This window comes from Eisenbergiella tayi (assembly GCF_001881565.1).
Taxonomy (GTDB): domain Bacteria; phylum Bacillota; class Clostridia; order Lachnospirales; family Lachnospiraceae; genus Eisenbergiella; species Eisenbergiella tayi.
This window is the reverse complement of sequence record NZ_MPDJ01000004.1, coordinates 326,464-372,955: the sequence shown is the minus strand read 5'-3', so window position 1 is coordinate 372,955 and position 46,492 is coordinate 326,464. Positions and strand designations below refer to the sequence as shown.

Below are 46,492 nucleotides of genomic sequence, written 5' to 3'. Positions count from 1 at the left end.
CATGCGAGAACAGACTCCTTTGTATTTATTTGTGTTGTGGTGATTCAAATATAACACAAAAATCTGTTCTCGTATTTTTTATTTATACTGGTGTAACACATGTATTGTAATCCTACACTGTTAAAAATATATATCGGCCGGGTACTTGGACTATACAGGAAGGTATGGTAAGATATACAGGGCAAAATGACGATGCATGAAAGATAACAGGAGTAAAGTTTGAAACAAAGTACGTTTCAAATATTGAATTAATGTACGCTGAAGCGGATAAGGGGTATAAAAATGGAAAAAAGAAAAAATGAAACGATAGAATTGCTTATGAAACGCAAATCCATGCGGGTATTTGAAGATAAGCCGGTGCCGCAGGATGTAAAAAGGCAGCTTTTGGAAGCGTCCCTGCGTGCCGCGACGGCTGGAAATATGACATTATACACGATAATCGACGTGACAGACCAGGCATTAAAGGATAAGCTGGCGGTCACCTGTGATAACCAGCCCTTTATTGCAGCGGCGCCCCTTGTCCTGATTTACTGTGCAGACTACAGGAGATGGTATGAGGCATTCTGCCGGGTGGAGACGGAAGTGCGCAGGCCTTCTTATGGTGATTTTATGCTGGCGGCGGAGGATGCCATTATCGCGGCGCAGACGGCTGTAACGGCGGCGGATGCCATGGGACTTGGCACCTGCTATATAGGTGATATACTTGAAAATTACGAAACCCACAGGCTGCTGCTGGGGCTGCCGGACTATGTGGCACCGATTGCCATGATCGTGGGAGGTTATCCTTCACGGCAGCAGGAGGAGCGCAGGCAGACCCCTCGTTTTGCGGTGGAAGATATCGTCCACGAAAACGGTTATGATATGGAAAAAGCAGGACGTATGATGGAAATGATAGAAGAAAAAGAAGACTGGCATGGGGAGGACCTGACTCTGCGGCTAAAGGCCTTCTGTAAGAGAAAGTGGAACTGCAGCTTCAGCGAAGAAATGTCCCGCTCGGTAAAAGCCATGCTGGATGCATGGGCCGGGCCGGAGAGCGGAAAAACCGGCGGCAGGGAATAAGCGGACAGGGAAGGAAAGGACAAAATGGCATCTGGAAACTGTGAGAACTGTGTGAATTATAAATATGAAGAGGATTATGACTGCTACATATGCGATATGGATCTGGATGAGGACGAGATGGTGCGTTTTTTAAGTGCATCCTTTGAAAATTGTCCTTATTTCCAATTGGAGGATGAATACCGCATTGTGCGAAAGCAAATGTAGCGGAAGCGGAGGAGTTATGGAAGAGACAGGAAAGGAATCCTCGTTGGATAAAGCCGCGGCGGAAGATGCGCAGCGCAGCCTGGTTCTGGAGTGTGCTATGCAGGCGGGAAATATTCTTCTTCAGAATGGCGCGGAAATATTCCGTGTGGAGGAAACGATAACCCGGATGTGCCGCCATTATGGGGTGGAATCCGAAAGCGCCTTTATATTGAGCAACGGTATTTTTATCACGGCCGGAAATGAAAAAGAATCTGTATATGCGCAGGTGCGTCATATTCCTGTACGGGGAGCCCAGTTGGACAGGGTAGCGGCAGTGAACCAGCTTTCCAGGGAAATTGTGGAAGGCCGTTATACAATAGAAGAAGTAAGGGAACAATTAAAACGTATAGAAACCATGCCCCGCAAAACCAAAAGAATGCAGGTGCTGGCATCGGCGGTGGGAAGCGCCTGTTTCTGTGTGATGTTTGGAGGAAGCTTCAGGGACTGTCTGGGGGCCTTTATCGCAGGCTTTCTTCTGTATATTTACGTGCTGGAGCTGAGCCAGCCCAGAATGTCGAAGATCATCGGAAATATCGGAGGAGGGGCGCTGGTTACCCTGCTGTGCATTTTCATGTACCGGATCCATATCGGGGATGCGCTGAACCATATGATCATCGGCGCTATTATACCTCTTGTCCCCGGAATTGCATTCACAAATGGAATCCGGGATATTGCCGACGGAGATTATATTGCCGGTGCTGTCAGGATGCTGGACGCCATTCTGGTATTCATGTGTATTGCGGTGGGGGTAGGTGTGGTAATCACGGTTTACCATCGTCTGACGGGAGGAATGCTGCTATGATTGTGACACAGGTTCTTGCCGCCGCATTGGGAACGGTGGCTTTTGCCCTCCTTTTCGGCGTGCCCCGCAAATACTATCTTTACTGTGGATTTATCGGAGGTGCAGGCTGGCTGCTTTACTGTCTTCTTGAACCTGTCCTGAATGCGACGGAGGCCACTTTTTTTGCTTCTGTACTGGTGATATTCCTGTCGCGGATGGGGGCAGTGAGAGAAAAATGTCCGGTAACGATATTTCTGATATCAGGAATTATCCCGCTTGTTCCGGGAGCGGGAATCTACTGGTCGGCTTTTTATATGGTTACCGATCAGCTGGCGGAGGCCGGAGAGGCCGGTTTCGCTGCTGTGAAAGCTGCGATAGCCATTGTACTTGGAATCGTCTGTGTGTTTGAACTCCCTCAGGGAGTCTTTCGGTTCGTAAAAAAGGATCAGCCGTCCCGGATACGCAGAAAGAGCAGGAAAAAGGAATAATATCCTTCTTCTGCCCTTCCTGCAGTGATGCGTAAAAAAACTGCATTTCTTTTTCCTATTCAGTTTGTATCCGGACTGACCGGAAAGATTCAGATCTGGGCTTCCCGATCCGAATATTCTGCCCTCAGCTTGCGGTTTCTTTTATGCGTTTTGACCAGGGTGAAAAATTTGTTGTAGAACCAGAAAGAGTATACCAACACGGTATTGACCTTTCCGATTTTTTCCTTGGTTGTCCTGCGGTAAAGGGTGCCGCCGCAGCCGATTACTTCCTGTGCTTTGATACAATTGATCAGGTCCGTTTCGGTCTGTACCGTATCGGGGACCTCAGTGTAGGCTAAACCCACACAGTCCATTTTATGGGAATCACTTCCGCCGACGCCGGGTTTATGGTACTTCTCGGCAAGACGGCAGGCCGTAGCATTGGATTCTTCATCCTCGCAGGCATTGAAAACCTCTACAAAATCAAATTGTTCCACGATTTTAGGATCCCGGCGGTAAGTTCTGGTATTGCGGAAACTTAAATATTTTTCCCCGCAGGGATGTGCCGGGCCCAGGATTCCTCCATAGGAGTGGACAATGGAAATCAGGATATTAAGAGGCAGGCCGCGCAGCTCAAGAATACGGAGCTTTATGGTTTCAGGCACGATCACAAGAATGTGACCGGCGCCAAGGGTATCGTACTCAATGCCCTTGAAAACCTTGAAGTCTGTATATTTTTTATCCTTCAGGTTTTTTTTCCAGTAGCGGTAGCCGTTGTAGGTATCATGGTCAGTGATAACCATCCCTCCGAAGCCTCTTGACTGCAGCAGCTGTATATATTCCTCCATGGAGACTCTGCTGTCGATAGAGCCTTCTTTTACATGGCAATGCATGTCGATTTTCATAACAGGCATACCTCCTTTAACATTATTATTGTAGCCTTTTTCCCCGGATTTGAAAAGGGCAAAAGACAAGATTTTATTGAAATATATCATTCCATTTTGGACATGTTAATGATAGAATATGTAAGAATAGCAGGAACATTCAATCTTTACAGAAAGGTAACAAAAAACAGATGATAAATTTTATCGCCGGTGAAGCCGGAATCAAGACTTCAGCATTTATTGGAATTTTATTTGCCTTTGCGGCAACCTGCCTTGTGATGTGGAAAGGAATGGGAATGCTGCCCAGAGATCAGGGAAGAGAATTTGCAGTAGACGGGAAAAAGTCTGCCGGTAAACCGAGAGGAGCCGGATTTTTGTTTGTCCTGGTATTTATTGCGGCGGCACTGCTTTTCGGACAGGTCAGCCGTGAAATGATTATATATCTGATTCTCACAGGCGCAGCCATGATTACCGGTTTTTTGGATGATTGTGCCAAAACGCCCTGGGGGGAATACAAAAAGGGTTTTTTGGATTTGCTGATTGCAGTTATGGTGGCGGTCACTTTCCTGAATTTCAATTCCAATGAGGTGACAATACTCCTTACCGGAGCGTCCTTTACCATCCCTCCGATTTTGTTCGGGCTTCTTGTGGTGGTGCTTGTATGGGTTTCCATCAATGTGACCAACTGTTCCGATGGTGTGGACGGGCTGTCCGGAACCCTGACGATTATTACCCTGATGATTATTTATCTGGTCGATCTGCTGCAGAGCAGAGGGGACAGTTTTTCCTATCTGATTTTACTGTTCTGTGTCTGTATACTCGGATATCTGTGGTATAATGCCACACCCAGCAGACTGATGATGGGCGATGCCGGTTCCCGGGCTATGGGCCTGTTTATCAGCATTGCCGTACTGAAGACCGGGAGCCCCTTCCTGTATATTCCTGTGGCCCTGGTGCTGATTCTGGACGGAGGGCTTGGGCTGGTTAAGATTTTCCTGCTCCGTTTCCTGAAAATAAGAATTCTTACCAAGGTGAGGACTCCTCTCCATGATCAGGCGAGAAAAGTATGGGAGTGGTCCAACACCCAGACAGTATTCCGGTTTGCCATCATACAGATTATGCTGGGAGCCGCAGTTATTTTTATTGCGATGTGATTCCTTTTGTCCGAACAGGAAAAGGCTATTGCCGGAGGCGGACTGCGAACCGGGGTTGCGCTGGCGGGGGAAGAATGATAGAATAGCAGATAAGCATTTCTGGCCGGATGGCTTCTGTCCGGATGGAAAAGCGGCTGTTACAATGCATAATCTGCACAGGGAAAGGATAAACATATGAAGAACGAATTACTTTCCATTGGGCCGTTTACTATTTACGGCTATGGACTGATGATAGGTATTGGCATTATTGCGGCATATCTGACTGCGGAGAGCCGGGCAAAGAAGCTGAAGCTGGATCCGGATAAGATATTCGGGCTGGTTATCTGGTGTCTGATTTTCGGATATCTGGGCTCCAAGATACTGTTCTGTATTACCGTTATTGATAAAATCATTGCCGATCCGGCATACATCCTTCATTCTCTTCAGAATGGATGGGTGGTATACGGAGGACTGATCGGCGGCATCATTGGCGGATGTCTGTACTGCAGGCATAAAAAAGTGAATTTTATGTCCTACTTTGATTTAGCGGTGCCTTCTGTGGCTCTTGCCCAGGGCTTTGGCCGCATAGGCTGTTTCCTGGCCGGCTGCTGTTATGGAAGGCCAACTGACGGGCCGTTGGGAATAACCTTTACACATTCAGACTTTGCACCCAATGGAGTATCGCTGATTCCAACCCAGGAAATTTCCAGTCTTTTGAACTTCCTGAACTTTTTTGTCCTGATAAATATTGCCAAGAAGAAAAAGGCGGAAGGCCAGGTCGGCGGCTTTTATCTGATTTTCTACAGTATCGGCCGGTTCATCCTGGAGTTTTACCGGGGGGATTTGGAAAGAGGAAGTGTAGGAAGCCTGTCCACCTCCCAGTTTATAGCAATCTTTACTTTAATAGCAGGTATTCTTGTGGTGGCAGTCACTCAGATGATGGCGAATAAGGGAGTAAAGACATTTATGGTAGGCCCGGATGGAACCGCATGGCAGGAAGAAACGTCCGGCAGTGAAGAGAAAAACGGAACAGAGAATGCTTCTGAAAAAACAGAAGCAGCAGAAGCTGCGGACACGGAAGATACGGCGGAAGCAGCAGGGCCGGAGGATGATGACAGCGGGGAAAAGACTGCGGATGATGAGGAAAAGGGCGGGACAGCTTGATAGCTGCTGCCCTTTTCCTTTCATGAATAAAAAATAATATGGGGAAGGAAATAAAGAATGAAAATTTTAGATATGCATTGTGACACGATTTCAGAGCTGCTGGATATTAGAAGAAAGGGCGATGCAGCCCGGATAAAAGAGAATACGCTTCGTTCCAACGGGTTACATATTGATTTGGAAAAAATGAAAAAAGCAGATTACCTGCTGCAGAATTTTGCTTTGTTTGTCCACCTGAGCAGCTGTGAAAATCCTCTGGAGGAGGTTCTGGAGCTGGCCGATGTGTACTATGACGAACTGGATAAAAACAAAGATCTCATCCGCCCGGTATACTCCTATGCTGATATTGAGAGCAACAGGAAGGCCGGCCTCATGTCTGCCATGCTGACGGTGGAAGAGGGCGGTGTATGTAAGGGAAATCCGGCCTTCCTGCGCACCTTATACAGGCTTGGAGTGCGGATGCTCACCCTCACCTGGAATTTTCCCAATGAATTAGGCTGGCCCAATCTGGAAGTGCCGGGAGAAGGTGTGGATCCCGAATCCTTCCGGCCGGATTTCCGGAAAGCCAATGTAAATCAGGGCCTTACGGAAACAGGTATCGCTTTTGTACAGGAGATGGAGCACCTGGGAATGATTGTGGATGTTTCCCATTTATCAGATGCAGGCTTCATGGATGTGCTGCGGGTGACAAAGAAGCCCTTTGTGGCGAGCCATTCCAATGCCAGGGCTGTCTGCTCCTGGGCACGGAATCTGACGGATGATATGATTCGGCTGCTGGCGGAGCGGGGAGGAGTAACCGGATTGAATTTCTGTCCGGCTTTCCTGACAGATGTGCCGGACGGAGAAGCCACCTATGGTTCGATTGCTGCTATTGTGGAGCATGCAAAGCATATCGTCAATGTGGGCGGAACAGACTGCCTGGGACTGGGAACCGATTTTGACGGTATCAAAACACATGATGAGCTGCCGGACGCCTCCTGTATGCCTTTGTTGATTGATGCTTTTGGAAAAGCGGGCTTTACCTCATCTCAGGTGGATAAAATCCTACTGGGGAATGTGCTGCGGGTTTATAAGGAAGTGTTAGTGTAAAAACAGGAGAAGAAGCAGTGAAAATCGTTATTGAGGAGCCTGGGGATCAGGAAGAGGATCAGGTTATATTCAGATGCCGTGAGATGACACCGGAGCTTCTCCGTGCACTTGCATTATTGAAAGCGCAGGATGGTCTTGTAGCATACAGCGGAAATCAAATTCACCGTATCGGAACTCATGATGCTTACTATATAGAAGTGGTTGAAAATAAAACCTTTCTTTACTGCAGGGATGCGGTATATGAATTAAAGCAAAAGCTTTATGAATTGGAAGAATGCTTAACCGGCAGCGATTTGCTGAGAGTATCCAAATCTGTAATGCTGAATTTGAGCAAAATTAAATCACTCAATCCTGCTTTAAATGGTAGATTCGAAGCCGTACTTGATAATGGAGAACGTGTTATCATCTCAAGACAATATGTAGGCAGCTTAAAAAAGCGTCTGGGAATTTAGGAGGAAGCGAAAGTGCCGATAAAAGATTTGCTGAAAACAATGTTTCACTCTTTTTTTGTAATTACCACAGGCGTGACTATGGCTATGTATATATCCTGCCGGCTGTTATATCCGGATACTGTCCTTTCTGTCGGGGATATAGGGGGAATTTTGCTGCTGGCGCTGTTTTGTGATCTGTCTTTTTTAATATTTGCGTCAGGGAAAGAGCTTGGGAAAAAACAGATGGCGGTACGTTTCTGTATCCATATCCCTTTGGAGGTCGCGATTGTTTTATTTTTTGCTTCTAAATGGGACTGGGTTAATATCGATAAGCCGTTGGAGGTTGCTGTTTTTGTACTGTTGATTTTAGGCGTATATGCGGCAGTACTTGCTGTAGCTTATTATCAGGATAAGAAAACGGCAGACAAGTTAAATGACAGTTTGAGAAAGAAGTACCATTCGTAATCGTTTTGTAAGGGCGGCAGCTTGCCGTCCTTTTTTTGCAGGTTACCGTCCTGTTTCCGCATCCTGCCTGCCGACATATTGAGAATGAAAGCCGGCTGAGATATACTACGGGGTAAGCTAAAGGATTAAAATTCAGGCCAAGGCCGGGAAATGCGGAGAGAAGAATTATGCAGAAAGAAAAGAAACGAAGAAAGATTTTACGTACAGGACTTTGCGTAATCCTGGCAGTACTGCTCCTTACAGCAGTGGGTGCAGGGGTTCTCTTTCGGGAGGAATTGGGAATTATCGGTACTATCCGTAAGGAATCTGATGAATTTCCCTTATATTATATGGAGGTAAAAGGGGATTATCATTTTGAGGAGTTTCTGGAGAGCGGAGGGGCGGCTTCGGATAAAGAGGTAGAAGCTTTTCTGACAAAGTGTATTTCGAAAGGATTTTACCAGATAGAAATTGAAGAAGTCGGTCCGGCCTGCAGTATGATATCAGCAGAAGATGAAAATGGAGGTCATGTCTGGGGAAGAAACTTTGACTGGAATGGTTCAGTGCCGATTATTGTCAAATGTATCCCGGAGGATGGTTATGCATCAATTGCTACTTGTGATTTTAAGAACATTACGGGCAGCATGGAAACAAGGCCGGATAACTTTATCAATAAAATGCTGGCAATTGCAGCTCTCTATGTTCCTATGGACGGTGTTAACGAAGCCGGTCTGTGTGTTGCAGATCTGGAAGTTAATGAGGGCGGCATGGAAACGATTGATACCGACAAAACTGATTTGACAATTACGAATGCAACAAGGCTGATTTTGAATAAGGCGGCCACAGTGGAGGAGGCAATTGAAATTCTTGAGCAATACGACATTTATGCATCCGGCGGTATCAGCCATCATCTTGCTGTTTCTGATGCTTCCGGGAAATCGGTAGTACTGGAATTTGTGAATGGCAGGATGCTGCCTGTGGAATCTCCCTGCGTCACCAATTTTAATCTTGCGGGAAAAGACAGTTCCTCAGGAGGGGAAAGCTCACAGAGACGTTATGAAAGCCTCTGTTCCGCCTATGATGCGAACAATGGGGTATTGACCTGGCAGCAGGTTAAGGAGGAACTTATCAAGGTATCACAGCCGGAAGGAGAGTGGACAACACAGTGGTCCATGGCTTATTCTGGAGAAAGCGGAAAGGTGAGCTATTGGTTTCATTGCGATTATGACAGAGAATGGGAATATTTTATAGGAGAATGACACTTACGTTTTATCTATACCCTTGCATCCCCTCAATATTCCCTTTATTATAGAAAGCAGATATTGTTCTGCAGTTCCTCGGATAAGTAAATGGGATATGGAAAAAAGGAAACGAATTGAGGAGAAAAGATATGAGAAGAAAAGACAGAGAGGTAACCGATGCCGGAAAAATCAGGGAAGCGATTGAGGCCAGTCATTGCTGCCGTCTTGGTTTTTATGATGAAGGAGAGGTATATATCGTTCCCATGAATTTCGGCTATACAGAAGAAGAGGAAAAAAGGATCTTCTATTTTCACAGTGCCAAAGAAGGAAGAAAGGTAGATCTGATATCCAGAACCCATTCTGCCGGCTTTGAACTGGACACCAATTACCATCTGCATGAAGGGGAAAAAGCCTGCCAATATTCTGCCGGTTTTCTCAGCGTAATAGGAACCGGAAACATTGATTTTGTGGAAGATCGGGAATCTAAGAAATCAGCTCTGCAGACAATCATGCTGCACAACACCGGAAAAAGCAACTGGGAATTTTCAGAAGATATGCTCGATGCCGTTCTTATTTTTAAGATGGAAGTAACCCAAATATCCTGCAAAGAGCATCTGTAAAGATAGGAACCTCTTTCCCCTCCATCCGCAGGGTTTGTACTATGCGTCCTGGTTCCCCGATTTCCTGCGCGGGCTCGTTTTTGCTCTGCTAAAATGAAGCGGTACTAAAGTTGGCAAAGGCTGCAAAATTAAGTACCGCATTTAAAGGCACGTGCAGGGAACAGCAGCCGGACATCAGGGCCAGGAAGTGTGGAACAACGTTTACGGAGAGATGGGGGAGTATCCTTCAGGAAATTTTTATAGAAGTTATTAGATAAGTTAATAGATAGTATATTGACTTTTTAACACGTGTATTTTATAATCCAAGCATATAATAAAACTAAAAACTTAATATAGTTTCTTTTTTTTACACACATAATTTACACGTGTAAATAACGGGAAAGGAGCAGGTAATACTGTCTCAGTCATTACTTTCGGCGCAACAGGAAAGAGCGCGGCAGTAAAGAGACTGACGGCGGAAAGCATGTGCAGATGCGGAGTTTCAGAATGTATCATAAGCAGGCATTATAATTTATTTAAACATATTATTATAATGAAGTAAGAATAGGAAAAGCGTCCCATGTACTTGCGGGCGGATGGAAAACAGGAAAATCAGAGGAAGTGAAATTACCGGACTCATTATGGTTTGGTATATTTTACAGGAGGGGAAATATGAAAGAGATCAGTGCATCGTCGGCTAAAAGAGCAAAAGAGCTTCTGAAACAAATGTCCATGGAGGAAAAGTTATATCAATTGTCAGGCTGCATGATATTTGATATCGGTGAAACTTATGATCAATGCAGGAATCCATTGTACGGAAATTACAGAAGTGCAGGTCATTTCATGCATTGGAAAAGAAAGGAACCTGCTGCGCCGTCGGAGGTTGCCGCGCGGATCAATCAGGATATACGTGCCAGTATCGAGGCTCAGCCTCATGGGATTCCCCCGCTTATTCATGAGGAGGCTCTGCATGGAGCACAGTGGGGAATGGCGACAATGTTTCCGCAGCCGATTGGCATGGCGTCCAGCTTTGATGATGAGCTGGTGCAGGAAATAGGGGAGATCATCGGAAAGGAATGTGCGGCGGTAGGTGTGAGGCAGGTGCTTTCTCCTGTGGTAAATATTGCGAGGGACTGCCGGTGGGGAAGGCTGATGGAAACCTTTGGAGAGGATGTTCTCCTTTCTTCTAATATGGGAGCCGCCATGTGTAAGGGAATCCGGAAGAATGGTGTGATTGCGACATTAAAACACTATGCGGATAATTATTCCTACGGAGGCAGGGATTCCAATTCCTCCGATTCTTCGGAACGGGTTATGCGTGAGGTTTATCTTCCTCCGTTCGAAAAGTGTATCAAAGAAGGGGATGCTCTTTCTGTTATGGCCGCATATAACAGCTGGAATGGGGTCCCCTGTTCCTGCAGCCGGGAGCTGCTTACGGATATTCTGAGAGAGGAATGGAAGTTCCCCGGGTTTGTGGTTTCGGATTATAAAGGCGTGGAAGGTGTATGCAGCTCTCATCATATGACAGGGGAAGAATATCAGGCGGCAGCGCTATGTGTTAAGGCAGGGCTGGATGTGAATTTACCGGCTGCATCAGGTTTTTCTCTTCTGAAAAAGGCGGTCGAAGAAAAGATACTGAGTCAGGAGGATGTCGATAAGGCTGTTTATCATGTCCTGGCGGTGAAATTTGAGATCGGTCTGTTTGAACAGCCTTTTGGAGACGAAAAGGAAGCGGAGAAAATAGTCCGCTGTGAAGCCCATGAGAAGACAGCACTGGAAGCAGCGAGAGAATCCATTATCCTTTTCAAAAATGAAAACGTCCTCCCCTTTGACAGAAACAGAACCTGCAGGGTCGGTGTTTTTGGGGCGAGTGCGGCTGAGGTGCCTTTGGGCAGAAACTATTCCGGGCCATATAAACGCAGATGGGAGGCGCAGGATGCGAAAACACCCCTTCAGTTTCTCAAAGAATATCTGGGAGAAGATACAGAGGTTGTATATTCACCGGATTTCGATGAAGAACTGGCAAAGGGCTGTTCGGCGATGCTCTATTTTACAACCATTATCGAAGGGGAAGGACTGGATCGGTGTAATATTTGTCTTCCTTCGGACGCCATGGTACACCAGGTGGACGGCGGCGGACTGATCGTAGATAAAGCAGAAGCATCTGTTTTCGGAAATCAGGAAGAGGATATCCGTAAGATGTTCCATACCAATAGAAATTCAGCGGTTATTCTGCTGAATGGTTCTCCTGTGGATATGACAGGCTGGATCGATTCGGCATCGGCTGTCCTGGAGGCATGGTATCCGGGAGAACAAGGGGCACAGGCGATCTGCGAAATTTTGTTTGGAGATTATTCCCCTTCGGGAAAGCTTCCTGTTTCGGTTCCCAAGAATGTTGGACAGCTTCCTCTGTTTTATGCACATAAGCCGTCCGGACGGGGGTACCACTATAATGAGAATGACGGGAATCCTCTCTATCCTTTTGGTTATGGATTAAGCTATACCACATTTGGTTTCGGCAGCTTTTCACAGTACATAAAGGAGGATGAGATACTTATTTCCTTTGTGCTGGAAAATACGGGACATTATGACGGCACGGAGGTGGTACAGGTTTACGTGTCCGGCAGAAACTGCGATGTGGTTATGCCTGTAAAAGAACTGAAAGCATATCGCAGAGTTACTTTGAAAGCAGGTGAAAAAGATAATGTCTGTATAACGCTTCCGGCTGCTTCCTTTCAGTATTATAACCAGGGGATGAAATATAGCCTGCATAACGGTGATTTTACTGTCATGACGGGAAATTCTTCTGAAAATATGTTCAATGAATTTTCTGTTAAGATAAGGGAAGGAAGGATATTTTTGAAGGATTCGGAATAGAAGAGAAGTAATCAATTATAAAAATATATGCCGCAGATAAGTGCTCCGGTGTCAAAAGGCGGGGAACGAACAGCAGCTTAAAAGATGCATAATCGGTTTATCCATAAAGGTAGGAATTGCAGAGAGCCGGAAAACAGGATATAATCAGTTATAAATAAGAGCGTTGCCGGATCGGGATGCATAAATTTGGAGGCGGGTATGGCAGGAACAATACAGCGGATTGCAGAACTGGCAGGGGTGTCCAGAGGAACTGTGGACAGGGCGATAAACGGACGCGGCAGGGTCCGCGAAGAAACTGCGGCCAGGATCAGTCAGATTGCGGATGAACTGGGATATGTTCCGAAGCACAGAAAGAAAAGAGCAGCGGGGGAACAGACCGGTATTCCCGGACAGGCCAAAACAATTGGTGTGATTACGCAGCTATGTCATTCCTCCTTTATGATAGAAGTGAACCGGGGAATTTCGGAAATCAGTGCAAAGCTTGAAAAACAGGGAATCAGGGTGTGCGTGAAGGAGAGTGCTACCGTTGATGAGGCAGAGCAGCTTGCGGCGATTGATGAACTGGAACGGGAAGGGATTGACGCCCTGGCGCTGATGCCGGTGGACAGCGACGGCATACGGCTCCGTCTGAACCGTCTTGTCAGTGAAAGGAAGATTCCCCTTGTTACCTTTAATTCCGATATTGTAGGAACAGAACGCATGTGCTTTGTCGGGATAGATAATTGGAAAAGCGGCAGGACAGCCGCGGGGCTTATGGGGCTTATGATGCATGGAAAAGGAAGGGTGCTGGGGATTACCGGATATTTTTCCAACGGAGCCGGCAGCCGCAGGATGGACGGATTCGTGGAGGAACTGAAAAACAGCTTCCCGGATATCGGGCTGATAGGCGTGCAGAGCAGCTTTGACCATACACAGGAGGTTGAAAAAATCATAGTCGACGCTATGAATGCATACCCGGATCTGGGCGGAATTTTTGTGGCTTCCGGCGGGCAGGAGGGAGTAAAGCGTGCATTTGAGCGGTTAGGGCCGGAAACCCGCCCCTATGTGATTATCTATGACCTTACGCCGAAGAATGAACGATATCTGCAGGAAGGTGTTGTGGATTTCCTTCTCGACCAGGAAGGCTACCTGCAGGGCTACAGGGCGGTTTCCCTTCTGGCGGACAAGCTGCGCTGGGATAAGGAACCGGCGGAAGAGTACATGTATACGGAAATAAGGATCAAAACAAAATATAATCTTTAATTGATATGACCCTCGAAGGGAGCCGATGCTCTGAGCAGCTATGAATCATGGATTGCCATGATTGATAATTACTCAGAGCTTTTTTAAATTATTAAAAAACAGACCGAGGTATAAATTGGGGTAATATGAGTGAAGCAGTTTTTTATTTTGCGTGCTATTTTACGTAAAGGCACGCAAAGCTAATATGTAAATATTGACAAAATAAATCCCGAATATTTGTGAGAAACATGGAAAATCAGGAAAGAATACAAACAATATTGCAGACACATAATGCGTGTGATACTATAAGAATATAATCGGGAAAGAAAAAAGCACACACAGACACATGAAAGCACGCAAACCGTGAGAGGAGAGCATAGAATGAAGTATGTGGATTTCGATCAGAAAAGACCGCTTGATATCATTCTTCTGGGCAGGATAGCCATTGATTTTAATCCGGCCTACAATGAACAGGTGAAGGAAGAGTTCAAGCCTTTGAAGAAGGTACATATGTTTGAAATGTTTGTCGGAGGGTCGCCGGCCAATATTGCGGTCGGTGTGACAAGACATGGACTGAAGGCCGGTTTTTTTGCCAGGGTTTCCGATGACCAGTTCGGAGATTTTGTGGTGGATTATTTTGAAGAACAGGGAATCGATACATCCCGCATCACCCGCTGCAGAAACGGAGAGAACCTCGGCCTCACCTTTACGGAAATGCTATCGCCGAAGGAGAGCAGTATTCTTATGTACCGCAACAAAATTGCAGATCTTCAGCTATCTGTGGAGGATATTGATGAAGAGTATATCCGGCAGGCAAAGGCGATTCTTATTTCGGGCACCTCCCTTTCCGAAAGCCCGTCCCGTGAGGCTGCGCTCAAGGCGCTGATGCTGGCGAAAAAGAACAATACCCGAATCATTTTCGATATTGATTACCGGGCATATAACTGGAAAAACAGCGACGAAATCTCCATCTATTATTCTATGGCGGCCAGGGAAGCAGACATTATTATGGGTTCCAGGGAAGAATTTGACCTGACGGAAAAGCTGATATGTCCCGGCATGACAGACGAAGAGTCCGCCAGGTACTGGCAGGGCTGCAGGGCGAAAATTGTGGTTATCAAGCATGGCATGAAGGGCTCCACCGCATATACGGCAGACGGGGAGAAATACTCCGTCAAACCCTTCCCGGTAACAGCCAGGAAAGGCTTTGGCGGCGGTGACGGATATGGTTCCGGATTTTTATATGGACTGTATCAGGGCTGGGAGCTTATCGATTGTCTTGAATTTGGTTCTGCAGAAGCATCCATGATGGTGAGAAGCAACAACTGTTCCGACGCTCTGCCGGGACCGGAGGAGGTCCGTGCATTTATCCGGGAAGAAAAGGAACTGTACGGAGAAATGATTGCCAGAGTGTAATAATTACGCCTCAAAAAGGAGACAGCAGACTATGGAAAAAACAATAAGATTGACGGTTGCCCAGGCAATCGTGAGGTTTCTGGATCAGCAGTATGTGCTGATGGATCAGGAAGAAACAAAATTTGTGGAAGGCTTTTTTACTATTTTCGGACATGGAATTGCGGTGGGACTGGGGGAAGCGCTGGATACCAATCCCGGTTCCCTGCGCGTGATGCAGGGAAGAAATGAGCAGGGCATGTGCCATGCGGCAATCGCATTCGCCAAACAGAGCAACAGAAAGCGGATCATCGCGTGTGCGTCCTCCGTGGGGCCGGGGGCTGCGAATATGGTGACGGCCTGTGCCACGGCTACGGTCAATAATATCCCGCTGCTTGTATTCCCTGCGGATACCTTCGCTTCCAGACAGCCGGATCCGGTCCTGCAGCAGTTGGAGGTAAGCGGCAGCCTTGCGGTGTCGACAAACGATGCTTTTAAACCGGTATGTAAATATTGGGACAGGATCACAAGGCCGGAGCAGGTTATGACGGCACTGATCAGCGCAATGAGGGTGCTTACGGATCCGGCGGAGACAGGAGCCTGCTGTATTGCGCTGCCGCAGGATGTGGAAGGGGAGGCCTATGATTATCCGGCCTACTTTTTCCGGAAGCGTGTGCATCGGATTACCCGTCCTGCTGCGGTGGAAGAAGAACTGGAAGATTTGGCGGAGATCTTATCCCGGGCAGAGAAACCTCTTATTATTGTGGGAGGCGGAGTAAAATATTCCCAGGCAGGAGAAGCGGTGGAGAGCTTCTGCGAAGAGTTTAAAATCCCCTTCGGAGAGACACAGGCGGGGAAGAGCGCCTGCCGATCCAGCCATCCGTACTGTCTGGGAGGAATTGGCGTGACGGGGACTCTCGCTTCCAATGTGATTGCAAAGGATGCCGATGTGGTTCTGGCGATCGGTTCCAGGCTGTCGGATTTCACGACCGGCTCCAAGCGTCTGTTCGGCAGGGAGGATGTCCGGTTCCTGACGATTAATAACTGCCGGTTCCACGCTTATAAGATGGATGCCGTAAAGGCGGTGGGGGATGCGAAAGCGACACTGGAGGCTCTGGCGGAAAAGCTGCGCGGACGCGGGTATGTATCCGCCTACAGAGGGGAAATAGAAGCGGCGAAGGAAGCCTGGGATGCGGAGCTTAAGCGTCTGGGAGAGATTACATATACCGGTGAATCCTTTGAACCGCTGATTCACGCAAGGGATCCTCGTACGATACCGGAATTTGTGGAACTGACAAAAGGGCGCATCACACAGACTGCCGCTCTGGCTGTGCTGAACCGCCTTGTGGAGCCGGATGCGACGGTCATTACGGCGGGCGGTTCCCTTCCCAGCTGCATGCAACGCATGTGGAGGACGGATAAAAGGGGCGGCTATCATGCGGAATATGGTTATTCCTGCATGGGCTATGAGGTGGCGGCAACCCTTGGCGTCAAGTTTGCGGAACCGGATTGCGAGGTGTATTGTGTGGTAGGGGATTCCAGCTTTCAGATGATGCATTCGGAAATTATGACGATCATGCAGGAACGCAAAAAGGTAAACATCCTGATATTTGACAACTGCGGCTTCGGCTGCATCAACAATCTGGAGATGAACAACGGAATCGGAAGCCTGGCGACGGAATTCCGCTATACGGACGGCAGAAAACCGACGGGTGATTTAATCTATGTGGATTATGCGAAGATCGGAGAGGGGTACGGCCTTAAAACCTATACCTGCACAACGGCGGAAGAACTGGAGGCAGCCCTCCTTGACGCTAAAAAGGAGAGCATTGCGTGTCTGTTTGATTTGAAAGTGCTTCCCAAGACTATGACGGATGGCTATGAATCCTGGTGGAACGTAGGAATAGCGCAGGTTTCCGAAAAGGACAGTGTCAGGAAGGCCTGTGAAGATGTCATGCAGGGACGCAGGGAAGCGCGTGCCTATTAAAAACGGGAGGAAGAAGGATGGGAAAAGTATTCGGATATCCTGTGTTCGATGAGAACGGGGAAAAGATTCTGACGACTTATGATAATGAATACAGCGAAATGAGGATGGATATCCGCGTTTACCGGATGAAAAAGGGGGAAGAGAGAAGCTTCCTGAGAAAAGGAGAGGAAACGGCAATCCTTCTTCTTTCGGGAAAAATCCGGTTTTGCTGGGACGGAAAAGAAGCATCGGTATCCAGAAAGGATGTATTCACACAGGGGCCATGGTGCCTGCATATCTGTACGGAAGCCGAAGCCGCCGTGAAAGCGGAGGAGGACAGTGAAATCCTCGTACAGTGTACTAAAAACGAAACAGAATTCGCAGCCGTGCTTTACCGCCCGGAGGATGCGCCCTGGAAATATTCCTGCGTGGGTAAATTCGGGGATGTGGCTAAAAGGCGTGTCAATACGATCTTCGACCATGACATCGCACCCTGGTCCAATATGGTGCTGGGAGAGGTGCTCAATGACAGGGGCAACTGGTCCGGTTATCTGCCGCACAGGCATCCGCAGCCGGAAACCTACTATTTTCTGTTTGACCGGCCGGAAGGGTTCGGTGCAAGCTTTGTGGGTGATCAGGTGTTTAAGAGCACAGATGGGAGTTTTTCCGCCATACCGGGAGGAGAACTGCATCCCCAGGCCGTGGCGCCGGGCTTTCAGATGTATACCTGCTGGATGATCCGTCATCTGGAGGGAAATCCATGGCTTCAGACGGATCGCTGTGAGGATGAAAAATATACCTGGCTGCATGATGCTTAAATTTGACATATGCCGCATGGAAAAAAAAGGAGAAGAAAATGGCGAGAGAATTTATCGTGCCGGGCCGCATTATTTCCGGTGCAGGAGCGTTGGATGCCGCCGGCGCGGCTTTGAAGGAGATGGGAAAAAAGGCTCTGGTGGTAACGGACAAGGTGATGGTGCAGCTGGGAAACTGTGCCAGACTTGAAGCGGCGTTGGCCGGACAGGGGATTGGCTGTGTGGTTTATGATGAAATCACGGGAGAGCCGACAGACACCATGATTGAAAATGGACTTAAGATATATCAGGAGAACGGCTGTGATTTCCTTGTCGCCCTCGGAGGAGGAAGCCCGATTGATTCGATGAAGGCAATTGCGTCCCTTGTAAAAAATGGCGGAAGCATTTCTGATTATATGGGTAAGATAATTGATGTGCCGGTGCCGCCCATGGCAGCCATCCCGACTACGGCAGGTACGGGCTCCGAAGCGACCCAGTTCACGATTATAACAGACACCAAAAAGGATATCAAAATGCTTTTGAAGGGGGCCGTTCTGATGCCGAAGCTTGCGGTCATCGATCCTCAGTTCACCATGACCGCGCCTCCCAAAATCACCGCGGCAACCGGTCTGGATGCCCTGTGCCACGCAATAGAAGCATATACCTCCAGGAAGGCCCAGACGCTGTCGGATACCTTTGCACTCTCCGCGGTAAAACGTATTTTTAAATTTCTTCCTGCCGTTTATCATGACGGGAAAAATGAGGAGGCCCGGATCCAGATGTCCGTGGCGGCCCTGGAAGCGGGAATTGCATTTAATAATTCGTCCGTGACTATCATTCATGGCATGAGCCGCCCGATAGGCGCTCTTTTCCATGTGGCTCACGGGCTGTCCAATGCCATGCTCATGAAAGAGTGTCTGTCCTTTGCGCTGGAAGGCGCGGTAAGCAGGTTCGCGGAGCTTGGCAGAGCGGTTGGCGCGGCAAAGGAGAGTGACCCGGACGCAGAGGCGGGCAGCAGGTTTCTTGCTGCAGTACAGGAAATGATAACCGGGCTGGAGATACCGACTCTGCAGGAATACGGAATCGACAGAGAAGCTTTTTATTCACAGATAGAAAAAATGGCACAGGATGCCATGGACAGCGGCAGTCCCCAGAATACGATGCGGCAGCCGGATCGCCAGGCCGTGATGGATATTTATAAAAAAATCTATGAAGGAGAATAAGAATATGGTAAAGGTAGGGATTATCGGAGCGGGAAGAATCGGAAAGGTACATATCACAAGTATCAGTACGAGAGTCAGGGATGCCGTCATCAAGACAGTGGCGGATCCGTTCATGAATGAAGAGACTGCGGCCTGGGCCAAAGGAATGGGCGTGCAGCATACAACGAAAGATTATGAGGAGATCATCCGCGATCCCGAAATCGATGCGGTACTGATCTGCTCTTCAACGGATACACACTCCCCCATTTCCCTGGAGGCAATCCGGGCAGGCAAGCATGTATTCTGTGAAAAACCCATCGATCATGATGTGGAAAAAATCAAAGAGGTGGCAGCCGCGCTGGAAGGAACGAAAGTGAAATACCAGGTTGGTTTTAACCGGAGGTTTGATCATAATTTCGAAGCGGTACAGCGTGCAGTAGCAGAAGGCAGGATCGGCAGGCCCGAGATCATCAAAATCACATCCCGTGATCCGGAACCGCCCGGAATTGATTATGTGAAGGTTTCCGGCGGCATGTTCCTGGATATGACGATCCATGATTTTGATATGGCGCGTTTCCTGGCGGGATGTGACGCTGAGGAGGTTTATGTGCAGGCCGCCAATCTGGTGGATCCCAAAATCGGGGAAGCCGGCGATGTGGATACTGCGGTTATCACACTTCAGATGGAAAATGGCGCTATTGCGGTGATTGACAACTGCAGAAAAGCGGTATACGGATACGATCAGCGGGCTGAGGTGTTTGGTTCCGAAGGGATGGCGGCCATCGGCAACGACAGCCAGTCCAGCGTACAGATCAGCAATTCGGACGGCGTGACGGGAGAAAAGCCCCTGTTTTTCTTCCTGGAAAGATACATGGATGCCTATGGCAAGGAAATCGCGGCTTTTATTGATGCGATTGTCAATGATACGGAAACCCCTTTAGGCGTTATGGACGGCCTCAAGCCCGTACTCATGGGACTGGCGGCAAAAAAATCATGGGAAGAACACAGACCTGTTAAAATCTCAGAAATCATGTGATGATGCATATGATTTTCAACCGGAGGAAAAGAGATGTTTGATAAAAATAAAGTAAAGCTGGGGATTGCCCCGATCGCGTGGACAAATGATGATCTGCCGGATCTGGGAAAAGAAAATACCTTTGAACAGTGCGTGAGTGAAATGGCACTGGCAGGCTATACCGGTTCGGAGGTGGGAAACAAATATCCACGGGATCCCGAGATGCTGAAAAAGGCGCTGCAGCTGCGGGGAATGGAAATATGCAACCAGTGGTTTTCCTGCTATCTGATTACCAAACCCTTTGAAGAGGTGGAAAAGGAATTTCGTGCGCAGCTCACTTTTTTAAAGGAAATGGGCGCCAAAATCATCGGTGCATCCGAACAGAGCCACAGCGTGCAGGGGCAGCAGGATGTACCTGTATTCGGACATAAATATGTGATGAATGATGAAGAATGGGACATCTTCTGCAGCGGCATGAACAGACTCGGGAAAATAGCGAAGGAGGAGTACGGAATTTCCCTCACCTTCCATCACCATATGGGAACGGTGGTGCAGAATCCGGATGAAGTGGAACGTATGATGGAAAATACAGATCCGGCGTATGTCAGCCTTTTATATGATACGGGACATTTTACCTACTGCGGAGCCGATCCTCTGGAGATGGTACGAAAATATGCGGGCAGAATCCGGCATGTACACTTAAAGGATATCCGTCCTGAAATCGTGGAGAAGGTAAAACGGGAGAAGTTAAGCTTTCTGGACGGCGTCCGCCTCGGCGCCTTCACGATACCCGGCGACGGCTGTATTGATTTTGACCCGATTTTCAAAGTCCTGGAGGATACGGGCTACGAGGGCTATATGCTGGTGGAGGCGGAGCAGGATCCTGCGAAGGCCAATCCGCTGGAATATGCCATCAGGGCGCGCAGATTTATTGCGGAAAAGACGGGACTGTAATTTTTGACGGCATACCGGATGGAAAAGGAGAAAAAAACGGACTTTAACCATTAAGAAACCTTCATAATATCTTAAGCTTTCCTTGTATGGACAATGAATACGGCATATGCTATGATTAACTGTACGTGATAAATTTGCTGCTGCCCGGGGACAGCCCGGAACATACGAAGGATTAACAGATATGGAAAATAATAGAAAAACGTCAGGGAATCATAGAAGGAAAAAAGGAAGCCGCAATCATGGAATTGCCATGTATCCGACTCTTGCGGTGAGATGGATAAAGAAGAATAAGGCGATGTCGGCAGCTCTCGCGGTGCTGCTGATAGTAGTTGCAGGAACCGGTGTTCTGGTGGGCTGGGGAATGGGAAGAGGAAAAGCGCAGAAGGATGCGGGCGAAACGCAGGCTTCGGCGGAAACCATTCCGGAGCAGACCGGAGAAGAGCAGGAGAGCACGGTGTCTCCTTTGCTGGAAAATGAATATCCGGAGGTCAATGATCTGATTTTAAAGTATCATCAGGCGCTGCAGTCGGATGATATGGATACGTTAAAAACGCTGCTGGATTATGCGGAGGACAAGGAACTGCTCCGTATGCAGGAAAACGGCTCTCATATTGAGTCATATAATAATATTGTATGCTATACAAAGCCGGGCCTGGATGCGGACAGTTATGTGGTATATGCCTGCTATGACGTTAAATTCGTTGGTTTCGATACTCTGGTACCGGGCCTGACTCCATTCTATGTAAGCCGTAATGAGGAAGGCAGGTATTATATCCGGGACTGGGAGCACAATCCGGATGAAGCGGCCTATGCCAATGAGGTAACGGCGCAGGAGGATGTGGCGGCTCTGTATGATCGCATCAGGAACGAATCCGCAGAGATTCTGGCAGGGGATGAGGAGCTTTCTCAATATCTGTCAAACTATCTGAATGATATGATGGTAGCGGTCGGTGAAGCGCTGAATGAAAAGGAGAATAGTCCGGAAAGTACGGAGGCTCCAACGGAAAGCGCGGCGGCACAGGAAAGTGAAAGCAAATCGGAGCCGGAAGCTTCCCAGCCGGCCCAGACGCCTTCCCAGCCGGCATCCACATCTGTTAATGTTCCCAACAGCGGGGAATTTACGGTGTCGGAAACAGTGAATGTCAGAAAGAGCGCAAATGAAAATGCCGAAAGAATAGGAGTATGCTATTCCGGCGAAAAGCTGGAAATACTCATGAAACAGGCAGACGGCTGGACAAGGGTTAAGTTCAACGGACAGACCGGATATGTGAAATCAGATGTTTTAAAATAATAAAAATACAGACAGGCCGCTGTCCTTTTCCGGGACAGCGGCCTGCCTGTATGTGCGGCAGTCCGGATACGTCAGGAGCTGTAAGCTTAACTCCGGCCGAATAATTTCTTGCCGACAAAAATGAAAATACATGCACCGATTACGGAAACAATCAGGTTGGCGAAGAAGCCGCTGGCATAAAAGCCGACCAGGCGGAACAGAAAACTTCCGATCATTCCTCCTACAATTCCCGTAATGATATTGCGCAGGGTTCCGCCCTGCGTATTCATGATCTTACTGGCTATCCAGCCGGCAATCGCACCATATACAATAGATAATATGAAAGATAACATTTTCAGGCCTCCTTTATCGTTTGTCTGTTACTATAATAAACATTTTTTTGAGAAAAAGCAACAAGGATTAATGAAACTGTCTTTCTGAAACCAGGCAGGCAATTTTTCTATTGCATTTTTCGCGCAGAGAGAGCAGCCAGGCGGCCTCATGAGGATAGCTGTTGAAGGTAATGGGAGCCTCCAGGCCCTCCTCCAAAAGAGCGAGAACGGTTTCCCTGTCTGTCAGCTGTTCCAGCAGCTGCAGGGCCCTCATATCCTGCAGGCCTTCCATCAGGACCTCCGCACGTATGGATGCGATCGGCCCGTTTTCTCCCGGATATACAAGGAATGCATCTCCCGAAGGGAATGCGCAGGCGGCATCGGTCACGCAATAGGGATTGATGGGATACCGGGAAAGCATGGAATTCCAGAAGTTAAATCCCCATTGCAGAAATCCGTGGATCTGATATTTATAAAGCTGCACGCCCAGAATACGGTTCCTCTGGGAGGGCATACAGAAGAAACGGTTTGACACCTCACGAAACTGGCCGCAGCAGTAATAGGTCCACAGGCCCGGCACATGGTTTTCAAGAAAAGGCCGGATATGGTCATTGCTGCAAACAGGCACCCCTACCAGGCCCTGTTCATAGAATTCATAATCAGACAGGGCATCCATGATAGGAAGGCCGTCGATCTGTGATTCCAGAAGCTTCTTGGCATACAGGTATGCGGGAATATGCTCCTTGCTCGGTTCGTCAGAAACATGGAAATAGCAGCGATCCTGCAGCTTATGGGTGCGGATGAAGTCCATGAGGCGCGGCAGGAAAGCTTCCAGAAATTCCCGGTATTCGTCACTCGCCGCATCGGTATCCCAGCCGAATATCTGCCTGCAGCCCTCTTTTTTCCCATTTGCCGGAGAGCCTTCCCAGGCCATGATCTTAGGGGCATGTCCGGCTCCCCACTGGGTAAATAAATGAGAGAATTCCAGATAGCGGATGTGGCAGCGTTCACAAAGCTCCAGCCAGCGTTCCAATTTTTCAAAGGAAAAGGTATAACCGTTCTCTTCCTGATATACATCGATAAGCTGCACCGTAGTGCGTTCTCCTCCCGGAGCGGTATCCAGAGGCGGTGTGAAAAGAGGCGTCAGAATCATATTGACTCCATAGCGTGCGGCGGCCTCCATATATCCGGAGGTAAGCTCCCAGTATTTTTCACTGAAAACAGGAACCTTATACCAGTCTGCAATACAATCCGTATGAAACCATTCCGTATGGATGAGAGTCTGCTCCGGAAGGCGGGCATTCAGGCGTTCCAGAACAAAAGTACAGCTGTTGAGGACTGTGCCGTTTTCTTCGGTAATGGCGATTGTAAGATCGTAGGAACCGGAAGGCAGGGAACATTCCGCAGGAACGGTGACCCAGAGGCTCCTCCATTGCCCCGGCAGCAGAGTGATATCCGATATGCCGGAATAAAGGGGATCCGGATACAGGCCGGGTGTGGTCCGCAGCACAAAATCATCCCCGTCCGGAAAAATGGGAAGTTCGCTGGGAGCCAGGCCTACCTGTCTTATAATAACATCATCGGCCAAAGCTCCCGACAACTGGATCCCGGCTTTAAAGGTGAGCGGGCCTTCCCAGCAATAGGCGGCCTGAAAGGAAAAACGCTCATTAAGAAGCATGTCGGCGCCGGTATATTCAGCCTGCGGTTGAAAAGGTTCATCCGGAAAAATTTTCTCCAGAGAACTGACGGTGAGTAAGGTTAATTTTTTACTGTCCATATGCAATCCCCCTGTGTGATTCATTATAAAAATAAGGATATCAAAGAATCGGGGAAAACGCTATATTGCCGCAGAAAATGAAGTAAAAAGTGCAAAGAAAAGTGCCGATATGGATATCGGAGGAGAGGGTGCGGCAGGCACTTCTGTGAACACGGATAAAGAATACTTACGAAACGGCTCCCTGGTATATGTATGGGGAACCGTTTCCTTTTCCGTATTCAAATTCTCTTTTTGCACCAATGCTCCAGCCACTGGATGATCTGGTACAGCGCCATGGCAATGACACACAGGATGATAATGGATGTAATCACCATATTGAGCTGGAAGAGACGGGTATCTTGAAAGATTAAATTGAGTATCCAAAAAGAAAACTCATTGAAACATGCCTGTATCCATGATAACGTATTCTGAAAAGGTAATCAGGGAGGATTCAATGGACAATGTATACAGCCTTCGTATTTATGATACGGAGTTAATGCGGTTCGTGATGGAAAAGAGAGGCTTGGAAGGCCTCGTTACAGAAATCCTGGATATAAAGGATGAATATGGACATTTGATGCCTCTGGACATGAAGATTGACAAGGAAGGAATTCTCCGCTGGCTGGAACGCAGGGTGATTCCTAAAAATAGAACACATGCAGACAAAATTTTGAAAACATCGGGACTTAGCCATAACGATACGAAAGGGATTATAGATGTGTGCAAAGGCTTGTCCCTAAACGACAGCTATTGGATTGTACCGGATGGCTTTGAGGGAAAATTTGCCCAATATAATCTTTATGAGAATCGTTTTTCCGAAATGCTGGCACTCGTTGCCTACACAGGGGAAGGGCAAAGCAGACAGGCGTTTACCATCTTCCCGGAATTAACCACTAGCGTCGATTTACTCCCGGTTAAGGGATAGTCCTGCAAGGGTGTAGTCCCAATCTTCCGGCAAGGACCGCATTTGCGACAATAGCCCTTTCGCCTTTAGCGTCAGTTCCTTGCTGTGTAGGTGGTGGTTGCTCATTACGGTATAGCCCTTGTTGTGCTCCACGTGGAAAACTGCCATAGCTTCATCACTCCTTTGCTGTGGGTTTGTTACACGATAGAAGCGCGATTTTGAGGGAAAAGGTATATTTCCCTTGCCTGCTTAAAAACGCGCCCGCAAAGCCGCTCAAATCAAGGCTCTGTCTGTCCCTACTGCGTAACATGAGGGCAAAAATAGCGGCGTTCCTGTTCTCCCGGTGTGGGAGTGAGAAACACCGCTTGTGCGGTGCTTTATTCTACTTCATCGGCTATGAGGTCTTGCATGGCTTCCCCAAAGTCTGTCGTAAAGGAAAAGATGAAGTATTCCAAAATGTCGGGGTCTGCGCCCATAGGCTTGGCTTCCTCGAAAAAGGGCAAGCACATAAGCCCGTAAAGCGTTTTGATGATTTTGAACAGCTTATCTCGGTCGGCGGGGGTGTTCATGGTAACGAGAATGTCCGTCAAGCGGTTTATGGTTTCCATATCACCGCCCGTTGTCAGCCATACCATTTCCACGAAAGGCTGCGTGATTGCTCCGGCGACAAGGTTTATCTTATCCTTGCTGATTTCGCCGGATTGTAGTACAATACCCTTGCTTAATAACAGTTCGTTCAAGGTGTCCTCCTTTCAATTTGCCCTTTGCGCGTGACGCTTTTTTGATGCCCTCGCTTACAAAAGGGGTTTATAAAGAGATATGGTAGGATTTAAGCACAAACGGCGAAAAGCCTTGATATGCAAGGGTTTCGCCGTTTCCTTATAAAACTTGTGAGAAGATATAAAGCGTTTTTCGGGCTTTAATCTATAAAAAATTAAAAAGCATTCTTTGGATGACAGTAGGTGTTGTTCTTGAATGTTATGATAGTTGTAAAGTGACAACGAGAAAAGGAGAGATTCCTGATGAATGATAACAAAAATGCACTTTTGGAGAGTGAAGAGGCTGAAGATCAGAGTGAAGAGTTTGATTTTGATGAACTCGAAAGACAGCTGGAGGAAGGACTGGAAGATAGCTTATCTGAACTGAAATTTCTTGAAGAAGACAAGGAGAAAATCAGCAATCCAGAAAATTTGGGAAATGCTGTTATGGGTGTAGTATGGGATCAGTTTGTAATTCAGATTGGAACTGTTGCAGGCGAAGATTTCATCAAAGAAAACCGTGGGATACGTCTTGATTTGCGTGATGAAGCGCATATTCAAACAACAGAAAACTTTGCTAATGGAAAGATTGCATCGCATAATACAGAAATAGATTATCAGCAAAGATATGATGATTGGCAATCCAATTTTAAGAAAGATGAGAATGGGCAAGTAATTAAGAAAATCGACAAAAGGTCTGGGACAGAAAAAGAAGTACTCATAGATGAGGCACGGAAACCTTATGATAAGAATAGACCTAAAGGTTCTAAACAGGTAAACATAGATGATATTGTACCGGTGGCAGAGCAAGTGCGTGACCCAGCCACAAATGCGCACCTGACATTAGATGAGAGGGTAGCTTTTGGTAATAGTGAAATTAATTTGAATCCAATGGATGCAAGTGCCAATCAATCCAAGGGTGATAGTACCATGTCGGAATGGCTCGATTCAGAACGAAACGGCGAAAGGCCAGCTGATAGATTCGACATTGATGAAGCTGATTTAAGAGAGAAAGACAAAGCGGCAAGGGAAGAGTATGAAAAAGTCAAAAAGGAAGGCGAAGAAAGGTCTATAAAAGCGGGCAAGAAATCGCAACGGAATGAAGCGTTTAGAATAGGCGGGAAAGCCTTAAGGGCTGCGGTGATGGGGCTTCTTGCTGAATTGGTGAGAAATATTATAAGCAAATTGGTTTCTTGGCTTAAGTCAAAAGAAAAAAATTTGAAGACATTTCTTGGACAAGTCAAGACGGCAATTGCTACATTTTTGAGAAACGTAAAACAAAATCTGCTTACAGCAGGAACGACAGTCGCATCAACTGTTTTAAGTGCAATATTTGGTCCCGTTGTAGGTGCAATCCAAAAGATATGGACACTGATTAAACAAGGCGGAAAATCGGTGAAAGAAGCTATTGATTATGTAAAGGCACCGGAAAATCGAAGGAAATCTTTCGGCGTTCTCATGCTTGAGGTCGGAAAAATTGTCATGACGGGGCTGACAGCAATGGGAGCTTTAGTTTTGGGAGAAGTAATTGAAAAAGCCCTGATGACATTTCCTGTATTTGCGGCAGAAATACCCTTAATAGGCAGTCTCGCAAATATAATCGGTATTTTCCTTGGAGCAGTTGTCGCAGGAATTGCTGGTGCGCTTGTTATGAATCTCATTGATAGGCTCATAGCAAAGAAACAAAAACAGGAAATTACCGAAAGGCAAATAGACAAAGGCAATGAAGTTCTTGCAAAGCAGGCACAAGTCATTGCAGTAAACCAGGAGCAATTACGTAGGCAAAAAGCAAAAACTGGTGAAATTATTAAAGCGAGACATGAGGCGGCAGTTGAGGTGATGAGAGAAGCAACGGAAAATATCTTCACCGAAAAGAAAAATGATAATGCTGAGCGGCTTGCAGACATGAAAGCGGTATTAGACCAGATATAGAAAGGAGAAGCTTATGAATTACAAGGTGGTATTAGGAATTTTAGGTGCGGCTATTGTGGTAGGAGGAATTATATTTTTTATAACAAGAGATGAGTCCATCAAATCATCTGAAGAGTCAGAGCGTGATGGAAAGAAAGGTACAGATGTTGTTACATATACAAGTGTTACAGAAGACGAGAATCAATCTAATCTTAATAATGTAAAAGCAGATGTAGCAGAAACAATGAGAGAACGGCACGAGGAAGCACAAAAGGAAATGAGAAAGTCGGTCGATAACATCTTTAATGGTGCTGGAAGTAATGAAACAAAAAATGAGGAAGCTAAAAAGAAGATGTTTGAAGGCCTCGACAATATTTAACAGGAAGGATGAAGATTGTGCTGGAATATAGCATACAAAAAACTCGTTTTGAAAAACAAAAGAAAGAACTGAAGGCTTTTTCCGAACAGCCTGCTACAAGTACAGAATTAGATAAGTTTAGTACGGACGGTCAGTGGTCAGATTTTTGGGCTGGTGGACTGGCAGGTGTATTAAGCGGGCATAAAGTGACGGGAGAAGAGATTAATAGCCTTGTTACAAAACTACAGAACTGTTTTGCGGAAATAAATGAACGTGACCGGAAGGTTATCAAAGAATTTGGTCAAGTATATGAGACTTTTGAAGCTCTTGATAAGGGATATATCCAAGGTATTCTTATTGGTGTGAAGTCCGCAGAGAAGGCAAGTCAAGAGGCTAAGGATGCGCAAAAGGATATAAATGACACAATAAAGGCACTTCAGATTACCATAAATAAACTGAAGGAATTTAAAGGTGAGATAAACCAGTACGCGCATCTTAAGGATATTGATGATATTTGGTGCGACATACAACGATATGAATTAGAATTAGGGAGTATCTCTACGGAATTAAAGACTCAAGGTATTAATTTTGATAAAAAAATATCTATATTAGAACAGCTTAAGACACGGATTGAGAAAACCAGGCACTTTAATGATATTGACTCAATGTGGAGAACTATAAAAAGTCAGGGAGAGGAAATAGACAGTTTTTTAAGAAAACTGGAAGAACTGTCAGATCAACTGACTGAAAAGATAAATGATTTGCTTGCTTTTAAGGAAGAAATTGAAAGAGCAGAGCATATCAAAGACATTGACTCAATTTGGGAGAATATGAAAAACCTTCAGGAAGAAGTCTCAAAGCTGTCGGATAATATTGAGAAACGAATAGAAAAGGTTGAGACGGAAATATCTAAGTTTGTGGAACTTGCAAAAGGACAAAGCCATTTTAAAGACATAGATGACATCTGGGAAGGACTGCAAGAGGTCCAAAAGACGGTTGGGAATCATTTTGAATCTATTAGTAGATATGAAGAAGTACAAGAGAGAATAGATAAAGAGTTATCTGATGTAAATGATTTCATCAGCGGTATCCAGCGGATAGAGCATTTTAATGATATAGATGCAGAATGGGAATTTTCACATGAGCTGATTAAAAATATAGAGGCAACAGACAATAAAGTTCTTACAGTGGAAAAGAACATACAAGAATACGGGGAAAGATTGCAAAAGGCTGAAGACGAAAATGTACAATTAAAAAGTAAAATTAATACGGCTTACATTGTTGCGGGCGGAGCCATAGCATTGTCTGTCGTTCAGCTTATTTTGCAGCTGTCAGGTATTTTGTGATGGAGAACAAAAGAGAAAAAAATCTCATGAATATGGCGTCAAAATTGGACGCTATTACGAACAGCGATGGAGAAATAACTAAATTGGCATTTTCCATAGTTGAGGATAAAGATGATTCCGCAACGGTGGAATTGTGTAAAAAAATTTCGGAATTTGCCAAAAATGAAATTAAGCAAATTGTACAGATAGCCCAAGCCCTGAAAGATGAGATTGTAAGCTATTATGGATATATTAGAGTAAAAGAAATCTGTAATGATAAAAAGCTTTTGCCTGTTGAAGAAGAAAAGTCTCTTGGTGAATTATTGAATGAACTTGATGAATTAGTGGGGCTTAAGAAGGTGAAAGCCGCTGTAAATGATCTTATAGCTTATCAGAAGGTACAAAAATTAAGAGAGAAGGAAGGCTTATTTTCCTCCAAAAGCACTCTTCACCTTGCGTTTACAGGAAATCCTGGAACAGGGAAAACAACGGTTGCTCGTATTGTCGGTCGTATATATAAACAGATTGGTCTTCTTTCAAAAGGGCATTTTTTAGAAGTATCCAGGACGGATCTGATTGCTGGATATCAGGGGCAGACTGCCTTGAAAGTTAAAGAGGTTATAGAACGCGCAAAAGGCGGTGTGCTCTTCATAGATGAGGCATACAGTATTACTGAAAATGATCATTCTGATTCTTATGGCCGAGAATGTTTAACAGAACTGACAAAGGCATTGGAGGATTATAGAGATGATTTGGTGGTCATTGTTGCTGGCTATACAGAACCGATGAAATTATTCTTTGAATCTAATCCTGGATTGAAATCCAGATTCAATACGTTTATTGAGTTCGAAGACTATGATGAGGAAGAACTGGATGGCATCATGAATATGATGTGCAAGAAGAATGATTATGTTTTATCGAAGAATGGTGTTGAGAAGGTAAAAGCCATTATTGCCTATGGTGTGGCGCATAAGGGAGAAGAGTTTGCTAATGGCAGACTTGTAAGAAATCTGTATGAAGATATGGTAATGAATCATGCCAGACGTGTAAACGGAATTGACAAGCCAAGCCGTGAGGATCTTATGGAATTGAAGGCGGATGATATTCCTTCTGTGGCAGAAAAAGAAGATTAAACTGAAAAATGGAACAAAGTATGATGATATCCAGGCTGGAGACAGTCTGGGTATTTTTTTAAAAATTTTTAGTCCTATGTTGACAGAATCGGGAATTTCAGGGGCTGGAAAAATATGTCGCATGAACCAGATGGAATTAAATGTAGTTTTATCTGGAAAGACAGTATTTATACTGGATACAGGGCAGACACATAAATGTTGGGGCAAAAGAAATAACCCGGCCTATTATTTTACGATAAAATATAAGGAAATAAATGAATAATAAACGATAAGGAGTAAACATGGTTAGAATGCATATTATACAGGACGCAAATTTATTAAATCTGGTAAATCATATAAGCCGCCGGTAAAAATCTAAGAACAGGGGCATAAATATATAGTAATGATGTGATGCAGGAGATGTATTTATGCCCTTAGACGAAAAAGGAGAAAAAATGGCAGCAAAAGAAAAAAACAGTGTCCTTGAGCAGGTATGCAGAATTTTAACCCGCGAAAATTTTATTACGCCGGAGGAACAACTGCGTATGTTGGAACAGCTTCGGAAGGAGTGAAAATACCTTGTATGGAATAGAAGCGTCTTCATGGCAGTTTCGGGCGGTAACATATAACCGGTGCAGCACGGAAGAGGAACGGCAGAAGGATGCACTGGTAAAACAAGTACAGGAAGCCAAAAATTGTGTGGCTGAACAAGGATGGCAATTAATAGATACCTATGTGGAGGCCAAGAGTGGAACTACATCGAAAGGAAGAAAGGAATACAATAGGCTTTATCAGGATTTGGAAACAGATAAATTTGATATTATAGTAATAAAGAGCCAGGACAGACTGATGCGCAATACCAAGGACTGGTATCTGTTCCTGGACAGATTACAAAGAAATAAAAAACGGCTTTACATATATTTGGAAAGGAAATTTTACACCCCTGATGATGCGCTGATAACAGGCATAAAGGCAATCCTTGCGGAAGAATACAGCCGTGAACTCAGTAAAAAAATTAATAACGCCCATCGGAACCGGCAGCGTGAAGGACAGTGCTTTGTAATAACCAATCATACCTATGGATATAAAAAGCTTCCGGATAAAAGCCTCCTGGTCGATGAGCAGGAAGCGGAAATGATACGCATGATATTTCAATTGTCGGCGAATGGTTATGGAACACACTGCAGCGCTGAAATTTTATTTGCGAAGGGATATCGGAACAGGGAAGGCAATATGCTTAGTCCCTCCATCATACGCAATATAATCCGCAACCCGTTATATAAAGGGGATGTTGTCCAGAACCGTTATCATTATGACTTTGACAGTAAGCAAGTGAGCAGGAATCCGGAATCAGACTGGATAATACATAGGAAAGCCATTCCGGCAATTGTTGATGATGAACTGTTCCTGCGTGCAAACAGAAGCATGGATGACAGAAGGGAGATGAGAAATTGTGGTGGCAGTTATGCAAAATTCAGCAGCCAGGGAAAGTTTGATTTCTCAGGGAAACTTTGCTGTGGCTTATGCGGGCATCCCTTTTACAGAACTGTCAGACAGAGAAAGGATGGAAAGGCAGTTGAGTGGAAATGTAGTAATTACCTGCAGAACGGAAGAAAAAAGGAAGCTTTGCAGAGAAATCAGATAAGAAAGGCGCCCAAAGAAGAATATGCAGGTTGTGACAATGTTCATGTAGATGAAGAAAAACTGCAGATAACACTGGAAACCATATGCCAAAAAAAATATAAAAGCCTGAATATCAGGAAAGAAGACCTCCTTAGAGATACACTGGCGGTTTTAAGGAAAGTGTTTCATAATGAAAACGCTTATGGGGAAAAAGAAAAACTGGAGGAGGCCTCGGACAGGATACTGAGACAAGAGGATATTCTGCTGGAAAAGCTTTTGGACGGCGTTATTTCCGATGTGGAATATACCAGAAAAAGCGAAGGCTTTCAAAAAGAAATGGACAAAATCAATTTTCAATTGACCAAGCTTCAGGAGCAGGCTGAACAGAGCATTACTTTAGAAAAAAGAATAGAAGATATAAGGAGGAACCTGGAAAGCGGTATCATAGAACAAGCCCAGACGGCTGACATGCTGCAGAATATCCAAAAGATAAAAGTGTTTCCTGACTGTCTGGAGATTTACCTTGATTCATGGAAAATCTGCGGCATAGAAGAATCCCAAAATGATATGTTCCAATCTGTCCGGGAGGAAACAGACAGACTTACGGTGGTTAAAATACCTCAGAAGTGCAGTACATCCCATCAGCAAATGATTGAAGAGGAAAAAAAGATTATTATACGGTATATGAAGCAAAATCCACGGATTACGGCCAAAATGATTTCTGAGAAGATGGATGTCAGTATTTCTCTTGTAAACAGGAGAATCCGGGAACTGAGAAAGGAAGGGAAAATACATTATAGCGTGCCAAATGGAAAGGGAAGATGGATTATTTCATGATTAGGCTGCCGGTATCTGTTTTATAAGGATACCGGCAATATTAAAAAAGCGGATATGGAAAAAGCCAAGAGAGTCAGGTGGCGGAAACGAAAAATACATGATAAAATGGTAATGTAAAAATTATGGGGGTTTGCCGAAGGAGAATCATTATGAAAAAAACATTACCCATCGGAATGGAAGACTTTAAAGAAATTATTGAAAAAGATTGTTACTATGTAGATAAATCTTTGTTCGTTAAAGAACTTTTGGATAACAGCAGCAAGGTGCGGCTGTTTACCAGGCCGCGGCGCTTTGGGAAGACATTGGCTCTCAGCATGCTCCGGTACTTCTTCGAAAAAGAATTTACAGCAGAGGGGGAGGCAATAGATAACAGCGGGCTGTTCAAGGGACTGAAAATTTTTGGTGCCGGGGAAAGTTACCTTAAGCATATGGGGCAATACCCTGTTATCAGCCTGTCTCTGAAATCTGCAAAACAGCCGGATTTTGAAATGGCCTATGATGCGGTCGTGAATGAAATTTCAAAGGAATTTGTGCGGCACAATTATGTAATAGATGGTGACTGGCTGCTTACTGAAGAGAAAGAGTTGTTTATCCGTATAAGAGAGAAAAAGGCTTCCCGGATTGATTACGCTATTGCATTGGAGTTTCTTACACGCTGCCTGAAGAAGGTATATCAGAAAAACGTTATAATTTTAATAGACGAATATGATGTGCCGCTTGAAAATGCATGGTTCAGAGGATTTTATGGCCAAATGACAGATTTTATCAGGTCTCTGTTTGAATCTGCCTTAAAGTCAAATTTCAATCTGGAATTTGCAGTAGTAACCGGCTGTCTCCGAATCAGTAAAGAAAGTATTTTTACGGGCTTAAACAATCTAGAAATTGTTTCTGTATTGCGCTCCAGATATTCGGAATATTTTGGGTTTACTGTCCCGGAGGTCGTAAGCCTGCTCCATTTTTATCATATAGAAGAAAAGACGGAAGAAGTGAAGCGCTGGTATGACGGTTATCTTTTTGGAGATACGGAAGTATATAACCCATGGAGTATGGTTAATTATGTGAACGAAGCCGTAAGTGAGGTTAATTCAATGCCCCGGCCCTATTGGGCAAACACTTCGTCTAACAGTATCATACGGGATATGATTGAACATGCGGGCAGCAGCGTAAAAATGGAGCTGGAAAATCTGATTGCGGGGGACTGTATTGAGAAACCGGTACATGAGGATATCACCTACGAAGACATCTATCGGTCGGAGGATAATCTTTGGAACTTCCTTTTCTTTACAGGATACTTAAAAAAGACCAGGGAATATATGCAGGCGGATACCATTTATATGTTGTTGGCGATTCCCAATGCAGAGGTGAAATATATCTACCGAAATACCATTATGGAATGGTTCGACAGGCAAATCAGACAGAAGGATTTTTCGTTGTTGTATAAAGCACTGTTGGAAAAGGATACCATGATGGTTGAAAAAGAACTTTCCAGAAATCTGATGGAGACAATAAGCTTTTTCGACTACAGGGAAGATTATTATCATGGTTTTACAACAGGACTTCTGAAAATGATGGAGGGTTATATTGTAGAATCCAACCGGGAAAGCGGTATGGGGAGGAGCGATATTATTATCCGTTCGGCGCCATATGAAGGGATAGCGGTCATTATTGAAACAAAGGTGGCGGATTCCTATGGGCATCTGGAAGAAAAAGCCTCCCAGGCACTCGCGCAAATAGAAGAAAAGCAGTACGATGCGGGCTTGCGTTCAGAAGGCTACCACACGTTTATAAAATATGGCATTGCATTCTTCAAAAAGCTTTGCAGGGTGCTGACGGATAAATAAGAACGGCGGAGAGGGAGCCCACTTTGGATATTCCTTTTTATCATTTATGACACCCGGCTGAAGACCTGGCTTCCATAAATGATCAGATAACCAAGCCCCCTTCTGGCTGCCAGGAATTCACCGATGATGACGCCGACAAGGGCCAGCCCGATATTTACCTTCATCGTGCTGAGTATAATAGGAACGGATCCGGGAAGGACCACTTTAAATAAGGTGGTTCTCCGGTTGCCTCCAAGGGTATAAATAAGCTTTATTTTTTCCTCGTCCACCTGACGGAAGCCGGTGTAAAGATTGATGATAGCCCCGAAGATGGCCACAGAGATACCGGCGACAATTATGGTGTTCATTCCGGTTCCCAGCCATACGATAAGCAGCGGCGCCAAAGCGGATTTGGGAAGGCTGTTAAGGACAACGAGGTAAGGCTCCAGGATTTCCGTCAGTTTCGTGGAATACCACAGCAGTGTGGCGCAGATCATGCTGAAAGCAAAAACCAGGAGAAAGCTGAGTATGGTTTCGTATAAAGTAACGCCGATATGCATGAATAAGGAGTTCTTTTGCAGCATAGTAATAAAACAGGCAGCAACCCGGCTGGGGCTGGAAAAGAAGAAGGAGTCAATGATTTTCAGATCGGCACACAGCTCCCAGACAGCCAGAAAGACAATAAGAATGAAGAAACGCATAAAAGTAACCATTCGGTGATGCTTCCTGTGATCGGCTACAAAGCGTTCCTGGGCAGAGGCGGAAAGCTCTGCCGGGGTCATGTTTTTCGTTGATTTTTTATGATTCATCTGTCAGTTCCTCCCAAAGCTGATTAAAATAATCCTTGAATTCCGGCGCGTTTCTGGAAGCGAGCAGGGAATCATCTTTAAGGGTGAGGTGAATAGGGATTTCAGCTTTTACCCGTGCGGGACGGTTGCTGAGAACAATAACCCTATCCGCCAGGCTGACGGCTTCCGAAAGGTCGTGGGTAATTAAAACTGCGGTTTTCCCGGCGGAACGTATGATCCGGCAGATATCCGCGGACACCGTGAGACGTGTCTGGTAGTCAAGGGCGCTGAAGGGTTCGTCGAGAAGCAGGATTTCCGGCTCCAGGGCCAGTGTACGGACGAGAGCCGCACGCTGCTTCAGACCGCCGGACAGCTCACTTGGTTTTTTATGAAGAAAAGGAGAAAGGCCATAGTCATTTACCATGGAAAGAACCTTTTCCTTCTTTTCGGGGGTCAGCTGTTTGTTGATTTCCAGTCCGAGTGTGACATTTTTATAAATATCCCTCCATTCGAAGAGATGATCATGCTGAAGCATGTAGCCGATTCCCGGCTTTTTATCATGCGGATCTTTGGTATAAAAAGTAATATCGCCGGATTCAGGCTGAAGCAATCCGGCAATGAGGGAGAGAATCGTAGATTTTCCACAGCCGCTGGGACCGACGATGGCCAGGAATTCTCCGGTTCGGACCGAAAAGGATATGTTGTCGAGTGCTTTGATTTCCCCGTTCAGACTGTGATAGGAGAAAGCTATATTTTTCAATGAGAGTATGATGTCTTCCATGTCAATCCTCCAATCTGGCCGGAAAAGAAAATACCGGGTCCCATGGTGGCAATTCGGTTCCGGACAGTTATATAACATATCATATGAATCCGGCGGGAATTTGTTCCTTGCCGGTATTTTTTCGGAAATACCGGCATAAACTGATGGCTTTGCCGATATCCCCGAAATGTATGAACTATGTAAAAAGGATTTATTTTAGTGGTGGATGAGGGCGGAAAATGGTAAAATAAATTCAGGATAATAACGACTGCGGAAACAGGTGGCTGGCGAGAGAGGGGGGCGCGGGAATGCGTGGATGGAAGCTTGGATGGAAAGTGCTCTGGCCTGTTTTATGGTATTTGGGGGTAATGGGAGCGGCGGCCCTGCTGTGTCCCCGGAGGTTCTCTGTGCTGGAGGTGGCCGGTGTGGCGGCGGGAGCTGCGGTGGTGACATTGCTTCTGGGCGGACGGCTGTACAGAGGAAGAGGCTTTTGGGAAAATCTGGGAAGCGGCGGTAAGACGCTGGGATATGGATGGCTGCTTATTCCGGCAGGAATAGCTGTGTGCATTATGCTGAACGGCCTGCTTATTCTGTTCGGTCTGGAAAGTACATCCGGCATGTATGACGGAAGGGCGGAAATGATATACGCAAGCCGAATGTGGGAACAGCTGCTGATATCCTGTGTACTGATTCCCTTTGCCGAAGAGCTGGTCTTCCGGGAACTGGGATTCGGAAGACTGCGTAAGGAATGCGGACCGGCTCTGGCGGCAGGCATAACAGCGGTGCTTTTTGGAATATATCATCTTCAGCTGGTGCAGGGCCTTTACGCCGTATGCCTGGGATTGCTGCTGGCGGCGGCCTATGAGAAATGCGGAGGGCTGGGGGCGGCGTTTCTGGTGCATGCAGTTTCCAATCTGACAGCTGTGGTTTTGTCTTTAGAAGGGGAGAGAAGCTGGCTTTGGGGAAAAAGTCTCTTTGTAGTTTCAGCCACCCTGATTTCCGGCCTTATTCTTATCCTGTGTGTCCGAAAGATGTTGAAAACGGAGGGGACGGAGACGAAAACTTTATTGCAATAAAGTTCATTTTATGGTACTATCATTTTTAAATTGAAATTATGAGGTACTTTTTATCGAATAAAGGGCCGGATTTGTGGCGGAATGGAGGATATTATGGCACAGCTCTGGGGCGGACGTTTTACGAAGGAAACGGACAAGCTGGCATATCAGTTCAATGCATCAATACATTTTGACAGGCGTTTTTTTGAGCAGGATATCGAAGGGAGCATTGCCCATGCGGTGATGCTGGAGAAGCAGGGGATTCTTACACAGGCGGAAAAGGATGCCATTGTGAAGGGGCTGACCGGAATACGTGAGGATGTGAAGGAAGGCAGTCTTGTTATTACGGATGAATATGAAGACATTCACAGCTTTGTGGAAGCGAATCTCATTGACCGTATCGGCGATGCGGGAAAGAAGCTGCATACGGGAAGAAGCAGGAATGATCAGGTGGCGCTGGACATGAAGCTGTATGTGCGCCAGGAAATTCTGGAAACGGACGCTTATTTAAAGGAACTCCTGGAGACGCTGATCCGTCTTATGGAAGAAAATATGGAAACCTATATGCCCGGTTTCACTCATATGCAGAAAGCACAGCCCACCACTCTGGCCCACCATCTGGGCGCTTATTTTGAAATGTTTAAAAGAGACAGGCTCCGTATGAAGGACATTTTCATGAGAATGAACTATTGCCCTTTGGGGGCGGGAGCCCTGGCAGGAACCACATATCCTCTGGACAGAAGCTATACGGCTTCTCTGCTTGGCTTTGAAGGACCGACGCTTAACAGTATGGATTCTGTGTCGGACAGAGATTATCTCATAGAGCTGTTATCCGCTCTTTCTACTATAATGATGCATTTGAGCCGTTTCTCCGAGGAGATTATCACATGGAATTCCAATGAATATCACTTTGTGGAGATCGACGATGCCTATTCCACAGGAAGCAGTATCATGCCTCAGAAGAAGAACCCGGATATCGCGGAGCTGACCCGCGGAAAGACAGGGCGGGTTTACGGGGCGCTGATTTCCATGCTCACAACGATGAAGGGAATTCCTCTCGCTTATAACAAAGACATGCAGGAAGACAAGGAAATGACCTTTGATGCTATTGATACGGTAAAAAGCTGCCTGGTTCTTTTTAACGGAATGGTAAAGACGATGCGCTTTAATAAGGCTGTTATGGAAAAAAGTGCCGTGAACGGATTTACCAATGCCACGGATGCAGCGGACTACCTGGTAGGCAAAGGCGTACCCTTCCGGGATGCCCATGGTATTATCGGCAGCCTTGTCCTTTACTGCATCGGGAAAAACACAAGCATTGACGCCTTAAGCCTGGAAGAACTCAAAACAATCAGTCCTGTTTTTGAAGAGGACATATATGAGGCGGTTTCCCTGAAAACCTGCGTGGAAAAACGGCTGACCCTGGGAGCTCCGGGGATGGATGCCATGAAGGAAGTTATCGCGATCAATAAGGAATATCTGAAGGAAGAATGGGAGCTTCAGCCCGGCATTTTAAAACAGCCGCTGGAGAAACAAGTTCTGTAATTATCTTTATTTAGAATATATATTTAAGAAAGATGAGGAGAGAAAAGATGAGCGAGAAACTGAAAGTAGGTATCTTAGGCGGAACCGGTATGGTAGGGCAGCGTTTTATTTCCCTGCTGGAAAACCATCCCTGGTTTGAGGTGACCACAATTGCGGCAAGCCCCAGATCAGCGGGTAAAACCTATGAGGAGGCTGTGGGTGACAGGTGGAAGATGACTGCCCCCATGCCGGAAGCAGTGAAAAAAATAGCGGTAATGAATGTCAACGAAGTGGAAAAGGTTGCCGCTGAGGTGGATTTTGTTTTCAGTGCGGTTGATATGACCAAAGAAGAAATCAAGAAAATAGAAGAAGAGTATGCAAAAACGGAAACTCCCGTGGTATCCAATAACAGCGCTCATCGCTGGACTCCCGACGTTCCCATGGTGGTGCCGGAAATCAATCCGGAGCACATGCAGGTTATTGAATTCCAGAAAAAGCGTCTCGGAACCACAAGAGGCTTTGTGGCTGTTAAGCCCAACTGTTCCATTCAAAGCTACGCGCCCGTGCTCACCGCATGGAAGGAATTCGAGCCTGTGGAGGTGGTTGCAACCACATATCAGGCAATTTCCGGAGCGGGCAAAACTTTCAAGGACTGGCCTGAAATGGTGGGAAATATCATCCCGTATATCGGCGGTGAAGAAGAAAAGAGTGAAAAAGAACCTCTTCGTATCTGGGGTAAGATCGAAGACGGCGTGATTGTACCCGCGACCTCTCCTGTAATTACCTGCCAGTGTATCCGTGTGCCTGTTCTGAACGGACATACCGCAGCCGTATTTGTTAAGTTCAACAAAAAGCCTACGAAGGAACAGTTAATCGAAAAGCTGGTGAATTTCAAAGGCGTGCCTCAGGAACTGGAGCTTCCCAGCGCTCCGAAGCAGTTCATTCAGTATCTTGAGGAAGATAACCGTCCTCAGGTAACTATGGATGTGGATTATGAAAACGGCATGGGAGTTTCCGTCGGCCGTCTGAGAGAAGATACGGTATATGACTGGAAGTTTATCGGACTTTCCCATAATACGGTACGCGGCGCAGCAGGCGGAGCCGTTTTATGTGCAGAACTGCTGAAAGCACAGGGCTATATTACAAAGAAATAAGTCCTGGTAAAAGAGGTATAATTTGGGCAAGGATTTATTTATAGCGGAAAAACCTAGTGTTGCCCGCGAGTTTGCAAAAGCATTAAAATATAATATGAGCAATCGGGATGGATATATGGAATCAGAACAGGCTATCGTCACTTGGTGCGTAGGCCATCTGGTTACCATGAGCTATCCCGATGCTTATGATCCGGAATTGAAAAGATGGACGCTGAAAACGCTGCCTTTTATTCCGAATGAGTATAAATATGAAGTAATTCCCTCGGTGAAGAAACAGTTTGATATTGTGAGCGGCCTGCTGAACAGGGAAGATGTAGCCAGAATTTATGTCTGCACCGACTCCGGGCGGGAAGGGGAATATATTTACCGTCTGGTGGAACGGCAGGCGGGTATCGATGAAAATTCAGGAAAAGAAAGACGGCGGGTCTGGATCGATTCCCAGACGGAAGAAGAGATTTTAAGAGGGATCAAGGAGGCAAAAGAGTTATCCGCGTATGATAACCTTTGCGATGCGGCTTACCTGAGAGCGAAGGAAGATTACCTGATGGGAATTAATTTTTCCCGTGTCCTGACGCTGAAATACGGATATCCTGTGAAAAATTATCTGAAACAGGATAAAGCCGTGATTTCGGTAGGGCGGGTAATGACCTGTGTCCTCGGAATGGTGGTGAACAGGGAGCGGGAAATCAGGCAGTTTGTCAAGACTCCCTTTTATCGTGTGACAGGCCGGTTCGCCCTCGTCTCTTCCGGGGAGGAGACGAACGGAGGGCGCAGCTTTGAAGGCGAGTGGAGAGCCGTGGAAGGCTCGGCCTGGTTCCAGTCTCCTGCTTTATATAAAGAGAATGGGTTTAAGAAGAAAGAGGATGCGCAGAAGCTGATATCCTTTTTGGAAGAAGAACCTCAAAAAGCGCCGGTCATTGAAAAAATTGAAAAAAAGAAGGAGCAGAAGAATCCGCCCCTCTTATATAATCTTGCGGAGCTTCAGAATGACTGTTCCAAATACTTTAAGATAAGCCCGGATGAAACCCTGCGCATTGTGCAGGAGCTTTATGAAAAGAAGCTGACAACATACCCAAGAACGGACGCCCGTGTGCTTTCCAGCGCTGTGGCAAAGGAAATCAACAAGAATATCGGCGGGCTGCGTAATTACCAGCCGGCTGCGGCTTTTGCCGCGCAGGTGCTGGAACAGAAAAGCTGGCAGGGGATTGCTAAAACCAGATATGTCAATGACAAGCAGATAACGGACCATTATGCCATAATACCTACAGGCCAGGGTCTGGGAGCCCTTTCCTCCGTTTCCGCAACGGCGGCAAAGGTATATGAAATCATTGTCAGACGTTTTCTGAGTATTTTTTATCCCCCGGCGGTTTATCAGAAGATATCCCTGGTTATCAATATTAAGGGAGAACGTTTTTTCGCCAGCTTTAAGGTACTCATGGATGAGGGCTATCTGAAGGTAACCCAGTTTTCTTTTGCTAAGAAAAAAGAGGAGACTCCCAGGCCTGAAGAAGGAAAAAAGGAAGGACAGGAGAACGACGGCCAGGAAGAAGACATCAAATGTGATGCAGATTTCCTGAAAGTACTGCAGAGCCTGAAAAAAGGAGAAGAGCTTTCCTGCCAGGGACTGGAAATCAGGGAAGGCGAGACTTCACCTCCCAAACGCTATAATTCCGGAACAATCATCCTTACTATGGAGAATGCAGGACAGTTTGTAGAGGATGAGGAACTCCGTGCCCAGATAAAGGGCAGCGGCATCGGAACAAGCGCCACGAGGGCCGAGATTCTGAAAAAGCTGGTTTCTATTGATTATCTGGCGCTGAATAAGAAGACACAGATCATCACACCCACACAGATGGGGGAAATGATTTACGATGTGGTATCCGATTCCATAAAACCGCTGCTGAACCCGGCGCTGACGGCCAGCTGGGAAAAAGGGCTGACGATGGTGGCGGAAGGCACGATCACATCGGATGAATATATGAAAAAGCTCACTGATTTTGTGGGAAGAAGGACGAATATCGTAAAACAGCTGAATAATCAGCAGATTCTATTCCGGCAGTTCGATGAGAATGCAAAATATTATGCGAAACAGCCTGCCAGGACTGCGGCGCGTAAGGAGGATACCAAAAAGGAACCGGAAGCCCGTAAGGCATAGGCGAAGGGCGGAAGAGGCAGTCCGGCCGGAAGGAAAACAGCAGTTGGCAAGTGTGGTAGTACACAGATAGGAGCAGACATGGAACAATGTAAAATCATTAATCTGTATGACCTGAATGAAACGATTGCGGCACCTGTATTTGAAGGCTTTACCTATCCATGGGAAGTCCTTCCTGAAATCAAGTCCTTTATTCTGGAATTAGGCAAAACGCTGCCGGCAGACAGGTTTGACAAAGTGGGAGAGAATGTATGGATTGCCAAATCCGCAAAGGTGGCGCCGAGCGCGTATATTAACGGCCCTGCCATAATAGATGAGGAGGCGGAAATCCGTCACTGCGCTTTTATCAGAGGAAGCGCGATCGTGGGAAAAGGCGCTGTAGTAGGGAATTCCACTGAACTTAAAAATGTGATTCTTTTCAATAAGGTGCAGGTTCCCCATTATAACTATGTAGGCGACAGTATTCTGGGTTACAAGTCACATATGGGTGCGGGTTCCATCACTTCTAATGTGAAAAGTGACAAAACGCTGGTAGTGGTAAGATGCAATGGGGAAGAATGCCATACAGGTCTGAAAAAATTCGGAGCCATGCTGGGTGACAACGTGGAAGTGGGCTGCAATTCCGTATTGAATCCGGGAACCGTTATAGGACGGGGAACCAATATCTATCCTACTTCTATGGTGAGGGGCTTTGTGCCTGCCGACAGCATTTATAAGACAAAAACAGAAATATCCGAGAAAAGTCATAACGAAGGAAAGACAGACTGACAGATCGGATGAAAAAAGCGGAACCGGCTGGGTAAGACAGCCGGTTCCTTTTTTGGCTTCTTTTGCTGCGGCTGCTGCTCGGAATATACTGTGCGGAATATGGAAATTTATATTGACGAATATGTATTTTTCGTGTATAGTAACTGTTAGACGCGTTAATGCTTGCACGCGCTAAAGCGTAAAACCGGAAAGAAAAGAGGAAAATGTTATGAAAAGGTTATTGGCAATAGCGACTGCCTTTACAATGACGGCAGTTATGCTGGCAGGCTGTGGAAGCAGCACAAATGACAGCACAAATACTTCTGCGGCATCAGAACCCGCAGCACAGGAATCAGTACAGCCTGAAGCGGCCGAGAGCAGCGCAGCTGAAACAGGCGAAGCCGCAGATGCCCAGACAGATGCGGATAAGGTATACCAGATTGGAATCTGCCAGCTTTTACAGCATGATGCTTTGGATGCCGCTACATTAGGTTTTAAAGAAGCCTTAACAGACAAGCTTGGAGAAGATAAGGTAAAATTCGACGAGCAGAATGCATCCGGTGATTCCGCAACCTGTGCGACAATCATCAATCAGTTTGTATCTGCAGACGTGGATCTGATCCTGGCGAATGCCACAGCATCCTTACAGGCAGCAGCAGCCGGAACCGGAACCATTCCGATCCTGGGAACATCCATCACGGATTATGCGACCGCTCTGGAAATAGATGACTGGACAGGAACCACAGGCAAAAACATTTCCGGAACATCGGATCTGGCCCCCCTCAAGGAACAGGCCGCAATGCTTAATGAGCTTTTCCCGGATGCCAAGACAATAGGCCTGTTATATTGCTCCGCAGAAGCCAACTCCGTATACCAAGCAGACACGATTCAGGAATACCTGGAAGGCTACGGATATACCTGCAAGACATTCACTTTTGCAGATTCCAATGATATCGCTTCCGTAACGACCAATGCAACCGGCGAATGCGATGTAATCTATGTACCGACAGACAATACCGCAGCTTCCAACACGGAAGTAATCAATAATGTATGCCTTCCTGCAGGCGTTCCCGTTATTGCAGGCGAAGAAGGTATCTGCAAAGGCTGCGGCGTTGCAACCTTATCTATCAGCTATTATGATATCGGCTACAAGGCTGGCGAGATGGCAGTGGATATCCTGGTTAACGGAGCAGATATCACAACAATGCCTGTTGAGTTCGCTCCCAATGTAACCAAAGAATATAATGAGACTATTTGTAAAGAACTGAATATTACAGTGCCTGAAGACTATGTGGCCATTAAGGCGGAATAACCAGTATTTTACATAACATGCAAAGCGGACAGATGCCTGAACGGCACTCCACAAAAGCGGTTAAAAAGCCCTGCTTTTTACCGCTTTTTGTTGTACAATGCATTTTATAAAAAAAGAGATATCTTTTCAGAATAAATTCCTTTATAATAGATACCTGTGAGGCCTGTCAAGGGCTTAAATATTGAAGATACGGGGAGGTAAATGACGTGAACATTATGTCACTCTTAAATGCGCTGCCAGGCGCCTGCGCCCAGGGATTGATCTGGGGAATTATGGCAATAGGTGTATACATAACCTACAAAATACTGGATCTGGCAGACTTGACTGTAGATGGAACCATGGCTACCGGAGGGGCCGTATGTATTATGATGATACGTGCCGGCCATTCCCTGGGCATTTCTCTTATATGTGCGGTGCTGGCCGGTGCCCTGGCGGGACTGGTGACCGGTATTTTCCATACATCCATGGGCATTCCGGCCATACTCGCCGGAATACTGACCCAGCTTGGCCTGTACTCGGTTAACTTAAGAATTCTCGGCAACAGCTCCAACCAGGCGGTAGGAGTGGATAAATACGACTTGCTGGTATCTCTGCGATACATAAAGGGCGTGCCCTTTTACCAGAATACCATTCTTATCTGTATTGTTATCCTTATTATATTGATTGCCTTGCTTTACTGGTTTTTCGGTACAGAACTCGGCTGCTCCATCCGTGCTACCGGATCTAATCCGAATATGTCCAGGGCACAGGGGATTAATACTAATTTCTGCAAAATACTCGGTCTTATGCTTTCAAACGGAATCGTAGCTTTCGCCAGTGCACTGTATGCCCAGTATCAGGGCTTCGCAGATGTAAATATGGGACGGGGAGCTATCGTCATCGGCCTGGCTGCCGTAATTATCGGAGAGGTAATTTTCAGCCGCGTCCGTGGAAATTTTGCATTCAAGCTGTTTTCGGCGGCATTGGGAGCCATTATATATTATATTGTCCTTCAGGTGGTGCTGTGGCTCGGTCTGAATTCCAACGATCTGAAGCTGTTCTCCGCCCTGGTAGTGGCCCTGTTCCTGGCTATCCCTTATCTAAAGGGAAAGTACTTCAATAAGCCGGCAAAAAAAGGAGGTGCTCCCCGTGCTTAGTATATCCGGAATAACAAAAACATTTAATGCTGGTACGATCAATGAAAAAACAGCGCTGAACGGCTTATCCCTCAAACTGGAAGAGGGAGATTTCGTAACAGTTATCGGAGGAAACGGCGCCGGAAAATCCACCATGCTCAATGCAGTGGCCGGGGTTTTCTCCGTAGATGAAGGAAACATCACTATCGACGGAATCGATGTAACCAAGCTGCCGGAGTACAAACGCGCCAAATATCTGGGACGTGTTTTCCAGGATCCCATGACGGGTACGGCAGCCAATATGCAGATAGAAGAAAATCTGGCATTGGCGTCAAGAAGAGGAAACCATCGTACCCTGCGTTCCGGAATTTCCCAGAAAGAACGTGCACAGTACCAGGAACAGCTTAAAATCCTGGAGCTTGGTCTTGAGTTCCGCATGACAAGCAAAGTAGGCCTTCTTTCCGGCGGACAGCGCCAGGCTCTGACACTCCTTATGGCAACCCTGAAGAAACCCCGCCTCCTTCTTCTGGATGAGCATACCGCGGCATTGGATCCCAAGACGGCCGCGAAGGTATTGGAAATCACGGAAAAAATAGTGGAAAGGGATCATCTGACGACGCTGATGATCACACACAATATGAAGGATGCCATCGCCCATGGAAACCGCCTGATCATGATGCATGAAGGAAGGGTTATTTATGACGTGGCAGGGGAAGAGAAGAAAAAGCTTCAGGTGTCCGATCTTCTCAAGAAATTCGAACAGGTCAGCGGAAGTGAATTTGCTAACGATAGGATGATGCTGAATTAGAATCGAGTAGGAGGCGGTGACTAACCGCCGTCCTCTCACAGCACCGTGCGTACCGTTCGGTACACGGCGCTTTCAATAGTTGACGTGCACGGACTGATAGGCTGTGGCTAAATCATAG

The 46,492-nt window shown here is 46.3% G+C and carries 41 protein-coding genes and 1 pseudogene; 35 read left to right on the top strand and 7 right to left on the bottom strand.

The window, feature by feature from the left end; translation table 11 throughout:
- The first annotated feature begins 282 nt into the window (after nt 1-282).
- From BLA28_RS16295 to BLA28_RS16280, 4 genes are read left to right on the top strand one after another with little or no spacing between them, the layout of a single operon-like run.
- Complete coding sequence (locus BLA28_RS16295) at nt 283-1,059, top strand: nitroreductase family protein (RefSeq protein WP_069158188.1); 777 nt, start codon at nt 283-285, stop codon at nt 1,057-1,059.
- 24 nt (nt 1,060-1,083) lie between these two features.
- A complete protein-coding gene (locus BLA28_RS16290; protein ID WP_009252389.1) occupies nt 1,084-1,263 on the top strand; it encodes a DUF6472 family protein in 180 nt (59 codons plus the stop codon).
- Nucleotides 1,264-1,279: 16 nt separating this feature from the next.
- Nucleotides 1,280-2,104, top strand: a complete 825-nt coding sequence (locus BLA28_RS16285; RefSeq protein ID WP_069158187.1) for a threonine/serine exporter family protein — start codon at nt 1,280-1,282, stop codon at nt 2,102-2,104.
- A complete protein-coding gene (locus tag BLA28_RS16280; RefSeq protein WP_025484239.1) occupies nt 2,104-2,571 on the top strand; it encodes a threonine/serine exporter family protein in 468 nt (155 codons plus the stop codon). Before BLA28_RS16285 ends, BLA28_RS16280 begins: the two co-directional genes overlap by 1 nt.
- A gap of 89 nt (nt 2,572-2,660) precedes the next feature.
- On the opposite strand, the gene BLA28_RS16275 is transcribed toward BLA28_RS16280, so the two are convergent.
- Nucleotides 2,661-3,455, bottom strand: a complete 795-nt coding sequence (locus BLA28_RS16275; RefSeq protein WP_044972380.1) for a PHP-associated domain-containing protein — start codon at nt 3,453-3,455, stop codon at nt 2,661-2,663.
- A gap of 170 nt (nt 3,456-3,625) precedes the next feature.
- Here BLA28_RS16275 and BLA28_RS16265 point away from each other — a divergent pair, with 170 nt between their 5' ends.
- The 16 genes from BLA28_RS16265 to BLA28_RS16190 all read left to right on the top strand — a co-directional run bounded on the left by BLA28_RS16265 (nt 3,626) and on the right by BLA28_RS16190 (nt 22,244).
- Complete coding sequence (locus tag BLA28_RS16265; RefSeq protein WP_044972376.1) at nt 3,626-4,588, top strand: MraY family glycosyltransferase; 963 nt, start codon at nt 3,626-3,628, stop codon at nt 4,586-4,588.
- Nucleotides 4,589-4,762: 174 nt separating this feature from the next.
- Nucleotides 4,763-5,731, top strand: a complete 969-nt coding sequence (locus BLA28_RS16260) for a prolipoprotein diacylglyceryl transferase (protein ID WP_069158186.1) — start codon at nt 4,763-4,765, stop codon at nt 5,729-5,731.
- A 57-nt stretch (nt 5,732-5,788) separates the two neighbouring features.
- Complete coding sequence (locus tag BLA28_RS16255; protein ID WP_069158185.1) at nt 5,789-6,817, top strand: dipeptidase; 1,029 nt, start codon at nt 5,789-5,791, stop codon at nt 6,815-6,817.
- 17 nt (nt 6,818-6,834) lie between these two features.
- Nucleotides 6,835-7,269, top strand: coding sequence for a LytTR family DNA-binding domain-containing protein (locus BLA28_RS16250; RefSeq protein ID WP_044972583.1), 435 nt, complete (start codon nt 6,835-6,837; stop codon nt 7,267-7,269).
- A 12-nt stretch (nt 7,270-7,281) separates the two neighbouring features.
- A complete protein-coding gene (locus BLA28_RS16245) occupies nt 7,282-7,713 on the top strand; it encodes a DUF3021 family protein (RefSeq protein ID WP_044972582.1) in 432 nt (143 codons plus the stop codon).
- Between the two features lie 167 nt (nt 7,714-7,880).
- Entirely contained in the window at nt 7,881-8,951 is a 1,071-nt protein-coding gene (locus BLA28_RS16240; RefSeq protein ID WP_069158184.1) for a linear amide C-N hydrolase, read from the top strand.
- 131 nt (nt 8,952-9,082) lie between these two features.
- A complete protein-coding gene (locus BLA28_RS16235) occupies nt 9,083-9,553 on the top strand; it encodes a pyridoxamine 5'-phosphate oxidase family protein (protein ID WP_069152652.1) in 471 nt (156 codons plus the stop codon).
- A gap of 651 nt (nt 9,554-10,204) precedes the next feature.
- Nucleotides 10,205-12,409: a beta-glucosidase family protein gene (locus BLA28_RS16230; protein WP_069158183.1), complete on the top strand. Its 2,205-nt coding sequence runs from the start codon at nt 10,205-10,207 to the stop codon at nt 12,407-12,409.
- A 198-nt stretch (nt 12,410-12,607) separates the two neighbouring features.
- The gene (locus tag BLA28_RS16225; RefSeq protein WP_069158182.1) at nt 12,608-13,651 is read left to right on the top strand and encodes a LacI family DNA-binding transcriptional regulator; all 1,044 of its coding nucleotides are present in this window, start codon (nt 12,608-12,610) and stop codon (nt 13,649-13,651) included.
- 360 nt (nt 13,652-14,011) lie between these two features.
- Nucleotides 14,012-15,046, top strand: a complete 1,035-nt coding sequence (gene iolC, locus BLA28_RS16220) for a 5-dehydro-2-deoxygluconokinase (RefSeq protein ID WP_044972578.1) — start codon at nt 14,012-14,014, stop codon at nt 15,044-15,046.
- A 31-nt stretch (nt 15,047-15,077) separates the two neighbouring features.
- Nucleotides 15,078-17,009: a 3D-(3,5/4)-trihydroxycyclohexane-1,2-dione acylhydrolase (decyclizing) gene (gene iolD, locus BLA28_RS16215; protein WP_069158181.1), complete on the top strand. Its 1,932-nt coding sequence runs from the start codon at nt 15,078-15,080 to the stop codon at nt 17,007-17,009.
- 17 nt (nt 17,010-17,026) lie between these two features.
- The gene (locus BLA28_RS16210) at nt 17,027-17,806 is read left to right on the top strand and encodes a 5-deoxy-glucuronate isomerase (RefSeq protein ID WP_069158180.1); all 780 of its coding nucleotides are present in this window, start codon (nt 17,027-17,029) and stop codon (nt 17,804-17,806) included.
- Between the two features lie 38 nt (nt 17,807-17,844).
- Nucleotides 17,845-19,005, top strand: coding sequence for an iron-containing alcohol dehydrogenase (locus tag BLA28_RS16205; protein WP_069158636.1), 1,161 nt, complete (start codon nt 17,845-17,847; stop codon nt 19,003-19,005).
- A gap of 4 nt (nt 19,006-19,009) precedes the next feature.
- Nucleotides 19,010-20,020, top strand: a complete 1,011-nt coding sequence (gene iolG, locus BLA28_RS16200) for an inositol 2-dehydrogenase (RefSeq protein WP_009252412.1) — start codon at nt 19,010-19,012, stop codon at nt 20,018-20,020.
- Nucleotides 20,021-20,053: 33 nt separating this feature from the next.
- A complete protein-coding gene (gene iolE / locus BLA28_RS16195) occupies nt 20,054-20,953 on the top strand; it encodes a myo-inosose-2 dehydratase (protein WP_044963935.1) in 900 nt (299 codons plus the stop codon).
- A 181-nt stretch (nt 20,954-21,134) separates the two neighbouring features.
- Nucleotides 21,135-22,244, top strand: a complete 1,110-nt coding sequence (locus BLA28_RS16190; protein ID WP_009252414.1) for an SH3 domain-containing protein — start codon at nt 21,135-21,137, stop codon at nt 22,242-22,244.
- Nucleotides 22,245-22,330: 86 nt separating this feature from the next.
- On the opposite strand, the gene BLA28_RS16185 is transcribed toward BLA28_RS16190, so the two are convergent.
- A complete protein-coding gene (locus BLA28_RS16185; protein WP_009252415.1) occupies nt 22,331-22,576 on the bottom strand; it encodes a GlsB/YeaQ/YmgE family stress response membrane protein in 246 nt (81 codons plus the stop codon).
- A gap of 67 nt (nt 22,577-22,643) precedes the next feature.
- Complete coding sequence (locus BLA28_RS16180; protein ID WP_069158179.1) at nt 22,644-24,332, bottom strand: DUF4091 domain-containing protein; 1,689 nt, start codon at nt 24,330-24,332, stop codon at nt 22,644-22,646.
- 433 nt (nt 24,333-24,765) lie between these two features.
- Here BLA28_RS16180 and BLA28_RS16175 point away from each other — a divergent pair, with 433 nt between their 5' ends.
- A complete protein-coding gene (locus tag BLA28_RS16175) occupies nt 24,766-25,236 on the top strand; it encodes a hypothetical protein (RefSeq protein WP_242880622.1) in 471 nt (156 codons plus the stop codon).
- Here the strand turns inward: BLA28_RS16175 and BLA28_RS34250 are convergent.
- Nucleotides 25,219-25,383 (bottom strand): annotated as a pseudogene (locus tag BLA28_RS34250) (helix-turn-helix domain-containing protein); the annotation flags it as partial. The gene BLA28_RS16175 and the pseudogene BLA28_RS34250 overlap by 18 nt on opposite strands.
- A 209-nt stretch (nt 25,384-25,592) precedes the next feature.
- Nucleotides 25,593-25,955 (bottom strand): hypothetical protein, encoded by a 363-nt coding sequence (locus tag BLA28_RS16170; RefSeq protein WP_069158177.1) that lies wholly within the window; start codon nt 25,953-25,955, stop codon nt 25,593-25,595.
- Nucleotides 25,956-26,237: 282 nt separating this feature from the next.
- Here BLA28_RS16170 and BLA28_RS16165 point away from each other — a divergent pair, with 282 nt between their 5' ends.
- The 6 genes from BLA28_RS16165 to BLA28_RS16135 all read left to right on the top strand — a co-directional run bounded on the left by BLA28_RS16165 (nt 26,238) and on the right by BLA28_RS16135 (nt 34,980).
- Complete coding sequence (locus tag BLA28_RS16165; protein WP_081330090.1) at nt 26,238-27,905, top strand: AI-2E family transporter; 1,668 nt, start codon at nt 26,238-26,240, stop codon at nt 27,903-27,905.
- 13 nt (nt 27,906-27,918) lie between these two features.
- Nucleotides 27,919-28,263 (top strand): hypothetical protein, encoded by a 345-nt coding sequence (locus BLA28_RS16160; protein ID WP_069158175.1) that lies wholly within the window; start codon nt 27,919-27,921, stop codon nt 28,261-28,263.
- An 8-nt stretch (nt 28,264-28,271) separates the two neighbouring features.
- Nucleotides 28,272-29,588, top strand: a complete 1,317-nt coding sequence (locus tag BLA28_RS16155; RefSeq protein WP_069158174.1) for a coiled-coil domain-containing protein — start codon at nt 28,272-28,274, stop codon at nt 29,586-29,588.
- Nucleotides 29,588-30,700, top strand: a complete 1,113-nt coding sequence (locus tag BLA28_RS16150; protein ID WP_069158173.1) for an AAA family ATPase — start codon at nt 29,588-29,590, stop codon at nt 30,698-30,700. Before BLA28_RS16155 ends, BLA28_RS16150 begins: the two co-directional genes overlap by 1 nt.
- Before the next feature lie 558 nt (nt 30,701-31,258).
- The gene (locus BLA28_RS16140; RefSeq protein ID WP_069158171.1) at nt 31,259-33,139 is read left to right on the top strand and encodes a recombinase family protein; all 1,881 of its coding nucleotides are present in this window, start codon (nt 31,259-31,261) and stop codon (nt 33,137-33,139) included.
- 149 nt (nt 33,140-33,288) lie between these two features.
- On the top strand, nt 33,289-34,980 hold the full coding sequence (locus BLA28_RS16135; protein WP_069158170.1) for an AAA family ATPase: 1,692 nt from the start codon (nt 33,289-33,291) through the stop codon (nt 34,978-34,980).
- Nucleotides 34,981-35,024: 44 nt separating this feature from the next.
- Here BLA28_RS16135 and BLA28_RS16130 read toward each other — a convergent pair whose 3' ends face one another.
- Entirely contained in the window at nt 35,025-35,768 is a 744-nt protein-coding gene (locus tag BLA28_RS16130) for an ABC transporter permease (protein ID WP_242880621.1), read from the bottom strand.
- Complete coding sequence (locus BLA28_RS16125) at nt 35,758-36,528, bottom strand: ABC transporter ATP-binding protein (protein ID WP_009252420.1); 771 nt, start codon at nt 36,526-36,528, stop codon at nt 35,758-35,760. The genes BLA28_RS16130 and BLA28_RS16125 overlap by 11 nt, the downstream gene beginning before the upstream one ends.
- A gap of 287 nt (nt 36,529-36,815) precedes the next feature.
- Here BLA28_RS16125 and BLA28_RS16120 point away from each other — a divergent pair, with 287 nt between their 5' ends.
- The 8 genes from BLA28_RS16120 to BLA28_RS16085 all read left to right on the top strand — a co-directional run bounded on the left by BLA28_RS16120 (nt 36,816) and on the right by BLA28_RS16085 (nt 46,374).
- On the top strand, nt 36,816-37,583 hold the full coding sequence (locus BLA28_RS16120; RefSeq protein WP_069158169.1) for a CPBP family intramembrane glutamic endopeptidase: 768 nt from the start codon (nt 36,816-36,818) through the stop codon (nt 37,581-37,583).
- Between the two features lie 93 nt (nt 37,584-37,676).
- On the top strand, nt 37,677-39,107 hold the full coding sequence (gene argH, locus BLA28_RS16115) for an argininosuccinate lyase (protein ID WP_044963941.1): 1,431 nt from the start codon (nt 37,677-37,679) through the stop codon (nt 39,105-39,107).
- A 47-nt stretch (nt 39,108-39,154) separates the two neighbouring features.
- Entirely contained in the window at nt 39,155-40,240 is a 1,086-nt protein-coding gene (gene asd / locus BLA28_RS16110) for an aspartate-semialdehyde dehydrogenase (protein WP_069152640.1), read from the top strand.
- 22 nt (nt 40,241-40,262) lie between these two features.
- Nucleotides 40,263-42,395: a DNA topoisomerase gene (locus BLA28_RS16105; RefSeq protein ID WP_069158168.1), complete on the top strand. Its 2,133-nt coding sequence runs from the start codon at nt 40,263-40,265 to the stop codon at nt 42,393-42,395.
- A gap of 78 nt (nt 42,396-42,473) precedes the next feature.
- Nucleotides 42,474-43,160, top strand: a complete 687-nt coding sequence (locus BLA28_RS16100) for an acyltransferase (protein ID WP_069158167.1) — start codon at nt 42,474-42,476, stop codon at nt 43,158-43,160.
- A gap of 208 nt (nt 43,161-43,368) precedes the next feature.
- A complete protein-coding gene (locus BLA28_RS16095) occupies nt 43,369-44,451 on the top strand; it encodes an ABC transporter substrate-binding protein (RefSeq protein ID WP_044963952.1) in 1,083 nt (360 codons plus the stop codon).
- A gap of 206 nt (nt 44,452-44,657) precedes the next feature.
- Nucleotides 44,658-45,587, top strand: a complete 930-nt coding sequence (locus BLA28_RS16090) for an ABC transporter permease (RefSeq protein WP_009252428.1) — start codon at nt 44,658-44,660, stop codon at nt 45,585-45,587.
- A complete protein-coding gene (locus BLA28_RS16085) occupies nt 45,580-46,374 on the top strand; it encodes an ABC transporter ATP-binding protein (protein ID WP_069152636.1) in 795 nt (264 codons plus the stop codon). The genes BLA28_RS16090 and BLA28_RS16085 overlap by 8 nt, the downstream gene beginning before the upstream one ends.
- Nucleotides 46,375-46,492: the final 118 nt, after the last annotated feature.

Bases quoted from the DNA above. Each gene is read 5' to 3' on its own strand.
- iolE (WP_044963935.1), top strand. From the start codon at position 20,054: ATGTTTGATAAAAATAAAGTAAAGCTGGGGATTGCCCCGATCGCGTGG.
- BLA28_RS16205 (WP_069158636.1), top strand. From the start codon at position 17,845: ATGGCGAGAGAATTTATCGTGCCGGGCCGCATTATTTCCGGTGCAGGA.
- BLA28_RS16225 (WP_069158182.1), top strand. From the start codon at position 12,608: ATGGCAGGAACAATACAGCGGATTGCAGAACTGGCAGGGGTGTCCAGA.
- BLA28_RS16155 (WP_069158174.1), top strand. From the start codon at position 28,272: ATGAAGATTGTGCTGGAATATAGCATACAAAAAACTCGTTTTGAAAAA.
- BLA28_RS16230 (WP_069158183.1), top strand. From the start codon at position 10,205: ATGAAAGAGATCAGTGCATCGTCGGCTAAAAGAGCAAAAGAGCTTCTG.
- BLA28_RS16290 (WP_009252389.1), top strand. From the start codon at position 1,084: ATGGCATCTGGAAACTGTGAGAACTGTGTGAATTATAAATATGAAGAG.
- BLA28_RS16265 (WP_044972376.1), top strand. From the start codon at position 3,626: ATGATAAATTTTATCGCCGGTGAAGCCGGAATCAAGACTTCAGCATTT.
- BLA28_RS16175 (WP_242880622.1), top strand. From the start codon at position 24,766: ATGGACAATGTATACAGCCTTCGTATTTATGATACGGAGTTAATGCGG.
- BLA28_RS16095 (WP_044963952.1), top strand. From the start codon at position 43,369: ATGAAAAGGTTATTGGCAATAGCGACTGCCTTTACAATGACGGCAGTT.
- BLA28_RS16240 (WP_069158184.1), top strand. From the start codon at position 7,881: ATGCAGAAAGAAAAGAAACGAAGAAAGATTTTACGTACAGGACTTTGC.
- BLA28_RS16165 (WP_081330090.1), top strand. From the start codon at position 26,238: ATGAATGATAACAAAAATGCACTTTTGGAGAGTGAAGAGGCTGAAGAT.
- BLA28_RS16185 (WP_009252415.1), bottom strand. From the start codon at position 22,576: ATGTTATCTTTCATATTATCTATTGTATATGGTGCGATTGCCGGCTGG.
- BLA28_RS16285 (WP_069158187.1), top strand. From the start codon at position 1,280: ATGGAAGAGACAGGAAAGGAATCCTCGTTGGATAAAGCCGCGGCGGAA.
- BLA28_RS16150 (WP_069158173.1), top strand. From the start codon at position 29,588: ATGGAGAACAAAAGAGAAAAAAATCTCATGAATATGGCGTCAAAATTG.
- argH (WP_044963941.1), top strand. From the start codon at position 37,677: ATGGCACAGCTCTGGGGCGGACGTTTTACGAAGGAAACGGACAAGCTG.
- BLA28_RS16125 (WP_009252420.1), bottom strand. From the start codon at position 36,528: ATGGAAGACATCATACTCTCATTGAAAAATATAGCTTTCTCCTATCAC.
- asd (WP_069152640.1), top strand. From the start codon at position 39,155: ATGAGCGAGAAACTGAAAGTAGGTATCTTAGGCGGAACCGGTATGGTA.
- BLA28_RS16100 (WP_069158167.1), top strand. From the start codon at position 42,474: ATGGAACAATGTAAAATCATTAATCTGTATGACCTGAATGAAACGATT.
- iolD (WP_069158181.1), top strand. From the start codon at position 15,078: ATGGAAAAAACAATAAGATTGACGGTTGCCCAGGCAATCGTGAGGTTT.
- BLA28_RS16135 (WP_069158170.1), top strand. From the start codon at position 33,289: ATGAAAAAAACATTACCCATCGGAATGGAAGACTTTAAAGAAATTATT.
- BLA28_RS16210 (WP_069158180.1), top strand. From the start codon at position 17,027: ATGGGAAAAGTATTCGGATATCCTGTGTTCGATGAGAACGGGGAAAAG.
- BLA28_RS16180 (WP_069158179.1), bottom strand. From the start codon at position 24,332: ATGGACAGTAAAAAATTAACCTTACTCACCGTCAGTTCTCTGGAGAAA.
- BLA28_RS16190 (WP_009252414.1), top strand. From the start codon at position 21,135: ATGGAAAATAATAGAAAAACGTCAGGGAATCATAGAAGGAAAAAAGGA.
- BLA28_RS16235 (WP_069152652.1), top strand. From the start codon at position 9,083: ATGAGAAGAAAAGACAGAGAGGTAACCGATGCCGGAAAAATCAGGGAA.
- BLA28_RS16275 (WP_044972380.1), bottom strand. From the start codon at position 3,455: ATGAAAATCGACATGCATTGCCATGTAAAAGAAGGCTCTATCGACAGC.
- BLA28_RS16130 (WP_242880621.1), bottom strand. From the start codon at position 35,768: ATGAATCATAAAAAATCAACGAAAAACATGACCCCGGCAGAGCTTTCC.
- BLA28_RS16160 (WP_069158175.1), top strand. From the start codon at position 27,919: ATGAATTACAAGGTGGTATTAGGAATTTTAGGTGCGGCTATTGTGGTA.
- BLA28_RS16255 (WP_069158185.1), top strand. From the start codon at position 5,789: ATGAAAATTTTAGATATGCATTGTGACACGATTTCAGAGCTGCTGGAT.
- BLA28_RS16120 (WP_069158169.1), top strand. From the start codon at position 36,816: ATGCGTGGATGGAAGCTTGGATGGAAAGTGCTCTGGCCTGTTTTATGG.
- iolG (WP_009252412.1), top strand. From the start codon at position 19,010: ATGGTAAAGGTAGGGATTATCGGAGCGGGAAGAATCGGAAAGGTACAT.
- iolC (WP_044972578.1), top strand. From the start codon at position 14,012: ATGAAGTATGTGGATTTCGATCAGAAAAGACCGCTTGATATCATTCTT.
- BLA28_RS16260 (WP_069158186.1), top strand. From the start codon at position 4,763: ATGAAGAACGAATTACTTTCCATTGGGCCGTTTACTATTTACGGCTAT.
- BLA28_RS16295 (WP_069158188.1), top strand. From the start codon at position 283: ATGGAAAAAAGAAAAAATGAAACGATAGAATTGCTTATGAAACGCAAA.